The organism is Algoriphagus antarcticus (genome assembly GCF_002150685.1).
Taxonomy (GTDB): domain Bacteria; phylum Bacteroidota; class Bacteroidia; order Cytophagales; family Cyclobacteriaceae; genus Algoriphagus; species Algoriphagus antarcticus.
Map to the genome: position 1 here is coordinate 1 of NZ_MSSW01000070.1, position 56,530 is coordinate 56,530.

The 56,530-nt window shown below is 40.9% G+C and carries 44 protein-coding genes, 1 other RNA gene and 1 pseudogene; 23 read left to right on the plus strand and 23 right to left on the minus strand.

Translation table 11 applies throughout. The features are described from left to right. On the minus strand, positions 1-743 hold a 743-nt coding region (locus BVH04_RS20380; RefSeq protein ID WP_205635892.1), incomplete at its 3' end, for a phage integrase SAM-like domain and Arm DNA-binding domain-containing protein. A 355-nt stretch (positions 744-1,098) separates the two neighbouring features. Then, positions 1,099-1,501: a transfer-messenger RNA gene (gene ssrA / locus BVH04_RS20385) on the minus strand. A 183-nt stretch (positions 1,502-1,684) separates the two neighbouring features. Here ssrA and BVH04_RS20390 point away from each other — a divergent pair. Then, on the plus strand, positions 1,685-2,830 hold the full coding sequence (locus tag BVH04_RS20390; RefSeq protein ID WP_086543313.1) for a DNA polymerase III subunit gamma/tau: 1,146 nt from the start codon (positions 1,685-1,687) through the stop codon (positions 2,828-2,830). 170 nt (positions 2,831-3,000) lie between these two features. Beyond that, a complete protein-coding gene (locus tag BVH04_RS20395; RefSeq protein WP_086543314.1) occupies positions 3,001-3,405 on the plus strand; it encodes a hypothetical protein in 405 nt (134 codons plus the stop codon). Here the strand turns inward: BVH04_RS20395 and BVH04_RS20400 are convergent. The 4 genes from BVH04_RS20400 to BVH04_RS20415 form a co-directional block, all read right to left on the minus strand. Beyond that, positions 3,402-4,394 (minus strand): DUF3078 domain-containing protein, encoded by a 993-nt coding sequence (locus tag BVH04_RS20400; protein WP_086543315.1) that lies wholly within the window; start codon positions 4,392-4,394, stop codon positions 3,402-3,404. The genes BVH04_RS20395 and BVH04_RS20400 overlap by 4 nt on opposite strands. 24 nt (positions 4,395-4,418) lie before the next feature. Further along, entirely contained in the window at positions 4,419-6,002 is a 1,584-nt protein-coding gene (locus BVH04_RS20405; RefSeq protein WP_086543316.1) for a lytic transglycosylase domain-containing protein, read from the minus strand. A gap of 66 nt (positions 6,003-6,068) precedes the next feature. Continuing rightward, positions 6,069-6,713: an O-methyltransferase gene (locus BVH04_RS20410; RefSeq protein WP_086543317.1), complete on the minus strand. Its 645-nt coding sequence runs from the start codon at positions 6,711-6,713 to the stop codon at positions 6,069-6,071. A gap of 2 nt (positions 6,714-6,715) precedes the next feature. After that, the gene (locus tag BVH04_RS20415) at positions 6,716-7,945 is read right to left on the minus strand and encodes a M16 family metallopeptidase (protein WP_086543318.1); all 1,230 of its coding nucleotides are present in this window, start codon (positions 7,943-7,945) and stop codon (positions 6,716-6,718) included. 212 nt (positions 7,946-8,157) lie between these two features. Between BVH04_RS20415 and BVH04_RS20420 the strand changes: the two genes are divergently transcribed. Further along, complete coding sequence (locus tag BVH04_RS20420; RefSeq protein ID WP_086543319.1) at positions 8,158-9,450, plus strand: aminopeptidase P family protein; 1,293 nt, start codon at positions 8,158-8,160, stop codon at positions 9,448-9,450. Positions 9,451-9,701: 251 nt separating this feature from the next. Here BVH04_RS20420 and BVH04_RS20425 read toward each other — a convergent pair whose 3' ends face one another. Both BVH04_RS20425 and rlmD read right to left on the minus strand, forming a co-directional pair. After that, complete coding sequence (locus tag BVH04_RS20425) at positions 9,702-10,079, minus strand: hypothetical protein (RefSeq protein ID WP_086543320.1); 378 nt, start codon at positions 10,077-10,079, stop codon at positions 9,702-9,704. Further along, positions 10,076-11,482, minus strand: coding sequence for a 23S rRNA (uracil(1939)-C(5))-methyltransferase RlmD (gene rlmD / locus BVH04_RS20430; protein ID WP_086543321.1), 1,407 nt, complete (start codon positions 11,480-11,482; stop codon positions 10,076-10,078). The genes BVH04_RS20425 and rlmD overlap by 4 nt, the downstream gene beginning before the upstream one ends. A 113-nt stretch (positions 11,483-11,595) precedes the next feature. Here rlmD and BVH04_RS20435 point away from each other — a divergent pair, with 113 nt between their 5' ends. The 6 genes from BVH04_RS20435 to BVH04_RS20465 all read left to right on the plus strand — a co-directional run bounded on the left by BVH04_RS20435 (position 11,596) and on the right by BVH04_RS20465 (position 20,524). Then, positions 11,596-12,765 (plus strand): DUF4221 family protein, encoded by a 1,170-nt coding sequence (locus BVH04_RS20435; RefSeq protein ID WP_086543322.1) that lies wholly within the window; start codon positions 11,596-11,598, stop codon positions 12,763-12,765. A 35-nt stretch (positions 12,766-12,800) separates the two neighbouring features. Continuing rightward, complete coding sequence (tnpA, locus tag BVH04_RS20440; protein ID WP_086543323.1) at positions 12,801-13,274, plus strand: IS200/IS605 family transposase; 474 nt, start codon at positions 12,801-12,803, stop codon at positions 13,272-13,274. Positions 13,275-14,023: 749 nt separating this feature from the next. Continuing rightward, the gene (locus tag BVH04_RS20450) at positions 14,024-14,845 is read left to right on the plus strand and encodes an SDR family oxidoreductase (RefSeq protein ID WP_086543325.1); all 822 of its coding nucleotides are present in this window, start codon (positions 14,024-14,026) and stop codon (positions 14,843-14,845) included. Then, positions 14,846-18,727 carry an AAA domain-containing protein gene (locus BVH04_RS20455; protein WP_086543326.1) on the plus strand — a complete coding sequence of 1,294 codons (3,882 nt, stop codon included), beginning with the start codon at positions 14,846-14,848 and terminating at the stop codon, positions 18,725-18,727. A 157-nt stretch (positions 18,728-18,884) separates the two neighbouring features. Beyond that, positions 18,885-19,220: a helix-turn-helix domain-containing protein gene (locus BVH04_RS20460; protein ID WP_086543327.1), complete on the plus strand. Its 336-nt coding sequence runs from the start codon at positions 18,885-18,887 to the stop codon at positions 19,218-19,220. After that, entirely contained in the window at positions 19,214-20,524 is a 1,311-nt protein-coding gene (locus BVH04_RS20465) for a type II toxin-antitoxin system HipA family toxin (protein ID WP_086543328.1), read from the plus strand. The genes BVH04_RS20460 and BVH04_RS20465 overlap by 7 nt, the downstream gene beginning before the upstream one ends. A gap of 20 nt (positions 20,525-20,544) precedes the next feature. Here the strand turns inward: BVH04_RS20465 and BVH04_RS20470 are convergent, their stop codons facing one another. Both BVH04_RS20470 and BVH04_RS20475 read right to left on the minus strand, forming a co-directional pair. Then, the gene (locus BVH04_RS20470; protein WP_086543329.1) at positions 20,545-21,666 is read right to left on the minus strand and encodes an AAA family ATPase; all 1,122 of its coding nucleotides are present in this window, start codon (positions 21,664-21,666) and stop codon (positions 20,545-20,547) included. A 103-nt stretch (positions 21,667-21,769) separates the two neighbouring features. Continuing rightward, positions 21,770-22,585, minus strand: a complete 816-nt coding sequence (locus BVH04_RS20475) for a YdcF family protein (RefSeq protein WP_317045513.1) — start codon at positions 22,583-22,585, stop codon at positions 21,770-21,772. 132 nt (positions 22,586-22,717) lie between these two features. Between BVH04_RS20475 and BVH04_RS20480 the strand changes: the two genes are divergently transcribed. Continuing rightward, positions 22,718-25,666, plus strand: coding sequence for an FAD-binding and (Fe-S)-binding domain-containing protein (locus BVH04_RS20480; RefSeq protein WP_086543331.1), 2,949 nt, complete (start codon positions 22,718-22,720; stop codon positions 25,664-25,666). Between the two features lie 78 nt (positions 25,667-25,744). Here BVH04_RS20480 and BVH04_RS20485 read toward each other — a convergent pair whose 3' ends face one another. From BVH04_RS20485 to hutG, 3 genes are all read right to left on the minus strand, one after another. Further along, a complete protein-coding gene (locus tag BVH04_RS20485; RefSeq protein ID WP_086543332.1) occupies positions 25,745-26,545 on the minus strand; it encodes a ferritin-like domain-containing protein in 801 nt (266 codons plus the stop codon). Positions 26,546-26,562: 17 nt separating this feature from the next. Continuing rightward, positions 26,563-27,288, minus strand: a complete 726-nt coding sequence (locus BVH04_RS20490; protein WP_086543333.1) for a ferritin-like domain-containing protein — start codon at positions 27,286-27,288, stop codon at positions 26,563-26,565. Between the two features lie 598 nt (positions 27,289-27,886). Further along, a complete protein-coding gene (gene hutG, locus BVH04_RS20495; RefSeq protein WP_086543334.1) occupies positions 27,887-28,849 on the minus strand; it encodes a formimidoylglutamase in 963 nt (320 codons plus the stop codon). A 122-nt stretch (positions 28,850-28,971) separates the two neighbouring features. On the opposite strand from hutG, the gene BVH04_RS20500 reads away from it, so the two are divergent. After that, a complete protein-coding gene (locus BVH04_RS20500) occupies positions 28,972-29,580 on the plus strand; it encodes a Uma2 family endonuclease (protein ID WP_086543352.1) in 609 nt (202 codons plus the stop codon). A gap of 115 nt (positions 29,581-29,695) precedes the next feature. On the opposite strand, the gene BVH04_RS20505 is transcribed toward BVH04_RS20500, so the two are convergent. From BVH04_RS20505 to hutH, 3 genes are all read right to left on the minus strand, one after another. Continuing rightward, complete coding sequence (locus tag BVH04_RS20505; protein ID WP_086543335.1) at positions 29,696-31,699, minus strand: urocanate hydratase; 2,004 nt, start codon at positions 31,697-31,699, stop codon at positions 29,696-29,698. A 239-nt stretch (positions 31,700-31,938) separates the two neighbouring features. Further along, positions 31,939-33,177 carry an imidazolonepropionase gene (gene hutI / locus BVH04_RS20510; protein WP_086543336.1) on the minus strand — a complete coding sequence of 413 codons (1,239 nt, stop codon included), beginning with the start codon at positions 33,175-33,177 and terminating at the stop codon, positions 31,939-31,941. 100 nt (positions 33,178-33,277) lie between these two features. After that, positions 33,278-34,846 carry a histidine ammonia-lyase gene (gene hutH, locus BVH04_RS20515; protein WP_086543337.1) on the minus strand — a complete coding sequence of 523 codons (1,569 nt, stop codon included), beginning with the start codon at positions 34,844-34,846 and terminating at the stop codon, positions 33,278-33,280. Positions 34,847-34,941: 95 nt separating this feature from the next. Between hutH and BVH04_RS20520 the strand changes: the two genes are divergently transcribed. From BVH04_RS20520 to BVH04_RS20530, 3 genes are all read left to right on the plus strand, one after another. Then, entirely contained in the window at positions 34,942-35,820 is an 879-nt protein-coding gene (locus BVH04_RS20520) for a LysR family transcriptional regulator (RefSeq protein WP_086543338.1), read from the plus strand. A 377-nt stretch (positions 35,821-36,197) separates the two neighbouring features. Continuing rightward, positions 36,198-37,010: a helix-turn-helix domain-containing protein gene (locus BVH04_RS20525; protein ID WP_086543353.1), complete on the plus strand. Its 813-nt coding sequence runs from the start codon at positions 36,198-36,200 to the stop codon at positions 37,008-37,010. A gap of 117 nt (positions 37,011-37,127) precedes the next feature. Next, positions 37,128-38,246 carry a glycoside hydrolase family 16 protein gene (locus tag BVH04_RS20530; RefSeq protein ID WP_086543354.1) on the plus strand — a complete coding sequence of 373 codons (1,119 nt, stop codon included), beginning with the start codon at positions 37,128-37,130 and terminating at the stop codon, positions 38,244-38,246. Between the two features lie 6 nt (positions 38,247-38,252). On the opposite strand, the gene menD is transcribed toward BVH04_RS20530, so the two are convergent. From menD to BVH04_RS20545, 3 genes are read right to left on the minus strand one after another with little or no spacing between them, the layout of a single operon-like run. Then, complete coding sequence (menD, locus tag BVH04_RS20535; RefSeq protein ID WP_086543339.1) at positions 38,253-39,941, minus strand: 2-succinyl-5-enolpyruvyl-6-hydroxy-3-cyclohexene-1-carboxylic-acid synthase; 1,689 nt, start codon at positions 39,939-39,941, stop codon at positions 38,253-38,255. After that, positions 39,938-41,155, minus strand: coding sequence for a chorismate-binding protein (locus tag BVH04_RS20540; RefSeq protein ID WP_086543340.1), 1,218 nt, complete (start codon positions 41,153-41,155; stop codon positions 39,938-39,940). Before BVH04_RS20540 ends, menD begins: the two co-directional genes overlap by 4 nt. Next, positions 41,155-41,577 (minus strand): hotdog fold thioesterase, encoded by a 423-nt coding sequence (locus tag BVH04_RS20545; RefSeq protein ID WP_086543341.1) that lies wholly within the window; start codon positions 41,575-41,577, stop codon positions 41,155-41,157. The genes BVH04_RS20540 and BVH04_RS20545 overlap by 1 nt, the downstream gene beginning before the upstream one ends. Before the next feature lie 52 nt (positions 41,578-41,629). Between BVH04_RS20545 and BVH04_RS20550 the strand changes: the two genes are divergently transcribed. After that, a complete protein-coding gene (locus tag BVH04_RS20550; protein ID WP_086543342.1) occupies positions 41,630-42,253 on the plus strand; it encodes a histidine phosphatase family protein in 624 nt (207 codons plus the stop codon). Here BVH04_RS20550 and BVH04_RS20555 read toward each other — a convergent pair. From BVH04_RS20555 to BVH04_RS20565, 3 genes are all read right to left on the minus strand, one after another. Next, a complete protein-coding gene (locus BVH04_RS20555; protein ID WP_086543343.1) occupies positions 42,237-42,653 on the minus strand; it encodes a hypothetical protein in 417 nt (138 codons plus the stop codon). The genes BVH04_RS20550 and BVH04_RS20555 overlap by 17 nt on opposite strands. A gap of 107 nt (positions 42,654-42,760) precedes the next feature. Next, on the minus strand, positions 42,761-43,540 hold the full coding sequence (locus tag BVH04_RS20560) for a zinc ribbon domain-containing protein (protein WP_086543344.1): 780 nt from the start codon (positions 43,538-43,540) through the stop codon (positions 42,761-42,763). Between the two features lie 3 nt (positions 43,541-43,543). Beyond that, entirely contained in the window at positions 43,544-44,644 is a 1,101-nt protein-coding gene (locus BVH04_RS20565; protein ID WP_086543345.1) for a Nif3-like dinuclear metal center hexameric protein, read from the minus strand. Between the two features lie 39 nt (positions 44,645-44,683). Between BVH04_RS20565 and lpxK the strand changes: the two genes are divergently transcribed. From lpxK to BVH04_RS20585, 4 genes are all read left to right on the plus strand, one after another. Continuing rightward, on the plus strand, positions 44,684-45,739 hold the full coding sequence (gene lpxK / locus BVH04_RS20570; RefSeq protein WP_086543346.1) for a tetraacyldisaccharide 4'-kinase: 1,056 nt from the start codon (positions 44,684-44,686) through the stop codon (positions 45,737-45,739). Continuing rightward, positions 45,740-47,677: a putative porin gene (locus tag BVH04_RS20575; RefSeq protein WP_240511001.1), complete on the plus strand. Its 1,938-nt coding sequence runs from the start codon at positions 45,740-45,742 to the stop codon at positions 47,675-47,677. A 2-nt stretch (positions 47,678-47,679) separates the two neighbouring features. After that, positions 47,680-48,291, plus strand: coding sequence for a tRNA-(ms[2]io[6]A)-hydroxylase (miaE, locus tag BVH04_RS20580; protein ID WP_205635893.1), 612 nt, complete (start codon positions 47,680-47,682; stop codon positions 48,289-48,291). A 106-nt stretch (positions 48,292-48,397) separates the two neighbouring features. Beyond that, positions 48,398-49,642 carry an ABC transporter permease gene (locus tag BVH04_RS20585; RefSeq protein WP_086543347.1) on the plus strand — a complete coding sequence of 415 codons (1,245 nt, stop codon included), beginning with the start codon at positions 48,398-48,400 and terminating at the stop codon, positions 49,640-49,642. Positions 49,643-49,781: 139 nt separating this feature from the next. Here BVH04_RS20585 and mscL read toward each other — a convergent pair whose 3' ends face one another. Continuing rightward, a complete protein-coding gene (gene mscL / locus BVH04_RS20590; RefSeq protein ID WP_086543348.1) occupies positions 49,782-50,237 on the minus strand; it encodes a large conductance mechanosensitive channel protein MscL in 456 nt (151 codons plus the stop codon). A 205-nt stretch (positions 50,238-50,442) separates the two neighbouring features. On the opposite strand from mscL, the gene BVH04_RS20595 reads away from it, so the two are divergent. The 4 genes and pseudogenes from BVH04_RS20595 (at position 50,443) to BVH04_RS20610 (ending at position 56,370) form a co-directional block, all read left to right on the plus strand. Beyond that, positions 50,443-50,691 (plus strand): DUF7218 family protein, encoded by a 249-nt coding sequence (locus tag BVH04_RS20595; protein ID WP_086543349.1) that lies wholly within the window; start codon positions 50,443-50,445, stop codon positions 50,689-50,691. A 94-nt stretch (positions 50,692-50,785) separates the two neighbouring features. Next, positions 50,786-51,631 (plus strand): annotated as a pseudogene (locus BVH04_RS20600) (SDR family oxidoreductase). Between the two features lie 197 nt (positions 51,632-51,828). Next, positions 51,829-54,888, plus strand: a complete 3,060-nt coding sequence (locus BVH04_RS20605; RefSeq protein ID WP_086543350.1) for a SusC/RagA family TonB-linked outer membrane protein — start codon at positions 51,829-51,831, stop codon at positions 54,886-54,888. Between the two features lie 18 nt (positions 54,889-54,906). After that, positions 54,907-56,370, plus strand: a complete 1,464-nt coding sequence (locus BVH04_RS20610) for a RagB/SusD family nutrient uptake outer membrane protein (protein WP_086543351.1) — start codon at positions 54,907-54,909, stop codon at positions 56,368-56,370. Positions 56,371-56,530 lie beyond the last annotated feature (160 nt).

Consider the following 56,530-nt stretch of genomic DNA (forward strand, 5'->3'; position numbering starts at 1 on the left):
TCCCTGACATGAACCAATCTTTGAATTGTAAATTTCTTTTCAGCCAACCTCTGTACCTCCGGCCATGTTAGAAATACCCGGTTATTTACCTTTGTAGACATTTTAAACTGAATAAATGGGTTCCTGACTAGCCATCCGTTATTAATGCAGACTAGGACTATTTTCTTAAAATTGTTCAGGTATTTTACGGTTGTGTTATGATTACAATTCCTAGCACTCTTCAGCCAAAAGGCGTAGGATGATATAAATTCATAATCCAGTAGTTTAATATCCATGTCCTCAGCATTGTATTTCCATTTAATGAAAGAGCGGGTATGGTCAAGTGAAGTTTTGTATCTCAACAATGTCCCTGGGGCAAATTCTTTACCCACTAATGCTTCTACATTCTTATTGTGCTCATGGAATATTTCGAGAATCATTTTTTTCTTTTCCCCGATGCCAAGGAGAATATTCTTCAATGCTTCAGAAGAAATTTCTTTGTCAGATTCAAGGAGTTGTTTTTTAGCCTGAATGACTTTATGATGGATAGTGTCCAGAAATGCATTTAATTCTCTGGCATCTTCTTTAATGCCCTCTGCTCTGCCTACAGCAATACTCCAACGGGAGATAGGCCATAACCTCTTGGTGGATATTTCTTTGGATAGACTATCTACGGTTATTCTGAGGTACACATACCTCATTGTTCCAGTGTCTTTTTTTGATTGTTTTAGGAAGAAGTGTAACCCAAAGCTTTTTTCTAACATGACTCATTGGTTTAAGTTGAATAAAACTCGAAAATCAGGCTCTAAATAACAAGAAGCTCAATAGTTGAACATGTTCATAATCAGTAAAATATAATTCACATCATGCGTCTTTTTTTTGATATCGGCGAACTACACGAATGACGCACTAGAATTAGGAGAAATTGTGAAGATTTTGGTGGTTTTAGCCACAAAAAAAAGCCTGCAAAGAAACTCTTTACAGGCTTATAATTCACAAAACTGAGATGTAAAAACTGATTAAAATTCATTAAACATCTAGTAATCAATGTTTTAGAAACTTTATTCAAATTATTGAAGTCTATTTTTACATTTTCTTCAAGGATTTTCTCAGCTTTTCCAGTGGAGCTGGCGAGATTCGAACTCGCGTCCAGATAAGGAAACAACGTACCGTCTACATGCTTAGTCACCTGTTGGATTTTCGATCGAAATATGCTGGGTGACACACCTAGTTCCGACTTAGCTACTGGATCTTAAGCTTGCATAATAGCATCACAAGCAGCAGTCCGATCAAGTCGACACCTCAGATCCACCCGGATCAGACAACGGGCGGTGAGATGTGGCCGGGGAATTACTCTCGCAACTCAACCCTTGAAGCTTTCTTTCCTGTTAAGGTAAGATTAGGCAGCCATAGCGTAAGAATCTTCGCCATTTATAGTGCGTATGAATCTTTTAAGGCCGTACATACTCCAGCCTGCATGCGAGCCCGATTTTTACACTTACTGTCAAAACCGGTCAGCCCCATTTATATAAGGATGACAAAACTAATACAATTTTCGTTCCGTTGGTGAAGAGTTTTGCGATCTAGAGGAAACCTTTAAAAATTTGATTTTTCATAGGTTTGGAAATCAAATAATTAGCGAAAATTGTCTGAGAATGCTATTTTTTGGGCTTCCTGAGTATAGAGTTTTTTATATCTTGCGGTGATGGAAAATTTCGTCGTTTCGGCAAGAAAATACAGACCGGCAGATTTCAAAAGCGTAGTTGGGCAGCAGCATATCACCACCACGCTTCAGAATGCCATAAAAAACAATCACTTAGCGCAGGCTTTTTTGTTTTGCGGTCCACGAGGTGTGGGGAAGACTACCTGCGCCCGTATCCTTGCAAAGACAATCAACTGTGAAAATCTTCAAGCTGACTTCGAGGCTTGTGGTAAATGCGAATCATGTGTTTCTTTCCAAAACAACAGTTCCTTTAATATCTACGAACTCGATGCGGCTTCGAACAACTCCGTAGATGATATCCGTAATCTGGTAGATCAAGTACGTTACGCTCCGCAAAAGGGACAGTACAAAGTATATATCATTGATGAGGTTCACATGCTTTCCAATCAGGCTTTCAACGCCTTTTTGAAGACTTTGGAAGAGCCACCTAAGTACGCCATCTTTATTTTGGCGACTACGGAAAAGCATAAAATCATTCCTACCATACTTTCCCGCTGTCAGATTTTTGATTTCAATAGAATTCAGATTAAAGACATAGCGGTACATCTCAAGTATATCGCTGAGAAAGAAACGGTAGATTATGAAGAGGAAGCTCTTCGATTGATTGCTACCAAAGCAGATGGTGCGCTTCGTGATGCGCTTTCTATGTTTGATTTGATCGTCACGTATTCCGCAGGGAAAAAAGTTACGTATCATGAGACCATCGGAAATCTACATATTCTTGATTACGATTATTACTTCAAAGTTGTAGATGCCTTGGTAGCAGAAAACCTATCCAGTGTTTTGCTGATCTTTGATGAGATTCTGAAGAAAGGATTTGATGGACACAACTTCATCGTAGGTCTTTGTGAGCATTTCAGAGATTTGCTTGTGGCCAAAGATGCTGCTACGATTGAACTGATAGAGGTATCTGAATCTGCCAAAGAACGTTATCTGCAACAGACAGAAGCAACTTCTGCATCCTTCTTACTCTCTGCACTGAACATTGCCAATTATTGCGATATCAATTACAAGACTTCGAAAAATCAGCGTTTACATGTGGAATTGGCATTGATGAAAATGGCAAAGCTTCCCCAAGCATTCCGTTTGTCAATGGTTGCAGCTGAGGACTCAAAAAAAAAAGTCTGACAGAGCAAGTTCCTGAACCACTCAAAGAATCTATACCTCTTCCTACTACTACCAGCACTGCCAAGACAAGTTCTCTACAGAAGACTATTTCTATTCCTAAAAATCTTGGTCACACGAAGCAATTAGCAGATCAAAAAGCTAAGCATGAGCTAGAGTATGCCCAATCTAAGGTGAGCGAGGAAGTCGTGGAGGTAAAAGTAGAGGGGAGAGACCTCACCCAGGAAATATTGGATGAGGTATTTCCACAAGTAAAAGAACATTTTCAGAAGCTCGGAAAGAGTATGGAACTGGCGATCTTGGGACAGTCCGTCAAGATTAAAATGGATGTGGTCATCCTTGAAGTAATGGGTCATGTGCAAGAAGAACTTGCATTAAAAATGAAGCCTGAGGTGATTCGTATTATCAAAGAATTGGGTTCGGTCAATCACTTTAAGCTAGAATTGGAGGTAAAAGAAGAACTGGAGTCTGAACGAAATAAGCTCTACACAAGCACAGATAAATTCAACTTTTTAAAGGGAAAACACGCTGCCTTGGGAGAATTTCAGCGGAGATTCGGTTTGGAAACTGATTTCTAAAAATCAAGAGATATCCCAAAGTTTATAAGATTCTGTAGCTGCACAGCTTGCTTAGATGTTCCATCATCTTGTTTGATAAACACCTCCTCATCATAGATTAGAACGGTCTCTATTCTGGTGGAAATAAACCTATTTACTTTCATTCTTATCACAGAATTGAAGTTGACTACCATATTTCCAAACACCTCATAATTAGAAAATAGGTTGATATCAGACTTCCAGGTAATATTTTTCATCAGTTGAATATCTGCCACTGAGGCAGCGAGAGAGACTCCTGCTTCAGCTCGTACATTTTCACCAGGAATTACCCCGAAAGCCCCAGCCCTGCTCAGTGAATCGTTTAAGACTATGGTGAATCTACCCGTGAAAGGAGATAGAATTACCGAGATCTTACTCTTGTCTTTATAGGTTTTTCGGTAGTTAAGACCAGTCGAAGACTGTACATAGCCAGGTGAAAGTAGGTCTGATATTTTGGTGCGAACTTCCAAATCACTTCCCGATGGTCTGGAATATTTGTATCCGGCTAGAAGCTGAGCTCTAGCATCAAGCTGAGTAGATAGGTAGAAAAATTCCGATAGTTCTCTACCATAATTGGTCACAAAGTGGAAATTATCGTTCGTCTTTCGAGTCGCATAATCTCTATCATCTTGACGATTGAAACCTAAGCTGAACGTGAGTTGTGTGTCCCAGACTTTATTATCCTTCTTGTAATTGGCAAAAAGTGTCAAGCCGGAATTCAGCGCAAAGGTACTGGATCCACCTGCCGCCCAATTTGACAAAGTAACTTGTTGGATATTGAGGTTATAGTTTCCTCCTGTCTTCCAAAAAATCTCTTTTATAGGCTCATCTATCAAGAGCGAATCTCCCAGCATCAGCAAGGTATCACCATTAATCAGTACAGTATCAGGGATATACTGCCTGTCCTGAGCCTTAATCGTGTGGCTGAGGCATAGGAGAAATAATCCAAAAATTAGGAGGTACTTAGACATTTAAAAAGCTTAGGGGATTGCAGATCAGGGGCGAAAGATAACCAATTTCTGTCCAATGGATATGATGTTTTGAATTCCTATGTTGTTCCAGTCTTTCAATTGATTGACTGTCACGCCGTATTTTTTGCTGATGGCAAATAGCGTCTCTCCAGTAGCCACTGTATGAGTCATCTTAGAAGTTGAAGATGCTGTGCTGGTTTGACGTGAATTACTTACTAAAGGTTGATTGCGTGTCGATGTGGGCGGTGTGTTAGCTTCTGCTTGTCTGGCTGGTGCCGGGTTCGTAAGTTTTACCACCGGTATATCCTCACCACGTTTTCTATGTTCTTGCAGGTTGAGTACCATTCCAGCTTTCAAGTCGCTGTCTTTCCTAATTCTATTTTTCGACTTCAATGCAGATAGCTTAATTCCGTATCTCTGAGAAATACTCCAAAGTGTTTCGCCTGGTCGTACGATGTGAGTTGCTATTTCAGCGCTGGCATTCTTTTTCTCGGTATAGTAATATTCTCCGGCTTCGATTCTCGCTCCTCTGTCTAGATCGTTAAGTCTTCGCAGCTTATTTTCTTTGACTCCAACTCGGTCTGAGAAATTGCTTTGAGTAGTGGATTGAGGCGCTTGCACACCTTCTAGATTATTTACCGTGATCTGATCAGCCTGTGAAGCTTTCGTGGTATTTCCAGCAATTCTTGGGAAAGAATCTGCTTGCTTGTAAGTTGGTGAGGTGGATGTAACGCTTGGGCTTTGAGTTTTCGGTTTCGATTCCGTAATAATTGCTGGCTGTATGGGTAGAGATCCATCTCTTACATATACCACCGTATAAACTCTATCGCCTGGGATTTTACCATTGCGTGTCCATAGATTATATTCTTCCAGGTGCTTTTCGGTTACGCCATATTTTTTCGATAGGGCTGATAATGTAGTAGGCCCTTGTACGCGCTCCCCTACCATATATTGCCCACTGCTGGTGAGCGAGGTAGTTTGGCTCCCAAAGGCGATTTTATGAGCTAAGAATTTCTTGAAGTACCAATGTGTATTTCGATCTACATCCACGATTTGCTTCCCATTGTATTGGGTGCCAAAATAAGCTTTGGCTCCACCCAGACCCATTTGATAAGAAACCAATGCGCACATCCAGTTGTCGAATGAGTTATTATGTTTCTGCAGGTAAAGCGCAGCTCCCTTGGAGGAAGAGGCTATATTTTTCCGCTCATCGATTTGACCATCTACCCGAAGAAAAACCTCCTCTGCAGTTCCTTGCTTAAACTGCCAAAAGCCAACTGCATTTGATGTGGATACAGCGTCTCCGATCAAACCACTTTCTTGGATGGCCAGATATTTTAGATCTACAGGCACGCCAGAGTTTCTAAGCTCCTGCTCGATGATCGGCATGTATAGATTTACCCGATCTTGCTTGATTTTAAAATAGGATGGGTTACGATATTGTGCATCCACGTCCAACTGGATTTCCCGTCGAGCCTGAGGATTGATTCTTACGATAAGGTCTGCAAACTGTAGTTCAGCCGGGACTTGAGGGATTTGAGCCTTAGACTCATGGCCGAACAGTACCAGCAGGATGAAAATTATATAGGGGGTATGTATTTTTTTCATTCGAAAAAGGCTTTCATCGTCGGGTCAGCATCATTTTAGCAAAAATGATTCCCCTTTTCGCTTTACCTAGATTTTTCTTGCCATCATTACGCCATCCCGGATGGGCAGCAGGACGTTTTCGACGCGAGGATCATTTTGAATCATTGTATTAAAATCTATAATGGCATGGGTGTCTTTGTCAATTTTCTTTCCTTTTTCTACCAAGATTTTTCCTGACCATAGGACATTGTCAGCCAGAATAATTCCTCCTGGATTGATCTTGTCGATGATCAGGTCATAGTACTTCGAGTAGTTACTTTTATCAGCATCGATAAAGACCATATCGAAAGGCCCGGAAAGGGTAGGAATAATTTCGAGAGCATTTCCCAGGCGATAATCGATTTTGTCAGCTAGCCCGCTTTCTTCAAAAAACCCTCGCACCATTGTCTCTAGCTCGTCATTGATATCCAGCGTGATGAGCTTTCCATCTTTCCCCAATCCTCTTGCCATGCAGATTCCAGAATATCCGGTGTAAGTACCGATTTCTAAAATGGTTTTAGGATTCTGCATTTTTGCAAAAAGCTCTAGCATTTTCCCCTGTAGATGTCCGGAGATCATGCGTGGCATCATGACTTTTGCCTGAGTTTCGCGGGTGATTTTTTTAAGCAAAAAATCCTCATCACTACTGTGATCTTCGCAATAAGTTAAAAGAGCTGGGTCGATAAATTCCATGATTACTGAGGAGTATAGGTTAGGAACGAGAGCATTTCAGGGTTGAAAATTTCTTGTGCGATTCCCTGAATTTCCTCGGCTGTAGTATTTTTGATCTGTTTAAATATATTCTCCAGGGGATCTACTTTTCCATGATCGATTAAGCTTTTGCCATAAACCAGCATCAGTGCGGCGTAATTTTCCTCGGCCATAGCCATCTGACCGATTGCTTGTTCTTTTGCCATATGAAGCTGAACAGTTCCGAGCTTTGTGCTGGTCATTTTACTCATTTCTTTGAGAACAAGCGCAAGTGCTTTTTGTAGAGTTTTGCCCTCTGTGCCAAAGTAAATCCCAAAAAAGCCGATGTCGGAAAATGGCTGATAACTGGACTCTATACTATACACATAGCCGTGCTTTTCCCGAAGCATCAGATTCAGCCGGCTATTCATACTTGGTCCGCCAAGGATGTTGTTGAGGAGGAAAAGTTTAAAGCGATTTGGGTCGTAAAGAGAAAAAGCCGGTCGGCCAATTGCACAAAGTGACTGGCTAACGTCTCTTTCTTGACTCTTTACTTTAGGAATGTAATTGTTGAAATCACTTCTAATGTAAAGGCTTCTTTTCGTTTGGATTTGGGATAAAGGACCTTCTATTCCTCGCAATACTTTCTGGAAGGAGATATTTCCCACTACAGAAAATATCAGTCTAGACGTATCAAGTCTTGTAGAAATGAAGTCGAAGAAATCCTGCTGAGTAAAGCTTCCAACCGTCTGTTCTGTTCCCAGAATATTTCTTCCCAATGCATGATTTTCAAAAACCAATTCATCCAGTTCATCCTGTATCGCATCCTCCGGAGAATCGCGATACATGGCCATTTCTTCTAAAATAACCTGACGCTCTTTTTCGATCTGTTTTTCCGGGAAAGTACTATTGAAGGTAATGTCGAAAAGTAATTCAGAGGCTTTGCCGTAATGTTCCTTTAAAGTGGAAGCATAGAAGCATACTTTTTCTTTGGTGGTGTAGGCGTTGAGTTCGCCTCCAAGTGATTCCAGGCGATTGAGGATATGGAAAGTTTTTCGCCTTTTAGTGCCTTTGAAAGCCATATGTTCCCAAAAGTGAGCTAGCCCTTCTTGCTCTTTGGTCTCATCTCTACTACCGATGTCTAATATAAATCCGCAGTGAACTAGTCTGGTATGGGTAACTTCCTGATGGACAATCCGAATGCCGTTACTAAGTTCTTTGATGTTTAATTCCATGCTTAATTTACCCTGTCGGTAATATACAAAGTAAAGCAGGAAATTAGTTCCAGATGAATTTCTCCCCTGATTTTCGCCCTATAATTAGTAACTTTCCATTTCAGAATCAGAAGAAATCTATGAAATCGAGCATTACTCCAAACGTAACACAGAGGAATGATTAATTACCATGTGAGATTCCACCTGACCATTGAAAAACAAATAATAACAAGATGAAATATCAACCTCTTTCTAGTTCTCTTTATATTAAGAATCGCGAGAAATTTTGCTACAAACTTACCGAAAGCAGCGTAGCGATTTTCAATTCTAATGACATCATGCCTACCAATGCTGATGGAACGATGCGTTTTCGTCAGAATAATGATTTGTTTTACCTCACCGGTATAGATCAGGAAGAAACGATTTTGCTTGTGGCTCCGGATTGTCCAAATGCTAATATGCGTGAAGTACTTTTTCTCCGAGAGACTAACGAGCATATCGCGATTTGGGAAGGGCATAAATACACTAAGGAAGAAGCTGAAGCCACTTCAGGAATAAAGAATATCCAGTGGCTGGCATATTTTGATCAAGTTTTTAGTACTGTGATGGCACTTTGCTGCAATATCTACCTGAATACAAATGAGCATCTAAGAGCGGGCGTACTAGTGGAGACTCAGGATGCGAGGTTCATTAGGGAGTGTAAAGAGAAATTCCCGCTTCATACGTATCACCGATCAGCGCCCATTATGCATGAGTTGAGAGGGGTGAAGGAAAAAGAGGAGATCGATCAACTTCAAATAGCTTGTGATATCACGGAGAAAGGCTTTAGAAGAATTCTGTCTTTTGTGAAACCTGGCGTGACTGAGTATGAAATAGAAGCTGAATATCTTCATGAGTTTGTTAGAAATCGCAGTAAGGGATTCGCTTACGAACCCATCATTGCTTCAGGCGCTTCTGCCTGTGTGTTACATTATGTGGAGAATCATAAAGAGTGCCTAGCTGGTGAAATGCTATTGATGGATGTGGGAGCGGAATATGGGAATTACAATGCAGACATGACTCGGACGATTCCAGTGAGCGGTAGATTCACAGAAAGGCAAAGAGCCGTTTACGATGCAGTGTTACGAGTACAAAAAGAAGCTTCAAATATTTTAAGAATTGGTACTAACATTCAGGATTACCATAAAGAAGTGGGCTTGATCATGCAAAGTGAACTGGTAGGCTTAGGTTTGATCGACCAGACAGATATCAAAAATCAGGATTCAGCTTGGCCAGCTTACAAAAAGTATTTTATGCATGGCACTTCTCATCATTTGGGACTTGATGTACATGATGTAGGTACTATGCATGGACCGATCCAACCTGGTATGGTTTTTACGGTAGAGCCGGGAATGTATATTCAGGAGGAAGGGTTAGGAATTAGATTGGAAAATAATATTGTGATACAAGAAGCGAAAGGTTATTTTGATCTAATGCGAAATATCCCAATTGAGGCTGAAGAGATTGAAGAATTGATGAATAAATGAGGTGATTATCAGTAATGATGCCAGTAGCCTTTTCTCTTTGCTTTACCAGACGGAAGACCGATGAAGGGTGACAGAAGCGGGCTAAATGCCAAAGTTTACCATATTACATGATGCTTTGATCGCATTACTGGCTGAAACTTGAATATTCATAATAGTGGATACTTGAGTCAATCATTCATCTTACAAAGGATAAAAACAAAAAAGCTTTACCTAATTAATGGGTAAAGCTTTTTTGTTGGGCAATTTTGATCTTAGTCGTTAGGATAAGGGATATATACAAAGCTGGTAAACGCTCCATCCATTACGAAAAGGCAGCAGAATTCGTCAGGATCTTTGTAAGCTTTTACGAAATCAGGCAGAGATTCTTCAGCGATTAATTTGCGCTGAACAAATTCATCCACATAGGTCATGAAGTAGTTCCAGTCCAAGTCTTTCTCTTCTTTTCCGATAAATATTTTCCCGATAGGTTGCATCTCTTTTGAGATGGGGAAAATCGGGTAATCAGAGAATTTCCGGGTTCGGATCTGATAGGAAGCTTCCTTAAGTGTATCAGATATTTTTATAAAATCACTGGTAATTGTACCCAGATATTTCCCGTTCAGTTCGGGATCGTTGAAATCTGAAATCATGATTTTAAAGTTAAGAGTACGACATTTTCTACATGATACGTCTGTGGAAACATGTCCACAGGCTGTATCTTTTCTACTTTGTATTTTTCGCCCAAAAGTGCTACATCTCTAGCCTGAGTAGCAGGATTGCAGGATACATACACGATCTTTGGTGCATTCAATCTCAAGAGCATCTGCACAACTTTCTCATCCATTCCTGCGCGTGGCGGATCTGTGATGATCACATCTGGAGCCGCATGATTTGCTATAAAATCCTCGTTCAGCATGTCTTTCATATCACCAGCATAGAAGAGCGTATTGTCCAATCCGTTGATTTGAGAGTTGAGTTTCGCGTCTTCGATGGCAGATGGTACATACTCGATTCCGATTACCTGTTTGGCTTTTTTTGCTACGAAATTGGCAATCGTGCCAGTGCCAGTATAGAGATCATAAACCACCTCATCGCCTTGCAAATCGGCGAAATCACGAGCGACTTTATATAATTCGTACGCTTGCTCAGAGTTTGTTTGATAGAAGGACTTTGGGCCGATGCGGAATTTCAAGTCTTCCATTTCTTCCTCGATAAAGTCCTGCCCAGCAAAAGTGACTAATTCCAAGTCGTGGAAAGTCTCATTTCCTTTGGTGTTAATTACATAAAGCAGAGAAGTAATTTCAGGGAATTTCTCATTCAAAAACTCCATGACCTTTTGAATTCCCTCTGAATCATTTTCACCGAACTGTACGATCACCATAGCCTGATCTGTGCTCGTGGTTCGGATAATCAGATTTCGAAGCAGGCCAACTTGATTTCTAATGTCATAGAAGCTAAGTTGATTTGCTAGCGCAAAAGTTCTCAATTCATTCCTAACGTCGTTGGAAATGTTTCCTTGCAGATAGCAATGATCCACATCGACGATCTTGTCAAACATCTTCGGGATATGAAAACCTAGGGCATTTCTATCAAAATCTTCTCCTGATTGGATCTGCTCGACCGTCAGCCATTTCTTGTTTGAGAAGGTGAAGTCCAACTTATTTCTATAGTATCTAGTCTTTTCAGAACCTAAAGTCGGCATCACCTCAGGGATTTCTACTTTTGCTATTCGCTGAAACTGATCCAAAACCTGCTGTCGCTTATAGGTTTTTTGCAGATCATAATTAATGTGCTGCCACTTGCAGCCGCCACAGGTGCCAAAATGCGAGCAAAAAGGATCTATTCGTTCTTTGGAATACTCGTGGAATTTGACAGGCTCTCCTTCCATAAAGGAGCTTTTCCCCTTGGTGATCCGCACATCGACCACATCTCCAGGAGCAACTCCCGTTACAAAAACCACTTTTTCCTCATGATGTCCCAAACATTTTCCCTCCGAAGCAATACGCTCGATGAGAAGATTGGTGATCACTTTGTTTTTCATTTTTCGCGACATGGGCGCAAAATTAGGGAAAAATGGTGAAGTGGATAAGTGGAATGAGAATAAGAATAAAAATGTATATTTAGGCGATCTACGATTATTTAGATGATATATGAAAAAATAGTAAAATGAAAAATATCTTTATACTTCTTGGGCTATTATTATTTTTCTGTTCCTGCGGAAAAGATGGTAAAAACTCAAATGAAGCAAAGGTTTTGAGTCTCAAATTAGAGGACCAAAAGATCATTCCTGTAAATGATAAATCCGCTAATTTTTCCATCCTCTCTCAAGTTCATTTTGAGGAGAGTGGACATCCACTTTACATTCATCTCAATTATTTTTCTTCAGATCCCAACTATTTATTTGTCAATTCATTTGATGATCCTTCGCTAGATCAGGTTTTGGAGTTTGAGAGTGAGGGGCCAAATGGGGTTGGAAATGTCACTGAGTTTTACTTTCAGTCGTATGATTCCATTTTTTTGGTTGATAGATACCGCTATTTGGTGTCAATTGCTGATTCTGCGGGGAAGGTAAAGCGATCCTATAGACTAAAAAGCAATACTAGTAATAAGCTCGATGAAGATTCGGTTTTACCCTATAGTTCTTCAAAAGCTAGAATGTTTGTAAGAGGGAATTATTTATACATTCCATGTGTCCCTGATACTGATTCTTACATTCATCAGTATGGGCGTGATAATTTACTGATCAAATTGGATTTGGAAACTGGAGATTACACCACGCTTTTAGGATATCCTGCTTGGTATCAAAATGGGAATTACTGGGGCGGTCCCGACCATGTTTTGCCTAGTATTACACCTTTGGACGATCTGGATAAGGTTTTGGTAAGCTTCCCGCTTGTCGATTCAGTTTACATGCTTGATTTAAAGACGGAAAAAATGAAGTCGCATTTTTGGATGGGAAGTTCGAATATGGATAGCCCTGTTGCGATAAATTATGATGATAGTCAGTTAGAGCCTGGGAAAAGATTCCAATTGGAAACAGACTATTATTTTTCGCTAAACTACGATCCTTTCAGAGAGGAATATTGGAGATTTTTTTATAAAAAATATGATGAGGAGTCTATCGACAAAATAATCAAGAGAGAGAAGGGGGAGCCAAATCAGACCTCATTAATTATATATGATAAAAACCTGGAGTTAATCGGGGAATTTGAAGTCGATAAGAACTGGCGAGCCTCTGGCTACGATCTATTTTTCTTGAAAGAAGGAGCTTATATCTCATCAACGCCTGATTCCATTGAGGATCAGATGATTTTTCGTCAATTGATCGTAAATTAGAATAGAACTAGCCTTTTTTCAAAACTTTAAATAACATGGCAAACACCTATCATCAGATTTACATCCAATTGATTTTTGCTGTGAAGGGACGGCAGAGTCTTTTGAAGAGAGAGTTTCGTCAGGATTTTTTTAAAGTTATGGCTTCTATGATTCAGGATCTCGGTCACAAGTCCATTATAGTCAATGGAGTCGCGGATCATGTTCATTGTTTCGTAGGACTAAATCCCGACAAAACCATTTCAGATTTGGCTGAAAAGCTAAAAACCTCATCTAATCATTTTTTAAAAGATAAGAAATGGGCAGACGGAAATTTCTCATGGCAGAAAGGGTATGGAGCTTTTTCATATTCAAAATCTCACGTCCAGAAGGTTTACGAGTACATTTTGAATCAAGAAGCACATCATCAAAAAATGACTTTTAAACAGGAGTATATTTCGCTGCTTAAGAAATTTGAGATTGAGTTCAAGGACGAATATTTATTTGAATTCCTAGATGACGTGCCATTATGAGCCAATAAGTGGTAGAAATCAAGTCGCTTCTCCGAAGCTATAAGTATTCTCACAATTTTATTAAGGGTGATTTCGCCCTTGTGTTGTTGGTTTAATCAAAATAGCGCCAGCGGCGCTCTTTGATTGTAGCAATGTGATACCGAATCCAATAGAGCACCAGTGGTGCGATTTACGTTTCAATCAGGTAAATCGTAATTCAGAATGATAGGATCGGGTTATCAAATCGCTTCTCCGAATCTCGTGCAAACAGACGAGATCGTTTTTTACAATCAAAATGCTTCTCCGAAGCTGGTTTCGAGCGAGTATTGGTTGATACAAATGGAATTGATTCTGAAAAGCCTAACTCTACTTTTAATAGCGCCAGCGGCGCACTTTGACTGTAGCCATATCATTCCGAATATGCCAGAGCACCAGCGGTGCGATTTGATTTTTATGCTTTTAAATCAAAATTCGGATGTTAGCATAAGTGATAAAATCGCTTCTCCGAAGCTCGAATTAGTGGTATTAATTAAATTTTACAATCAAAAAGCTTCTCCGAAGCTAATAGCATCGCAACGATTATATTAGGATTGATTTTGCTCTTATGTATTTGAGGCTATCAAATTAGCGCCAGCGGCGCATTTTGACTGTAGCTGCATAATTCCAGAATCCACCAAAGCACCAGCGGTGCGGTTTGTCCTTCAATCTTCCTTTCCCATTTAAAAACTATTTTATCTAGTTTTTTTCATTTCCCTATCTTTGCATCATCAATGAATCAAGACACGCTTAAAGATAAAGTCGTAATCATCACAGGAGCCACCTCGGGAATAGGAGAATCCTGCGCTTTTGCTTTTGGCCGAGCCGGTGCTAAAATCGTGATTACAGGCAGAAATCAAGATAAACTGGATATAAGTAAAGCCAAATTAGAAGCTGCGGGAATACAAGTGTTGGCGATTTCAGCTGATGCTGGCGTGATTGTCGACAATGAGCGGATGGCTAAGACGGTATTAGCCGAATTTGGTAAAATTGATATTCTGATAAATAACGCGGGAATAACCATGCGAGCTTTGTTCGAGAATCTTGATTTTGAAGTCTTTCATAAAGTGATGAACACTAATTTCTGGGGCACAGTCTATGCCACCAAGTTTTGTTTGCCATCAATCTTAGAACAAAAGGGATCTGTAGTTGGGATTTCTTCTGTTAATGGTTTTCGTGGTACGCCGGCTCGAACAGCCTACTCAGCAAGTAAATATGCCATGAATGGGTTTTTTGAATCTTTGAGAACTGAGGTAATGAAGAGAGGCGTACATGTATTGGTGGCTTGTCCTGGATTTACTGCTTCAAACATTCGTAAAAACGCACTGGATGCACATGGCGCTTTGCAAGGAGATTCGCCTAGAGATGAATCAAAAATGATGAGTTCGGAAGAAGTGGCAGAGAGAATACTGAAAGCCACTTTGAAAAGAAAGCGTGATTTGACGCTTACTACCCAAGGCTGGTGGTTGAAGTTTCTCAATAAATGGATGCCAGGAAGGTTGGATTACATAGTTTATAATCAATTGAAAAAGGAAAAAGACTCACCTTTCCATTAAATGCCTGAATCAATCTTTCAGACTTACCGAAACCGTCTTGTGGATCTGTCTTCCAAAAACAGGTCGCTTTATTTACCAAAGACGGAAGGTTTCGGGATTGTTGATCTGAAAGAACTAGATTTTTTGAATGGGGAAAATAGCTTTGAAATCATCCGATCGGCTATTTCTTCTAAGAAAGTAATTCCTTTAATTCCAGAGTCAGATCCCCGGATTGCAGCGGTAAATGCACTTTCAAAGACATTTTCTAGGATTTCATTTCGTGATCAGTTGACGAAAGAAGAAACAGGCGAGCAATCCCTTTATCTAGGCTGGCCGTTTGCGGAGGGGAAATTAATAAATGGACATACACTTCGATCGCCTCTACTACTTTTGGGTGTAAAACTGCAAGTTGAAAAGGGAAAATGGCTTCTCACCAAAACCGATGCTTGGCAGTGGAATCCGGCTTTTCTTTTGGCTTATAGCCATGCTTATGGAAAAGAATTTGATCCGGATTCTCTAAATCATATGTTGCAGGAATTATCAACTGATGCGACTGAGTTTCGGACTGAATTCGCAAAGCTTATAAATGAGCACTTTTCGATTCAGCTCAGTTCCTCCCTTTTTGAGGATCAACTAGCGATCTTTCCGATTTCTCAAAAGAGTTTGGATGACACTAGTTTTCAAGATGGAAAGCTGGGGTTGAAGAACTATTCACTGCTTGGTCAATTCGCTCAGAAGGGGAGTTTTTTGTTCTCAGATTATGAACTTTTGGAAAAGAAGTTTGGAGAAAAGACCTTGGAAGAGCTATTTACTGAGCATTTTGAAACCGCCGTAAACATTCCTATTCCGAGAGAAGAACAGCTTTTTCCTGTTTTTCCGCTTGATGCTTCTCAAGAAAATATCTTGGTTAAAGTTCGTCAGGGAAAAAGTTTGGTTGTGGAAGGCCCACCTGGTACAGGCAAGTCGCAGCTGATTGCCAACTTAGTTTCGGATTATATAGCGCGTGGCAAAAAGGTGCTCGTGGTTTCACAGAAAAGAGCGGCTCTGGATGTGGTTTTTGAGCGAATGGCAAACCAAGGTTTTGGTGATTTTTTAGGTTTGGTGCATGACTTTCGTGGAGATCAAAAAGTACTTTTCCAAAAGATTAAAACTCAGATTGATTCAATTGAGAGCTATCAAGAGCAAAATAGGGGAATAGATTCGATACAATTGGAGCGGGAGATTTCCCAATATTCCAAGACGATCTCTAGACTTTCGGAGAACTTTGAAAATTTCAGAACAGCACTTTACGAAGTTGAATCTGCAGGCATTCCCATCAAAGCGATGTATTTAAAGGCCAGCTTGAAGAAACCGTTCTTTGAGGATACAGATTTGAAAAAACTAGATTTTCAGAAAGCTCAGAATTTTGAAAAATCGTATAAAATCTACCATTCTTATCACTCTCAATTCAAGGGCACTTTTTGGGAAGGTAGAATTTGCTTTGCGCATTTTGAGCCGGCAGTTTTTCCTAGAATTTCTCAGAGCTTGAAAGAGGTGGAGGGTTTTAGGGCAAAGTGGGATATTGAAGATTCCGTTATAGCTTTTGAAAATTTGGCACAATATGTCTTGAATGATGCTAGTTTTTCAACATCTCTGGAAGAGCTGAATATTTCGCTAAGTAGATTGGAAAGGAAAGATTTAGCTATTTCAGCGGCTTTTGATTCTAATCTTGATATAAAATTAACCAAGGTTCAGAAATGGATTAAGAGTGCTACTAATAAGCTTGAGTCTTTATCATTCGGGATATCTCCATCCTTGGAAAGCCTGTCCCAGTTGGAATTAGAGCTGAATTCTTTGCAATCAAAAGTTTCTTCTTGGCTTGGGAGAATTCAGGTGAATTTCAGTAAAAGTAAGTTTCCATTGACTTTTGAGATTCTAGGGAGGTCGGGTTTGAAGTTTGATTCCGAAGCTATTTCTAGGATTCGGGTAGAAGTTGACATCTTAATAAGCCTGCTGCAAGAACTTGATGATCTGCCAAAAATCGTTGGGTTAGCGTTGAGAGAGCTATCTATTGAAGAATTGAAAACTCACCTAGATGTGATAAATCCATTGTTAAAATGGGCCAATCGATGGAGGGAAAGTGAAATCTTGCATACAATTGCAACTTGGAATGCCGACGAATTTCAGTCCCAGCTCAATAAAATATGTGACTTTTCGAAGTCTCTCCAAGCTAACTCAATCAAATGGAAAGCTTATTTGAGTGAGGTGCAGATTTTGGAGATTCTCAAAAATGGAATCCCTGAAATTGGTGTTGATTTCCAGTTGAATCAGACTTTTTCGGAGCTTGTTGCTTTTGATAGATTCTTAGAAAGTCTGGATCCCATTTCTCGTTCTTTTTCCCAAAAGCTTGAAACAGAATGCTCGGAGTCAGACTTGTCGAGTCTAATTTCAGCCTTTTGGAATTCCTGGTATTTGACTTGGATCGCTTTTTTGGAAGCCAAAAATCCAGTTTTAGCAGAAGCCGGAAGTTTGACGATGCAACATGAGTTGGATGAACTGAAGACTGCAATTCTCGAGAAAAGAAAAATCTCTAGGCATATCGCGTTGCTTAGGCTCCGTGAGCAAGTAACCAGCGAACTGGAGTTTAATCGCCTTGGAAATCGCTTGACGTATCGAGACTTGCTTCATCAGGTTAGTAAAAAGCGTCAGCGCTGGCCAATTCGAAAGCTGATTGAAGAATTGCATGAGGAAGTATTTCGATTGCTTCCCTGCTGGTTTGCTAGTCCGGAGACGGTTTCGGCTTTATTTCCGCTGGATCAAGGGTTTGATTTGGTTATTTTCGATGAAGCATCTCAGTGTCAGGTGGAGCGAGGTTTGCCAGCTATGTTGCGAGGAAAGCAGGTGGTGATCGCAGGTGATTCGAAGCAACTTCGACCTTCCGATTTCTATCAGGTCAAGTGGGAATCTGATGAGGAGGGTTTAGAATATGAAGCAGAATCCTTACTTGAATTAGCGGGGAATTTCTTCGAGAAACATCAGTTGAAAGGTCATTATCGTTCCGCCGATCCAGGGTTGATTCATTTTTCCAATGTTCATTTCTACGAAAGCCAACTGAAGACTTTGCCGGATTATGCGACTTCTAAAGCGGGGAGACCTGCATTTACATGGGAAAAAGTAGAGGGAATTTGGGCTAATCAGATGAATAGAACAGAGGCAGATGCTGTCGTGTTGAAAGTGGAGTCTATTCTAGATTTATCTCCTTCAGACACTATTGGGATTGTAACGGGAAATTATTTTCAGATGGAATTGATTCGTGAAAAACTCTGGAAAGCTGGTTTTCAGGATGCTGAAATCAAGGTTCGGAATATCGAAAATGTACAAGGTGACGAGTTTGATCAGGTTATTTTGTCTCTAGGATATGCTCCAAATCCAGATGGGAAGTTGGTGACTAATTTTGGTTTGCTGAGCAAGGTGGGTGCTGAAAACAGACTAAATGTGGCTATCACCCGAGCTCGGAAGAAAATGCATGTCATGTCGAGTATTGAGCCAACTGATTTTCGCCCTAGTCAAATTAAAAATCCTGGATTAGCATTGCTGAGAGAGTTTTTGGCTTTTGCTCAAGAGCAAAGTAAAAATCCTTCAATTCCTGCTCTAGAGTATAAAACGGTAGGTTATCAGATTGATTGGAGTTTGAAAAATAACTTGTGCAATCAGGATGATTCCTATTCTAAAGAAATACCTTCTGCAGTAATGGATCTTGTAAAAATTTCTTCCTCAGGCGAAAAGTTAGCTGTGTTGACAGACGATCAGCGATTTTTTAATGTCTCTACTGCAAAAGCAGCTTTGGCTTATCACCCGATTTTGCTTGATCAAAAAGGTTGGAAATATGTGTGGAAGTGGAGCAGGGGTAGTCTTCGTATATGATTCCTATTAAGTGCAATTTTGAATGATAAGTCATTCGTTAAATTGTAAAATGAAGCTTAGCGAATGAGTTATAACTCATTTTGAATTTATAATGTATATTGTATGATAATCCATTCATTAAGTAGTATATTTGATGATAATGAATGATTTTTAATGCATGGACTATAATCAATTAAGTGATAGCGCGATTCTCAATAGGCTTGGTGATTTTGTGAAGCATCATCGGATGGGTCAAAATAAGTCGCAAGAGCAGCTGGCTAATGCTGCTGGTATCAGTAGATCCACGCTGAGTCTTTTGGAGCGTGGCGAAAAAGTCAATCTAATTACGTTGATACAGGTGCTTCGGGTACTGGATAAGCTACAATGGCTTGAGGATTTCGAAGTGAAGAAGACTATCAGCCCGATGGATTATATTAAGCTTCAAAAGAAGCATGAGCGGCAGCGCATACGGAATATTGACATGGCTGCTGAGAATCCTCCATCTGAATGGTAGTTGCTGCAGAAATCTGGCTATGGGATATGCTTGCTGGAGCTGTGCTTTGGGATGAGGCAGAGCAGATGGGTAGCTTTGAGTTTAATCCCAATTTCTTTTCATCCGGTCTGGATATTTCTCCTGTAAAAATGCCTTTGAGCCAAGGAAATAGAATCTACAGATTTCCTGAGCTGCTAAAATCCCGAGGCGATGTTTTTGACACATTCAAAGGACTTCCTGGTTTGCTGGCGGATATGCTTCCCGATAAATATGGAAATCAATTAATCAATGCTTGGCTAATCCAAAATGGAAGAGCCGCCGATAGTCTCAATCCAGTAGAACAACTCTGTTTTATAGGAAAACGAGGGGTAGGAGCTTTGGAAATCAGACCTTCTCTTCGTGCTGAAACGATCCAGGCCAGTTCCTTGGAAATAGATAGTCTAGTAGATATCGCTGGGAAAATTCTAAATTCCAGAGAAGGTTTTCAATCAAATCTGACAGGAGAGGAGCAGTCTGCACTTTCAGATATTCTCAAAATCGGCACTTCTGCAGGCGGAGCACGTGCCAAAGCTGTGATAGCTTATAATCCTAAAACAGGCAAGGTGAAAAGTGGTCAGGTGAAGGCTCCTGCCGGATTTTCGTATTGGATCATCAAGTTTGATGGAGTCCATGATTCGCAGTTTGGTGCCACCGTAGGATATGGAAAAGTAGAAATGGCCTATTATCGTATGGCTCTTGCTGCTGGGGTCGAGATGAGTGAATGTCGATTGTTAGAAGAAAACGGCAGGGCACACTTTATGACCAAGCGCTTTGATCGAAAGGGAAACGGTCAAAAGATTCATATGCAAAGCTTGTGTGGATTAAGGCATTTTGATTTTAACCGAGTTGGCGAGTATAGTTACGAGCAAGTCTTCGAAACCATGCGAATGCTCCGTCTTTCCTATCCAGAAGCAGAGCAGATGTTCATTCGTATGGTGTTCAATGTATTGGCTAGAAACTGTGATGATCATACCAAGAACTTTGCTTTTTTGATGGATCAAAATGGAAAGTGGGTGCTATCGCCTGCTTACGATATTTGCTATGCCTACCGTCCGGGAAGTCTCTGGGTCAGTGCCCAATCTCTGATGGTAAACGGAAAAAGAGACAATATCACGGGGAATGATTTTCTGGAAGTTGCCCGTAAAATGAATATTAAAAAGCCAGAGGAAAAGATTGAGCAGATCAAATCGGCGGTTTGTAGATGGCGTGAATTTGCAGACGAAGTGGGGGTGAATGCAGCCTTGAGAGATGATATCAGCGACACGCTTTTGGTTAGTTGCCAATAAAAGAAATTGTGGAGGGATGGCTAAAGCCTTGCCATCCATCTCGCCAGTTGAACTTCATGTACAAGATAATTTCCCGCGTCCTTAACTACCAACTCAAGTTTTTCAAGTGCTTTCAAAGCCGTGCTTACTGTACTTGCTGCTCCTAGATTATGCTTTTGAAGAAAATCTTTACCGAGTGGGTTTTGAAGCGGTTCTTCTTTGGCAATTGCCCTAAATATATTCCATTGTGCCCGAGTAAGCATTTTTTGGAAATTAGCATAAATCGCCTGCTGCTGAACTAGTATTTGATTAAACACGGTGTCCACATCTAGGTTTGTTACCTTTTTATAATTGGCAAAAAGATGATTGCAGACCAACTGTACAGTATAGGTTTGACCACGACTCCAGCTATAAATCTTCTCAATTGATTCTGGCTCGATTGTTTTTTTAGCAGCTTGAAAATGTCCGGTTATAAACTCAGTATAAGCCTTTAAAGAAATTGGTTGGAGAGATTCTAACTGAGAACTCTGATAGAATGGTCTTTTCTTTTCCGTAAACATTGCTTCCATGAGTGTACGATGGCTTCCACTGAAGATAAACCTAACTTCAGGAATCTGCTGCACCCAAGCTCGAAATACTGCTTCGGCATTTGATGCCTCGTAGTCATTTATTTGCTGAAATTCGTCGATTGCGATTACGATTCGCTTTTTTCTGGATAGTAAATAATCTCCTAAAGCCTTTAGTGATTGGCCAGGTTGCTCGGATTTGTTTACTCCCAGCGTAATTTCAGGAGTTCCTGACAACGGGTTGAAACTTATAGTAGCTCCAATGGAAGCCAGTAATTTCTGGATACCTGCACTTATTCCCGTGCTTGTTTTCCCATACTTTTCATAAATACCAGACGAAATTGCCTGAATAGCTTCATCGATATTTTGTGTTGCCAGAAGATCAATATAGAGTGTTTCATAGTCTTTGGAAGTTTCTAATTCATCAAAAAGTCTATGAATAAGTGCTGATTTCCCTAGTCTTCGCCAAGCATAAAGCACTACATTTCTATCATTTTCTACGTGAGAAATTAGAATTTTCAGATCATTTTCTCTGTCACAAAAGTAATCTTTACCTTGAAAGGTATTGATCAAGAATGGATTGAAGGGCACTTTCATGATTTCTTTGTATTATCATTACGCACTATGCGTTACGTAAAGTGCGTTACGTAAAGTACGTAATAAGTTAATAAAAATACTATTCATGAACAGAAATTTATCTTTACAGATAACCGACTAGCTTATATACCAAAATACCGATCCATTCCTTTACCAGTTTGTGCCAAATGAAGATGGAATATGGATCTGGGAAAAATAAGGTCGGAATATCGAATTTGGTATCGCTACTGTAATAATCGGTAGGGAAGGATTCTGTTCTCAATCCTACTTTGTCAAAGCAACCCTTGGATCTTTTCATGTGAAATGCAGATGTAATCAACATAAATTCCTGATTTACATCGATTCCTTTTTCTTGCAGAAAAGCCTCAGTAAAAAGGGCATTTTCACGTGTGTTTTTTGACCGCTCCTCGATCATGACATCTGCTTCAGGTACTCCAGTCATCAGAAGAAAGCGCTTCAATACTTCGGCCTCTGACTGAGGATTGACAGGATTTAAGCCTCGCCCGCCAGTGATGAGTATTTTTTTGATTTTTCCTTCTTGATAAAGCTGGAGCGCATGAGTGATTCGATCGGCTCCTTTATTAAAGAAAGTTCGATCATAAGCCGTTCTACTCAAGTTCGTCACGCCAGTAAGCACAATGCCGATTTCATGATTTTTAACTTCGCTAAAAGCCTTGAAATCAGGTTCCCAAGCTAACATTGCTTGATTTGCTATAAACTGATTGGAGAAAAGCCAAAGTAGAATTATCCCTGCCCAAAGGCTTTGCTTTCCCCATTTTCTTTTGATAAAAAAAGCACCTATAACGATTAAAATGATCGTTATAGTAAGAGGTAGCGCAAGGAAACTTAAAAATTGGGAGAGGTAGAAGAACATGGGATGGGTGTGATCTAGAGCCAAAGAAAGGGTAGAATTGATCAATTGTCAAATTCAAGGTACAATGATCAAGTAGGGCAGCCTTGACAATTGAGCTTGATTTTTGTCCATTGATCATTTCCAAAATTCTTTTCCTTTGATTTTTCCATTATCTGAGTAGTAAAGCTATTTTTGAGCATGAGTTCAATCCTACCTAACTTATTGCCTTTACTTCAAGAACTTTCCAGCCAACTGGATGGAACCTTGCAATTTGATACGCTTACCAAGACCCTCTATGCCACAGATGCTTCCGTATATCGTGAGATGCCTTTGGCGGTGGCTTTTCCAAAATCAGAATCGGATATCCAGAAGCTGATACTTTTTGCTTCCAAAAACAAAACTTCACTGATTCCACGTACAGCCGGAACTTCACTTTCTGGGCAATGTGTGGGCAATGGAATTGTGGTGGACGTGTCCAAACATTTCACCGAAATATTGGAATTGAATACAGCTGAAAGATGGGTTCGAGTGCAGCCAGGTGTGGTAAGGGATGAACTCAATCGTTTTCTGAAACCTCATGGGCTTTTCTTCAGCCCGATTACATCTACTGCCAATCGTGCTATGATAGGCGGAATGGTGGGGAATAATTCATCTGGAACAACTTCGATTGTTTATGGGGTGACCCGCGACAAGGTCATTTCTCTAGAAACTATTTTAAGCGATGGGAATCCGGTGAAGTTCGAAGGACTTTCTAAGGAAGAATTCGCGGAAAAAACCAAACTTCAATCACTAGAAGGAGACATCTACCGCAAGGTGCTTGAAGAATTGAGTGACTCAGACGCCCGTGGAGAGATCCATGCGCAATTTCCCAAAAAGTCTATTCATCGGAGAAATACTGGCTACGCCGTAGATGAATTGCTAAAGGCAGAGATTTTTGAAGGGGAAGAGAAGTTCAATTTCTGTAAGCTTTTGAGCGGTTCTGAAGGGACTTTGGCTTTTACTACCGAGATTAAAATCAGTCTTGATCCACTTCCTGACCCAATTGAGATCGTAGTTGCGGCGCATTTTGAGACGATTCACCAAAGTATGGTGTCCGCTCAGACTGCCATGAAGCATCCTGCCACGGCTGTGGAGCTGATGGATAAAATCATTTTGGACTGCACAAAGGAGAGTATCGAGTACAGTAAAAATCGCTATTTCGTCGAGGGAGATCCTGAGGCACTTTTGATGGTGGAGTTTCGCGGTCATACACTCGAAGAAGCCATGGCAAAAGGTGAAGCATTAGTTGCCGATCTGAAAGCTGCCGGTTTGGGATATGCCTATCCGATCATTGAGCCATCGATGGTTTCTACCGCTTGGGCGCTACGCTCTGCGGGTTTGGGACTTTTGGCAAATATCCCTGGTGATGCGAAGGCTGTAGCATGTATTGAAGATACAGCAGTTGATATTGAAGATCTGGCGAATTATATCGATGAAGTAGATGAGATGATGGAGGGTTTTAACCAAAAGCCTGTTCACTATGCTCACGCTGGCGCTGGAGAGATACATTTGCGACCTATTTTGGATTTGAAAAAGTCGAAAGATGTAGCTGAGTTTTATAATATTTCTAAAGCTTCTGCCGAATTGGTGAAAAAGTATCAGGGTTCATTAAGTGGTGAACACGGAGATGGACGCGTTCGGGCTGCTTTTATTCCACTGATGGTAGGGGAAAAGAATTATGAGCTTTTCCGCAGGATTAAATTCTCCTGGGATCCAAATAATATTTTCAACCCTGGGAAAATAGTGGATGCTGCTCCGATGAATAAATACCTGCGCTACGAGCCAGATATGGGGACTCCAACTCATCAAACGATGATGGATTTTTCCAATGTGGGAGGTATTCTCCGCTTGGCGGAAAAGTGTAATGGTTCTGGGGATTGTCGAAAATTGCCTGGTTCGGGTGGCACGATGTGCCCAAGTTACATGGCAACTCGAAATGAAAAGGATACGACTCGCGGTCGTGCAAATACACTTCGTGAGTTTCTTACGATGGATAACAAAGAAAATGCCTTCAATCATCCTGAGATAAAGGAGGCGATGGATTTGTGTCTTTCCTGCAAAGGCTGTACTGCAGAATGCCCTTCCAATGTAGACATGTCCACCATGAAGGCAGAATTTCTCTATCAATATCAAAAGGTAAACGGCATTCCTTTGCGCTCGAAGGCTTTTGCGTACATCAACGAGCTGAATGAACTGGGCTCAAAAACTGGTGGCTTGGCAAATTTCATATTGAGTAATAGTCTGACTGGCGGAATAATGAAGTCTATTTTGGGCGTAGCCCCACAAAGGAGTCTACCTGAAATCAGTAAAGTAAGTCTTCGAAAGTGGTACAAGAAGAACTATGAATCGCTCCCAGGTGTAGCAAAGCAGATCAAATCTGTATACTTTTTTGTAGATGAATTTACCAATCATAATGACACCCAAATAGGAATTAAAGCGATTTCTCTACTCAAAAAGTTAGGTTATGATGTGAAGGTGGTAGATCATGAGGAAAGTGGTCGCTCTGCACTTTCTAAGGGTTTATTGCCAAAAGCCAAGAGGCATGCGGAGGCGAATGTGAAGATTTTCTCAAAAATCATTGATGGAAATACACCACTGATTGGGTTGGAGCCTTCTGCCATTTTGGGTTTCCGAGATGAATACCCGAGGATCGTGAAAAAGGAATTGGTGGAGGCTGCTAAGAAATTGAAGTTTCATGTGAAGATTATCGATGAGTTTTTGGGACAGGAAATCGCAGCTGGAAATATCACAGCTGATTCATTCAATACTAAAACACAGAAGATCAAACTTCATGGTCATTGCCATCAGAAGGCACTTTCATCCATGATTTGGACGCAGAAAATACTTTCGCTACCGGTAAATTATTCTGTAGAGACTATTCCAAGTGGATGCTGTGGAATGGCAGGAAGTTTTGGCTATGAAGCAGAGCATTATGAAGTTTCTCAGCAAGTGGGTGAGTTGGTACTCTTTCCAGCGGTTAGAAAAGCTGATTCAGAAACAATCATTGCGGCGCCAGGCACTTCTTGTAGGCACCAGATTGCTGATGGGACAGGCAGAAAAGCCAAGCACCCAGTGGAGATTTTGTGGGAAGCTCTGAACGATGTGTGATTGTTTAATTGATAACGACGGAAAAAAAGGCCGGATAGAATATCCGGCCTTTATTGTTTTTCAATGAATTTTCTAAGCCTAGGCGATAAACAATCCAGCTATAGTCAATACTTCCTCTTTAGTCAATGGTTCATCGAACGCTTCTGTAATTCCATCTGGGCCTATAGGTGTGACTGTAGTAACATCCACTCCTCCCTGGATCAAATTATCTTCCCTTATATAGACTGCTTGAGCTGCTGCTGGCACTCCAGCTCCTATATTTGCCTGAGTTATCCATCCTTTCAAACCTCGGAGTCTTCTTACTTCAGATGCATGTCTGGCTTCTACTGAATGGATTTGAAGAGCAGCTGTCAATACACTATTCTCATCAATCAACTTTCCGGCTTGTCCTTTATAGGCTCTCACTCCCGTATCTTCAAACGCCTGAGCTAAAATCAAGAATTCCTCATAATTATTAAATGGATTAAACATCCCACCTGCGGTAAAGTCAAATGTAGGTTTTGCTACTGGGGTACCTCCATAGCTTTTAATTACTTTTGTAAGAAAGGCCACATGGTCCACCTCATGTTTTTCGATGGTTTTGAAAATTGCCATGTCCTTTCCAGCAGGAATAAGACCAGGGGTATTAATTCCTTTAGTATAATATTCGCCTTCTAGATATTCTAGGGTAAGAGCAAAGTTGAGCACATCCAAAACTGTAGGAATGTGCGCCGCGGAGGCACTTTGTGTACTTGCCGCTAACACACCTGCGGGAATTGTAGCAAACGCTATGCTTTTCCCAAAATTGGTGAGCTTTTTAAATGCTTCACGTCTAGTTGTAAATGAATCAAGCTCTTCTGGCTTGATATCATATTTATTGAGAACTTCAAATATTTTCATGGTATGATTTTTTAAGGTTAAGAAGTTGGTAATTGATTGGCGATGATTTTATTCTTAATAAATGGAGCTGCAGCTTCCAATACCATGTCGGGAGTAAAAGCTCTATCCAAACCATTTGAATCAATTACATCACTTCCTGCAAAGGATGTGGGATCACTGTCAAAAATGCTGCGTATTGCTGCTGCATGTCTTGCCTCCACCGATACAATTTTCCCGGCGATCAATAACAAATCAGCACTTACAAACAACTGCCCTGAGCCATTATATGCCGCAACCCCCAAATCCTCGAAAGTTTTGGCGGTAGCCAATACACTGGCTCTGCTGCTGAAATCCACCGAACTGAAATCGAATGACAGGTCAATGATGGCATCTTTTCCCAATGCTGCTTTCAAAAAGTCTCGGTGTACCACTTCATGGTTTTTGAGATCTTCCATGAGAACTTTTTCTGTTTGGGACATCCCACTGTAAGGATTTGCTACTACCATCAGGTAAAATGCAGCTTCAAGCTGCTCCAGGGTATAAGCATAATTCAAAATCCCTATATCACCTTTTCCCAAAGGGACAGCTTGTTTAGAAGGTTTTTTTCCGGGTTTTGGAAGGATATCTAAGACTTCTTGACATCCAGACAACAAAATGCCAGTCGAAGCAATGGCTACTCCGCTGAACTTGAGAAAATTCCTGCGGTTGCCTCTTTGAAGGTCCAATCCAGAGGTCATCTCTTCTGATAGATTTGGTTTTAACATGGTAATTGTTTTTAAATGGTGTAAAATAAATTAACAATCACAGCAGTAAAGCCCACAGAAAATATGGAATATCTGATTCAAGAAGAATAAAATATATAAACTAAACTACTCTGATCCCTATCTGAAAATTATTAAAAAATAGTTCCATTTAAAGCCTTTAAGTTGTCTTCTTGTATTGGTTCTTTTGTTGCAAAACGACTTTTAAGGCATTCAATCAATGTTTTTTTATATACGAAGTAGATGTTAGAGTTGGATTGAGCTAACGGAAAAAAAAATTACTTTGAGTTCAAGCCTGAAGGTGATATTCTAAACAAGGAGACGGTTTAGCTAAAAATGTTGTAAATATTCAACCCATGTTGCCGCTAATCTGGCAGCGTCAGGAAATTTATACAAGTAGCAAAATGCTGGTGTGAATGAGAGAAAAGCCAATCCTTTAGTTAGGATTTTATGGGAAGCACTGAACGTATGAGTTGATAGTTCTCGCGGCGGCTCGACGTTTTGATTTCCGTCTAAAGAACGGAGTCATAGACTTTATGATCTTCCAAGCTTTCGAAGAGAGAATTCTAAAATCTATTCAGATAATCTGGATGGTTTTATTTTAGACTTTTCCCAACACTTTCCTAGCCACATATTCTGCACATCTTGCAGCCAATCTAGCGGTGGCTTGATCGTGGTCAAATGATGGATTCATTTCTACAACATCCAGAGAAATAAGCTTTTTGCTGGAAGCAAGCAATTCAAATACTTTGAAAGCAAATTCCGGTCTGAATCCCATCGGTGAAGGTGCAGATACACCTGGTGCAAAGGCAGACGCAAACCCGTCCATATCCACAGTCAAATAAACTTTGTTAACAGAATCCAGAAACCAGAGGATCTTTTCCTGAATTACTTCCCAATTATTCATTCTGAAATCTTCCATTACCATCCATTTTGCACCGACTTTATCGGCTGTTGCAAAGAGTGATTTTGGATTCACTGAGCGCTGAATTCCCAAGCATAGGTATTGAAAAGCATGTGGATTTTCTTGTGCAAGTTGGAGAAATGGGGAGCCAGAATGCCCTTTTCCATCCAGAGTAGGTCTTAAGTCAAAGTGAGCATCTAGATTGATGATACCAAGTTTCTGGTTTTTGGGCGCCAGATACTTATAAACTCCACGTCCATGAGCCAACGCCAAATCATGTCCACCACCTAAAAGAATTGGAAAATGCTTCGTCTCCAGCAGGTTGAAAACAGTTTCAGTAATCAGTTCATGACTTGATTCTAAGTCACCATTTTGAGTAGTGACATCTCCATAATCGAAAATTCTGCTTTTCTCAGGCAAGTGAAAAGCCAAGGTGCCAAGGTTCTTTCTTATAGCATTTGGCGCTTCCGCAGTGCCTAGCCTTCCTTGATTTCTTTTGACTCCTTCTTCTCCAGCATATCCTAAGATGCCGACTTTTGGTGTTTCTTCATTATTGTCCACCTTGAGATCATTGACAGAGATTGTTGCTTGATGCCAGTATTCAATCGTTTCAGATTTTCTACCTGACCAAAGCGAAGGATTGGGATTCTGATGGGACATATTGTGTTGGATTTATTTTTATACTAACTTAAAAATTGCACTCTGGTACTTTTAATATCAGAAACAATGTATTCGGTTTTAGGTAATATTCAAAAGCTCAGTTGGGATCTAATAAATTGGCTATGAATTACAAAAGAATTCCTCACAAAGAGAAAATTGACTTGGACGCTTTTAATGAGCCCGATGGAGCCGCATATACCTATGCAGACTACCTCAAATGGGACTTTGAAGAAATTGTAGAATTGATCAAAGGTAAGATTTTCGCAAAGGCCGCCGCGTCGAATCGTAGGCATCAGGAGGTTTTAGGGAGTATATACTTAGAAATTGCCAACTTTCTAAAGAACCATTCTTGTAAAGTCTATTCAGCACCTTTTGATGTCAGGTTCTCAAAAAATCCAGACTATACAAAAACAGATTCTGTTGTCCAGCCTGATATTTCAGTGATTTGCGATCTTTCCAAATTGGATGATAAGGGCTGTTGGGGCGCTCCAGACTTGGTTATTGAGATTCTTTCTCCAGGAAACAGTCGAGTTGAAGTTCAAAACAAATACGAGCTATACGAGGAATTTGGAGTCAGAGAATACTGGGTGGTTCATCCAACAGACTGTACAGTTTTAATCTATACTTTAATTGATTGGAAATTCCAGCCTTCAAGACTTTTCACCTCAGGCGACCAGGTTCAATCTACTGTGATTCTAGGTTTTTCACTTGATTTGGAAGAAGTTTTTTAACCGCAAAGAACACTGCGGTTACCGCGGAGAGCGCTAGTTATTTTTATCCTTCTTTCTATGCCGGATCGGAATTTCATTTTTCTCAAGCTTTTGAAGTCAAGATTTATGGATGTTTTTAGCCTATAATAGCCCCCAAAATATTCTCATCCACCAGATTTGGTAAAGTTACTTTCAGCCCTGGACTACGATCCATTTCCCTTTGGATAGCTTCCAAAGAACCTGAATTTCTAGCCCATGCCCGTCTAGCAATTCCATTGTTCACATCATAGAAAAGCATGGATTTCAGTTTTCTTTCTGCTTCCTCAGTTCCATCGAGAAGCATCCCAAAACCTCCATTCATCACTTCTCCCCAGCCAACTCCGCCGCCATTGTGGATAGAAACCCAAGTAGCACCACGGAAACTATCTCCGATTACGTTGTGGATGGCCATATCAGCAGTGAACTTGCTTCCATCATAGATATTGCTCGTCTCGCGATAGGGAGAATCTGTGCCGCTGACATCATGATGATCGCGCCCTAGGACAATCGGAGAAGAGATTTCACCTATTAAAATAGCATCGTTGAAAGCTCGCGCAATTTTAGATCGACCTTCTGCATCAGCGTAAAGAATGCGAGCCTGAGATCCCACCACCAAATTATTCTTTTCCGCTTCTTCTATCCACGTGATATTATCCAGCATTTGCTGCTGAATGGAAGCTGGAGATTCCTGCATAATTTCTTTCAAAACTCTCGCAGCAATCTCATCCGATTTCCTCAAGTCTTCTGCTTTTCCAGAGGTGCAAACCCATCGAAAAGGCCCAAATCCATAATCGAAACACATTGGCCCCAAAATATCCTGCACATAGGATGGATACCGGAAATCAATACCATTTTCTGCCATGACATCTGCACCTGCACGAGACGCTTCTAGTAGAAAGGCATTTCCATAGTCAAAAAAGTATGTCCCTTTTGCAACATGCTTATTAATTGAATTAGCATGTCTCTTTAATGTTTCTTGAACCTTTTCCTTAAACTCTGCAGGATTTTCCGCCATCAACTGATTTGATTCTTCGAAAGTAAGTCCAACAGGATAATAGCCTCCAGCCCATGGATTATGAAGTGACGTCTGGTCAGAACCAAGTTCTACGAATATGTTTTCTGCATCAAATCGCTCCCATACATCAACAATATTTCCTATGAAGGCGATGGAAACTACCTCCTCATTGTGTTTGGCATGTTGAGTTCGGAATACTAATTCATCCATATTTTCGATTAATTCATCCACCCATCCTTGTACATGCCGTTTTCTCGCGGCAGCTGGATTCACTTCAGCACAGATCGTAACGCATCCTGCGATATTTCCAGCTTTTGGCTGTGCTCCGCTCATTCCTCCCAAACCTGCAGTCAAAAAGATCTTACCAGCAGGTTTGATTCCTGCTTCTAATTTCTTTCGAAAAGCATTCATCACCGTAATGGTCGTGCCATGAACAATCCCTTGTGGGCCAATATACATAAATGAACCCGCGGTCATCTGCCCGTATTGCGTCACACCAAGTGCGTTGAACTTCTCCCAATCATCATGCTTGGAATAATTTGGAATCATCATTCCGTTTGTGACCACTACACGCGGAGCTTCTGGAGAAGAGGGGAAAAGTCCCATCGGGTGACCAGAATAGATGTGTAAAGTCTGCTCCTCTGTCATCTCACAGAGATATTTCATCACCAAAAGGTATTGTGCCCAGTTTTGAAAAACTGCCCCATTTCCACCATAAGTGATCAATTCCTCAGGATGCTGAGCTACAGCTGGATCCAAATTATTTTGAATCATCAACATGATAGCAGCAGCGTGCTGAAACTTCGCCGGGTAATCCTGAATCGGTCTCGCATGCATATCATATTCTGGCATAAAACGATACATGTAAATTCTTCCAAATTCCTTGAGTTCCCCTAAAAACTCCGCAGCCAATTCCTTATGCCATCTGGTTGGAAAATAACGTAATGCATTTCTCAGAGCTAATTTCTTTTCCTCAGAACTTAAGATGTCCTTTCGCTTCGGAGCGTGACTGACTGAAGAATTCCGGTCTTTTTTTGCTGGAAGAGAATTGGGAATGCCTTGGGATATTTGCTCTTGGAAAACCATTACTAATTACGATTTAAGATTATTATTTATCTCGCGGCCGCACATCGGCGCGACGAAGAATGGGGTTTTTGTGAATTTTTTTTAAAATCTCCCGCAAAGGAGCAAAGTGTTTTTATTCTGACAATCTACTCGTTCATTGTGTTGATTTATAAAAAAATTTGTGACTTAAATGTATCATTTAGAATTCTAAACTTGTCTAGCGTATCAAGTATTGGATCTAAAATCTTAATTCTAAAGTCTCAAATCTTACTTCCTCTTTTCCACACTTGCTCAGGCTTAAGTTTGCCTTGATGGTATAAAATTTCTTGAAAATTTGCCGTTGGAAAAAGATTGAAGTCAGCCAATAACCCCGCTTTCAACTTTCCTCGATCTTCTAATCCTAAAGCTGCTGCTGCTCGGAAAGTCAATGCTGCAAAGACTTCGGCTGTACTGAGTTTTTCGAATGTTGCCAAAATAGAAGCCTGCATGACCAAGTCACCCATAGGAGCAGAACCAGGATTCCAATCGCTTCCAATCGCCAATGAGCCACCTTGATCCAGGATCTTTCTAGCTGGAGTATAAGCGCAACCTAAACCTATGGAAGCTCCGGGAAGAGCTACGGCAATAGTTTCTGATTTTGCCAAAAGCTCAATTTCCTTATCTCCAGAAGCTTCCAAATGATCCGCTGATTTGGCCCCAAATTTCACCGCTACCTCAGATCCTCCAGTGGTGAATTGATCTGCATGGACAGTTAAATCAAATCCCAAGTCTTTTGCTTTTTCATAATAACTTTCGATCTCTTCCGGAGAAAAAGCACTTGTTTCAATAAAGGAATCGATGCGATTTGTAAGATTTTCTGATTTCAGAAGTGGAAAAAGTTGCTCACTAATCAGCATGAGATATTCTGACTTGCTTCCCTCAAAATCTCTTGGTTTCATGTGTGCAGCAAGACAAGTTGGGACCAAATCGGCTTCAGTTTCCTGATCCGCTTGCTGGATGGCGCGAAGCATTTTGAGTTCTTCAGCTACATTCAGCCCATAGCCGCTTTTCACTTCAATTGACGTCACACCTTCTCTTAGATGTCGATTAGCGTTTGTAGTGGTGATTTCAGCAAGTTTAGTTTGTGAAAGGTTCCTGGTTTGCGTGACCGTATCCCAAATTCCGCCTCCAGCTTTCGCGATTTCCAGATAGGATTTTCCAGCATTTCTCATCTCGAAATCTTTTGCACGGCTCCCACCAAAACAAATATGCGTATGACAATCTATCCAGCCTGGCATTGCTACAAAGTCACCTTTTAGCTCAATTATCTCAGTATTCAGTGATTTAGCTTTCTCTAGCAAAACTGCAAATTCACCAACTTCCAGAATCTTCTCATCTGCAATGAGGATTCCCGCGTTTTCCAGGATCTCCATTTGCTCCTCTTCCAAAGCTCCTTTCAATGGAAGTTTATCAAGAGTAATTAATTGAGTTATTGGGCCGATGAGTTTTAGATTTTTCATGATTTTATTTCCCGCAGATTTGCGCTGAAAACCTCACGGATTTACGCAAATGATCTTTGTCAATCAGCGAATTTTTCACCGGGTATCAGCGGGTTTGATTTTAACAGTTAAATAAGTTACTCCACTCAGTTTCGTAAGGTAAACCTTCTTTTTTTGCTACTTTTTTAGCTATTTCAATTAACTCACCACTTTGAATCATCTCAATTGCCGCTTCCATATCTTCGGTCATCACGCGATCAGAAATCACTGGATCGATCTTAGATCTTACATGCTCATAGATAGCAGTCATAATTTTTCCAGATTTTAGCGGAGCATGGAAATCCATCGCTTGAGCAGCATAAAATAGCTCAATTCCTAAGATTTTCTCCACATTTCCAATGACTTGCAGGGCTTTTCTCGCACCAATCGACCCCATACTAACATGGTCTTCCTGACCTAGGGAGGTTGGGATGCTATCCGCTGACGCAGGAAAGCAAAGTCCTTTATTTTCAGAGGCCAAAGCAGCTGTGGTGTATTGCGGAATCATCAAGCCAGAATTCAAGCCCGTTTCTTTCAACAGCAATTTTGGCACTCCTGGAGTATCTCCCACAAGGGAAAGATAGATTCGTCGATCTGAGATATTACCTAGTTCCGAAGCTGCAAGACAAGCGTAATCCAATGGCAAAGCGATGGGCTGTCCGTGGAAACTGCCGCCAGAAATCGTGTGGTCTTCGCTGAACACAACAGGATTGTCAGTGACGGAATTAATCTCAGTTTCGATGGCATCTTTCAGGTGAAGCCAAGCATTTCTAGAAGCTCCATGAACTTGCGGCATGCAGCGTAAAGAATAAGGATCCTGAACCCTAGTGCAGTTCAAATGTGAATTGACTATTTCAGACTCATGGAGCAAATTCAAAATAGTCTGGGCTACATGTTGATTTCCAGCGAACGGCCTCAATTGATGTAATTCAGGCGAAAAAGGCTTGATCGATCCCATCAATCCTTCGATCATCATCGCTCCAGTGATATCGGCATGAACCAGCAGATTATGTAAACGGTCGACGATTTTCACTCCGTATGCAGCCATAAACTGAGTGCCATTGATCAATGCTAAACCTTCTTTGGGCCCAAGGTGAAGCGCTGTCATTTCGAACTTTTCAAAAACAAAAGAAGTAGCTTGGATAGATCCTTCGAAGTGCACTTTTCCCAAACCTAAAAGAGGCAAGAACAAATGTGAAAGTGGAGCTAAATCTCCTGAAGCTCCCACAGACCCCTGAATAGGCACTACAGGAATGACATCATTCTCAAGCATCCAACCCATTCGATCCAAAGTTTCCAGTTTAATTCCTGAAAATCCCTGCGCCAAAGCCTGAAGTTTCAGCACAAGCATAAGCTTGGAAATCTCGATAGCAACGGGTTCTCCCAAACCAACGGCATGACTTTTCAGAAGATTTTCCTGTAAGGTCTGTGTGTCAGCAGCTGAGATCTTACTGGTGCAAAGTGGGCCGAAACCTGTGTTAATTCCATAAACAGTCTTTTCCCCTTTAGCGATATTGGCAACAGCAAGAGCAGAAGCCTGCACCTTATCGCGGGTTTTAGGACTTAATACTCCTTTTATCTCTTTTCTAGCCAGTTGCAAAGCTTTTCCTGCTGTCAGTTGGTCTTGGCCGTACTGGAAAGTGCTCATCATAATTGGGTTTAGATTCAGGGGATTAGCAAAGATACTTAGCATCAATGATAAGTTTTGATATCAATTATGTCATGATTTGATACCTTTGGGGTATCATGGAATTGAGACACTTGAATTATTTTAAAGCCGTTGCTGAGGAGTTGAATTTTCGAAAAGCAGCCGAGCGTTTGTGTATTTCCCAGCCTGGATTGAGCAGGCAAATCAAACAGTTGGAGGAAATGCTGGAAGTAAAACTTTTTGAGCGTGATCAAAAACACGTGGATTTGACTGCGGCTGGAACATTTTTCAAAAATGAAGTTGACTTCGTCATGAATCATCTAGAGCTTACAAAGAGCCAATTAAAGTTGATTGCTGCCGGGAAAATTGGAGAGTTGAGAATAGGTTTCTTAGGCTCGGCGTCCAATCAGGTTTTGCCAGATTTGCTCGCGAAGCTAAATGCACATCAGCCTTTGATAAGCACAAGTTTGGAAGAGTTGAGCAATTCAGTTCAGGTGGAAATGATTGAAAAGGATAAGCTGGACTTGGGATTTGTCAGACTTGCATCTGTGCCAAGCGATCTCGAAATGAAGGCTGTTTTAAGAGATAGTTTTTCCTTGGTGGTACCAAAGGATCATCCAATACAGAAGCAGGAATTTATCTCAGTGAATCAGTTTAGGGAAGAGTCTTTCGTTCTTTTTTCCTCCGATTATAGCAATCTGTATTATGAGCAAATTATTGGAATCTGTAGAGAGGCAGGTTTTTCTCCAAAGATCAGGCACAAGTCAGTTCATGCATTGACGATTTTTAAATTGGTGGAGAATGGGATGGGAGTGGCGATTGTACCTACTTCTCTAAAGGAAGGGTATGAACTGAATGTACGCTTTATGGAGATTCCACATATTCGTCAGTACACCGAGCTTTCTGCCATCTGGAAAGCCGAAAATCGTAATCCTGCGCTGAAGCAGGTTTTGCCGTTGCTTTCAAATCTCAGTTAATATTGGAAAAAAATTCCCTTTGCCCCATTTCAAAAAAAGCGGGAGTCACATCAATTGAACTTTAATCCTCAATTATATAGAAAACAGGAGTAGGCTAAAAATCTGATTTGAGGTTAAAATTTGGGGATTCTCCGTTCTCAAGGATCTATGCGAATTTCTTTAAATTATGGAATAGTTCTTATTTTGATCCAAAATTCAAATGTCGGGTGAATGTCGGGTCAAAACCGAGCCTATTACGCCCTAAGTAACAAATCAATCAGACAAATTGCCATGGTAAATCAAAATATACATGAAATGAAATGCGCCAGAAACTTTCAGTTCAATTGGATATGAAAAGTAAGTCTGCGCATTCAATGTCACCATCAAAAAACAAACTTATGGACATTAAACAACCAGAATTAGGCAGACGAATCTCTGAAATGAGAAAGGCAAAAGGATTGACTCAGGAAGAGTTGGTCGAACTATGCAACCTGAATGTGCGAACAATACAACGCATAGAATCAGGTGAGGTGACACCCAGAAGCTACACCATCAAAGCTTTGTTTGAGGCTCTGGGGATGGATTGGAAAGAACCGGAAATAAAGCCCATTTCTGAGAAAGCTAAGCAAAATGTAACTTGGCTTTATGCTGGTTTTGGAGGAGGTTTGATTTATTTCTTTCTGAGCTATTTTGAGATCAGTATGGAGATTGAGTGGATGGAAGGTGTTTTTGCAAATACCTTGAATTTTGGATTAGTTAAAGCTGGAGTTCTGATCACCTTCTCTCTATTTATTTTTGGGTTGATCAAAATGACTTCAGCTTTCCCTAATAAGATTCTTCAAATCGCACTTTGGGTGATGCTAATTGCGAATGCTGTATGGACTTCAATTGACTTGCTTTCTTTGACAACTTCCAGCTTCGAATTGGAAGATTATTATTTCGTGAAGCTAGCGACTTTTGGTCTGGCTTACGGTTTTATGGGAGCTGGTTTTCTTTGCTATAAAAACCTATGGTCAAACATACCTCAAGTAATTGGTGCGTTAGGGATCGTGTCAGGAATTATGATCTTCTCCGTCGTTGGAGCACTGTTTGGGTTGATCCCGCTTACTTTATTCGAACTGGGAGAGCTTGGGCTCTTGATCTGGGCTATCAATAAAATCGGGAGAACTACTTCTCCCGATTCTACCTTTATTGCTGAATTGCAGTCTTGATTTTTTCGTTTCCAAAGTAGGGCCAGCATTACCGGTAGTCAGAATTTGTAAATGGAATTTTTTTCTTTTTCAACTTATAGACTAGATTGCTTCATTTCCTTATCCTATTTGAAATTTATGAAAATTCTAAAAAGGACTTTGATTCTAGTTGTAACAGTATGCTATCTAGCTTCCTGCTCTTCATCAAGTGAGGTGACGCCAAAGACTGAGGCACCTGACAACATTGTCTTCACAGTAGAACTAGTAGGAAACGGAGAAGTAAAAGCTTCATTTTCCGCTGATAATGCTGATTTTTTTAAGATAAGTTTTGGCGTATCAGGGGAAGTTCCGATGCGGGTGAACGGTAATTCAGCCAATTACACCTACAAAGAAAAAGGTGATTATAGGGTTACTCTTCAGGCTCATGCTACAGAGTCGATATTTGTGGTGGATACTAAAATGGTGAATATGAATGCTGTAGCTTTAGGCTTAGATCCAAATGCAGGGTACACCAGTCCAGAGTCTTATACAGGGTATAAATTAGCTTGGGCAGACGAGTTTAATTCCTCCTCAATTTCCGAAGATTGGACTTTCGAACTTGGTGATGGCTGTCCTGCATTGTGTGGTTGGGGAAATGAAGAATTAGAATATTACAAAAAAGAGAATACATCGTTAGCTGATGGAAAGCTTATCATCACAGCTAAACAAGAGAGTGAAGGAGGAAGGAGTTATACTTCATCCAGAATGATTACGAAGGGTAAGCAATCGTTTACCTTTGGTCGAATTGATATTCGGGCGATCCTACCAAAAGGACAAGGCCTTTGGCCGGCACTTTGGATGCTTGGCACGAATATCGATGAAGTAAGTTGGCCGAAATGTGGAGAAATCGATATCATGGAAATGATAGGAGGGGCCACAGAAGATCGTGATAGAACTACTCACGGTACTGTCCATTGGGATAATGCAGGAAGCTATGCAAACTATGGAGGGAGTACGAAGCTATCTACAGGGATTTTCAATGACGAATACCATGTGTTTTCTATTGATTGGGATTCCCAGAAAATCGTTTGGCTTCTTGATGGTGTAGAATTTCATGTAATTGATATTCGTCCGGCTGATTTGGATGAATTCCATAAGCCTATGTTCTTTATTTTTAATGTCGCTGTAGGAGGAAAGTGGCCGGGCAGACCCGATGTTACTACTATTTTCCCTCAAGAAATGAAAGTAGATTATGTTCGTGTCTTTCAGAAGGAGTAGTTGATTTTACTTTCCATTTAAGGCTTCTGCAGCCCTTTCTTTGATCCGTTTTAATAGGTCGGCATTACTTTTACTTTCAGTCTCGATCTCCAGTATTTTTGGATGTAAAGAATCTGAATAAAAGTCTGTAAGTGAAGCTTCTAATTCTTCCTGATTAACGACTTTGGAATAGAAAAATCCAAACTCAGTAGCCAAATGTTGTGCAGTAAGCTTTTGTTTGGTTTCGAAATATTCTTCTAGCTCCGGCTGGTTTTTCGGCCCATCAATTAAGCGGAAAATTCCCCCCGCGTGGTTGTTGAGAAGAATGATGCGAAGATTAGGAATGGAGTAATTGTGCCAAAAGGCATTGCGATCATAGAAGAATGCCATATCTCCCGTAATCAAAGTCACGATTTCCTTTGTGGTGAAAGTACATCCTACAGCAGTAGAATTGGATCCATCGATTCCTGAAGTGCCCCGGTTACAGCTTATTTCTTGTTCTCTTTTTCCCAGCAAATTCAAATAGCGAACAGCCATGCTATTGGCTACATGGATTTTTGAGACAAGAGGTGTTTTATTCAGGCAATAAGCTAAAGCTGTGTATTCACCGAAAGTCTCGCTTTCCAAGAGGGTAGTCAGGTTCATAGACACTGCTTTTTCAAGAGATTGCCATGCCAGATAGTATTCAGGATTTTGCACCACAAGGTTCTGATTTAGCCAGTTGAGGAAGTAAACTGGTGATGCAGCTATATTTCTAGTCAGTCGCTGATAAGTATCTTTTGCTTTTCCATCGGCTTGAATGTGCCAATGCGATGCATGAGTATTTCTCAGGAAAAGCTTAAGTGATTTGGAGATGATCGATTTACCAAAACTGATGATTAAGTCTGGCTTCAAGTTTTTCGAAATCTCTGGATTCCCTAACCAATGATCATGGAGTGTAATAGTTTGATCAGACTGAAGATTGCTGATCGTATCAGTGACGATTACTGCCTTTTGATTTTTTGAGAGCTGATTCAGCAGACTTTGAAGGTGCTGATCAGGAAGTTGTTGGCCGGGTATTATTAGAATCCTTTGAACTATCTCCAGCCTGCTTTTGAGTTTGATTAGTGATTCATCTGTAGGCTGGGTTTTGCTTTTCAGCAAATCAAAAATCCTTGGATTTTCGGAAAAGTTCAGTTCTTCGTCCTTCTCAGGATAGAAAGGCTCCCGAAGCGGAATATTGATATGAACAGGGCCCGGTGGAAATTGATTTGCGAGATTAATCGCTTCATTCACAATCCGAGATGAGTGCCACAGTTGATCTGGATTGTTGCCAGTATCAGGCAGCTGAAAACTTCCTTTTACATGCTTACCATATACATCAGTCTGGAAAATCGTCTGTCCATCATATTGATCAATCCATTCGGCAGGTCGATCTGCAGTCAAAATCAACAAAGGAACTTGTTGGAAAAATGCTTCTGCTATAGCTGGATAATAATTTAAAGCTGCTGAACCGCTTGTACAGACCAAAGCAACTGGATGATCCAATTGCTGAGCCATTCCAAGGGCTATAAATGCTGCTGAACGCTCATCAGAAATAGTTCGAGCATGTATTTCTGGATGTCTGGCAAAAGCTAGCGTCAAAGGCGCACATCGTGACCCAGGAGAAAGTATGGCGTTTTCAATACCTTTTTTGGCACAAATGGCCACTAAATCGACAATAGATTGAAGTATCAAGCGCTTGGGTTTTGGATGAATTTACCTATGATCTGGCATTTAAGTTCTGTTTCTTCCCACTCTTTTTCAGGATCAGAATCTTCTGTCACTCCCGCTCCCGCATAAAGCGTTGCTTCATTGTCATGAAGGCTCGCGGTTCTCAAATTAACATAAATGGAAGTGCTTCCCTGAATATTCACAGGTCCTAAAAATCCAGAATAAAACGAGCGATCAAAACCTTCAAATTCCTGAAGAAAATCGTGCGCTTCGCCTCTAGGCATTCCGCAAACAGCTGAAGTAGGGTGGAGGAGACCTAGCATAATGGATCCAAGTTCTGGGAATCCTGTTTCCTGCATATTGATTTTGAAGTCGGATCGCAGATGCAGAAGATTACCAGCTAATACTGTTTTGGGTCCATGCTCTTCGTATTCTCTAAGGCGTATTTTCTTAAAACAAGAAACGATATACCTGCTCACAAGTGCTTGCTCTTCAATTTCTTTCTGAGTCCAGGCCGCCGATTTGAGTGGATTGTCTCCGATTGCTATTTGGGTCCCGGCTAGAGACATAGTATAAAAAGTATCTCCTTTTGTTTCTATCAGAGTCTCGGGAGAAGCTCCTATCCAAGTGCCCACGTGCGGCAAATGGAAGAAATTGATAAAGGCATTTGGATAGGAATCCATTAATTTCAAAAGAGTACAGCTCAGGTTGAAATTTGGAGGAATGGAAATGGTTTTAGTCCGTGCAGGAACTACTTTTTCAAGCAGATTTTGCTGAATAGCTTTAATTCCTTCCTTCACCAGCTGGGTAAAATGATCTTTTTGTTCACTCAGTTTGGAGGTTTTTATTTTGCTGACTAATGTTTGATTAATCAGTAATTCTCGAATTTCCGCGGGAGAAAGCTTTTCTTGATTATTCAATTGGATTTTAGCCCATTCAGGAAGCTCATCTGTGGCTATTGGCTTATCAATCTCAAAGGAAAAGTACTTACTAGCTTTGATGAAATAGGCTTTTTTATCAACCTGATCTGCGAACGGATGCACTATAAATCCTGGCTCAAGCTCTTCGATAGACAAATCAACCTTAAAAGGATTTGCGGTTTCGTCCAAAACAATTTCAACGGTATTTGATTTTGGTTTTCGCCAAATGGCAAATGAACCTCCAGAACTCAGGGCCAACTGAAGTAGGAGCTGAAGAATTTCTGTTTTGGTATGATTTGTTGCTACGTTGGTATGCATTACTTTTTATCTAAAATTGCCATGGTAATCCGGCTGATGCAGCAGAGTTGATCTAGTTCATTTATGATTTTTATTTCCCAGACCTGTGTGCTTTTCCCAATATGGATTGGTTTCGTAGTTCCGGTGACCAATCCTGATTTAACGCCTTTTAGGTGATTGGCGTTGATTTCAAGACCCACACAAATTTGTTTTTTTAAATCAATAGTGAGCGAACTAGCTACACTTCCGAGCGTCTCAGCGAGCACTACGTTAGCTCCACCATGCAACAATCCCATGGGTTGTTTTGTTCTCTCATCTACAGGCATGGTGGCTGTCAGGTGATCATCTCCTATTTCAGTAAATATAATTCCCAAATATTCAGTCATTGTGTTTTTACCGGTTTGGTTGATTTGATCCAACGAAGGCTTTTGAGCGAATACCATGAAAATTAAAGTAAATGAGTTTTCTTTGGGGGGAAGACAAAAATAGAGAATCTTGAATCGAAAAAAAATTTACTTAGTTAGGCACGGACAAACTGATTTTAATCTCAAAGGTGTAGTGCAGGGCAGTGGAATAGATGCTCCAATCAATGAAAACGGAAGGAAGCAGGCCGCTGCATTTTTTGAGGCTTACAAAAGCACTCCATTTGATCAGGTATATTATACGGGACTTAAGCGTACCAAGCAATCAATACAGTCTTTTTTAGACTTGGGAATTCCTGCAATTTCTACGACGGATCTCAATGAGATTTCTTGGGGAGATTATGAAGGGCTGCCGATGACAAATGAAGAAAATCAATATTATCTACACATGTTGGAGCAGTGGCAGCTGGGGAATCTCGATTATTGTATTGCGGGCGGAGAAAGCCCAAATATCGTCGCTAAGCGGATGCAACGTGGAATCGATGCGATTTTAGAAGGGCCAGGAAAGACGATTCTGGTTTGCATGCACGGGCGTGCGATGCGAATCTTTTTGAGCTTGATTATGAAGCAGGACTTGTGTCACATGGATATGTTTGAGCACAAAAATCTTTGCCTGTATTTAATCGAAGAAAAGGAAGATGGGAGTTTCGAGTTACTGAAAAGAAATGATACTGCGCACCTCAGGGAGCTGGGGTAGTATTTCGCTTGTCGATTTTCTTTTTATGCTGATTAGCTTCAAAAGCCGTCAAATATGTATCCAATGACTTTTTGTTGGCGGTCATATCAATCAAACGGAATGCAATTTCCTGAAGCTTCATATTCTCACCTTTATCCAAGGAAACTAAAAACTGTCCGAGAAAGCAAGCATCAAATTCACATTCTGGAATATTGATAATCATCGCAAGCTCAGAATTGCCTGCATAAGTCCTTATTTTGAAAGCAGAAGAAAATTGGGACTGAATTTCCTTCATTGAGGTATTCAGGGATTTTAATTCCTTTGATTTGAATAAAACCAAAAAAGTTTTGGATTCAGTTTCCTTAGCAAACACCGAAAGAGAGAGAAATAGGGTGATAAGTAGAATTCCAAGACTTTTCATAGCTCTCAATATAGAAAATTTAATTTATTGAAAGCAAAAAAGAGGATAAAAAGAAACCCCGAGCTGAAAGTCCGGGGTTTCTTTTATATGTTTTCCTGTGCTTGCTCTTAAGCTTTGGAAGCTTTAGTAGCTCTTTTCTTTTTTGGAGCTACTTCTTCGATGATCTCATCTTCTACTCCGGCGAGAATTCTACCGCAATGCTCACAAACAATTAGTTTTTTCTTCTCACGAATATCAGCCTGTCTTTGTGGTGGAACTGTATTGAAGCAACCACCGCAAGCACCTCTTTTTACCATTACTACTGCTAGACCATTCTTGGCATTAGCTCTGATTTTGGTATATGATTTAAGAAGTCGTTCGTCAACTTTCTTTTTGGCTTTTTCACGATCATTATTCAGTTTCGTTTCATCAGTTTCGCTTTCAGATACAATCGAAGTCAATTCGCTGTTTTTCTGATCCAGATCTTTTTGGCGATCCTTTTTAATTAAACTCAGCTCCTCCAAGTCCACTTTTTTGGTTTCGATTCTATGCCCAGCTTCAGTGATCTTTTTCTTCGCAACCTGAATCTCTAGATCCTGAAGTTCAAGCTCCTTGGTGATAGCATCATATTCGCGGTTATTGCGAACATTCATCTGCTGCTCCTGGTACTTTTTGATCAGTTTTTCAGAGTCCTTGATGCTTTCTTTAAGCGCCTTTATTTCATTATCAAAAGAATCTATTTCACTTTGAAATTTCTCCAATCGTGTTTCATAACCAGCAATTTCATCTTCTAAGTCCTGAACCTCTTCTGGAAGAGCTCCGCGAACTTTAATGATGGCATCTAGTTTTGAATCTAAAAGTTGAAGGTTGTGAATAGCTTCGAGTTTCTGTGCTACTGTACTTTCCATGTACTATCGGTAGGATGAGGGATTTGTAACTACTTTTGTCAAATAGAGTGCAATATTAGGGAAATTTTGTGACAATAACTCCCGGAGTAATTCTTTTGTGAAAATTTCGCTCTCATAATGTCCGATGTCACAGAGAATTAATGCTCCATCAGCATCGAAAAACTCGTGGTATTTTACGTCGGCTGTCACGAAGATGTCCGCACCAGCTCTTTTGGCATCTCCAAGAAGGAAAATGCCAGCGCCACCACAGACAGCCACCCTTTTTATTTTGCGGTGAATCAATCTTGTATGTTTGATCACTTCTAGGTTCATCTTGGATTTTAGAAAATCTAAAAAATCTTCACCTTCCATTTCTTGTTCAAGTGTCCCGATCATTCCTGCGCCAACTTCCTGATTTTCATTTTCTAGAGCTTCCACATAGTAAGCTACTTCCTCGTAGGAATGAGCTTCACGCATTTTTCTCAACACTTGTGGAAGCACATGATTGGAAACCAAAACTTCTACTCTGATCTCTTGCTCTTCTTGTGCTTTACCGCGCTCTCCTTTAGTCGGATTGGCTTTTGCCAAAGGGGTAAAAGTACCGGTGCCTTTGATTTGAAAAGAGCAATCTGCGTATTCACCGATTTTGCCTGCACCTGCAGCATAGACTGCTTGGAGTACCTTGTTTTTTTCTTGTTCTGGCACGTAGAATACGAGTTTGCTCAGTAGTTGCCTTTTTGGTTGCAAAATCTTGGTGTCCAAAAGCCCCAATCGATCAGAAATCCGCTTATTCACTCCGTGAGCCACATGGTCGAGATTGGTGTGAATGGCATAGATAGCTATGTCATTTTTGATTGCTTTGATGATCGTTCGCTCCACGTAATTCTTTCCGGTAAGGCTTTTCAACCCTTTGAAAATAATCGGGTGATGAGCCACGATCATATTGGCTCCCAATTCTATAGCTTCCGCTACTGTAGATTCAATGCAGTCCAGCGAACACACAATTCCCGTCACTTCCGAATTCCTGTCGCCTGTGATCAAAGTAGCGTTATCGTATGACTCCTGATAGGATGGAGGGGCGATTTGCTCCAAGTATGAAATCACATCGCTAATCTTGTATCCCATAATTTTTCTGTTTATTTGATCAAAAATAGTAATTCTAGAATGCGCTGGTACGCTTTTTTGCTTTATCCTATAGCTTTATTATACGATTTGGTCACTCGACTTCGGAATTGGTTTTTCGACTTGGGCTGGCTGAAAAGTGTCTCCTCTCCGATACCAAGTATAGTAGTTGGGAATCTGAGTGTGGGCGGAACCGGTAAAACACCCATGGTGGAATTCTTGATTCGAATGCTTCGTAAGGAGAAGCAATTGGCGACGCTAAGTAGAGGTTATGGACGAAAAACCAAAGGATTTCTTGAAGCTAATCCGAGTGTTTCTCCAGAAGAAATCGGAGATGAGCCATTTCAGATTTACCAGAAATTCTGTAATGAGATTTCTGTAGTTGTAGGTGAGGATCGCGTAGCTGCGCTAGAGAAAATAGCTTCCAAACCTGATGTTCCTGAGCTGGTGATTTTAGACGATGCATTCCAGCATCGCTATGTCACCGGGGATTTGCAAATTCTTTTGACTACTTACCAAAGACCTTTTTTCTCTGATTTTCTTTTGCCCATGGGCAGACTCAGAGAAAGTAGAGCTGGCGCAAAAAGAGCAGATGTAATCATCATTACCAAATGTCCAGAAGATCTGAGTAGCTCTGAGAAGGCTAAGATTAGAAGTAAGGTAGTTGATTATAGTAGTGTAAATACTCCAGTGCTTTTTTCTTCTATTTTTTATGGAGAACCAGTGTCATTAATAGATTCTATAGTGTTTTCGCCTAAAATCATTCTGCTGACGGGCTTGGCAAATGATCAACCACTTGTGGAATATGTCAATAAGAAATACGAGTTGCTGGAAGTACTGAGCTACACAGATCATCACGAGTACCTGAAGGCTGATTTCGATAAAGTTCGGACTAAAGTTAAGCAACATGCATCGCAAAATCCCGTTGTGCTTACGACCGAAAAAGATGCGGTGAAAGTTAAATCCAATGCACCCAAAGGTTTTCTGGAAGAAATTCCGATTTTTGTGCTACCAATAGAAGTGAGTTTTTCATCAACTGATGAGCTAACTATGGTACAACTAATCCAACAAAAGGTCTTCAAAAAGGACAATATCTAAGTGAATAAACGGTTACTCTGTTTTATATTTTTCCTCAGCATCTCGAGTGTTTACTCTGCTTTTGCGCAGCGTACTTTCCCGCCAACGCGCCAAAATCCTAATCAGCAAAGGGAATTAACTGATCCAAATGAAGAGGAGGAAGGAGAAGGCAGAAAATCACTGCTTGATGATAGCACGAGGATGGTTTATGGGCCTAAAACGAGTTTGTACTTTTACGAAAAAGACATCAAGCGAAACAATCTGATTCTTTATCCGCAGGATACTGCGCTGAATAATTTCCACAATTATGCTCCGTTAGAAAAGAGGAACTGGAAGTATCAGGATTTGGGGAATATTGGCAGCGCGACTAAGCCGATTTTATATGAGATCCCAGATGTCATCGGAACTAGAGCTGGATTTTCTGCTTATGATCTGTACTTCCACGCACCTGAAAACAACAAGTATTTCGACACCAAGTCTCCATTCACTGAGATGTCTGCCTTTTTTGGTGGAGGCCAACGGAATATGCTGGATTTGGCTTTTGCCAGGAATATCAATTCTCGATGGAATGTGGGATTTAATTTTCACACGATAAGAGCAAGAAAAACACTAAATCCCGTGGCACGGGATGACAATATGGTAACTCAAAATTCCTACTCGATTCATACGAATTACCGTTCCGAAAACGGAAAGTATTGGTTTTTGGGTAATTTTTCCAGGATGCTTCATAAGGTGAATGAAATCGGCGGAATCATTCCTCCGGAGGTTGATAGCACCTCAGTTTATTTCACTTATGAAGATGCAAAGGTGTGGCTGAGTAATACGAAAGCTAGTGACATGAGGCAGGAGTATAGATTCTATCATGAGTATAGCGTCCGTGATGAACTTCAGATCTACCATATTTTTGATCAAAAGAATAAGGACATATACTTCGAAGCTGCTTTGACTACCTCCGATTCACTTTTCTATCCTAGGACGCGACTTAATAATCAGTTGGATACGACAAGGAATTACAGTGATTTCAAAGAGTGGGGAAATGAAGTAGGATTCAAAGGGAGTTTCAAAGGGTTTTATTACAACGCTCACGCAAAGTTTCGAGCAGGCAGGATGAAAAGTACTTTCTATACAGAGAAAAATAACTTCAATGAGGTTTATCTGGGTGGAGAATTAATCGGTAAAATATCAGAGAAATGGTCCATTAGTGCTGATGGAGAATACCTGATTCCGGGAGCTTTCAGGCTTCATGGCTTGTTTATTTCTCCTTGGCTGGAGGTCGATTATACCAAAGCTGTTTACAAACCTACTGCCATGCAGCAGATGTATTATGGCAATCACTATCGATGGGATAATGATTTCGATAATGTTGGTGTGGATCAGATCCGGGGAGTCTTTAAGTTAGATTTCAAAAAGATTCAACTCAGACCTTCACTGACTATCAATAGAATAAACAATTATGTGTTTTTTAATGAACAACGAATAGCCGAGCAAGCTAGCGGAGAAGCATTTATGCTTATTCCAGGATTAAAAGCGAATGTGCGAATAGGACAGAAGTTTCAATGGGATACTGAAGTGATATTCACCCAAATCACTGGAGCGTCAAGTGATAATTTCAGGATTCCAAAGTTCTACGGAAATACTAAGTTTTACTTCGATAGTCCTATGTTCAACGATAATGTTTACATTCAGTTTGGGATTGATATTCGTTATCATTCCGATTACTACGCAGAGGCATATTTACCTTCCACTCAGCAATTTTACCTTCAGAATGACTTCAATGTTTATGCCTATCCTGTGGCTGATTTTTTCTTGGATTTCCGTATCAACCGCACGCGGGTTTTCCTGAAATACAATCACCTAAATAGTGGCTTGATGAATCAGGAAGGATACTTTGTTACGCCAGATTATACGGGTTATAAGTCATTTATTGATCTGGGAATCACCTGGTATTTATTCGATTAATCATGAGTTGGGAAGAAAGTACCAGACAGAAGATGCTGCATCTGAAACTACCCACGGATCCAAGGTGGGTGGGGATCACAGAGATGCACCTAGAGGATGTGCTGACAGATCATGCTTACTGTGAGCAAAAGGCCGCGTCGTCCTGTATCAGTTTGATTGTGCGATTCAATGATCTTGAGGAATTGGTAGATATTCTTACACCGATTGTGGCAGAGGAATGGGGGCACTTTGAGCGAGTGCTTGAGCAAATTAGAAAGAGAGGATTGAAATTTGGTTTCATAAGAAAAGACGAATACGTCATTCAGCTCACCAATTTTGTGTTAAAGGGAGGCAGTAGAATACAGCAGCTTACTGAGCAATTGCTGCTGAATGCTTTGATTGAGGCAAGAAGTTGTGAGCGCTTTAAGTTGCTGTCCACTAATCTGGAAGATCCAGAACTCAAAAAGTTCTACTATGAACTGATGATTTCTGAGGCTGGTCATTACGTCACATTTATCGAGTTGGCCAGAAAGTATCAGGACCCAGATATAGTGAATAAGCGATGGCAGGAATGGTTGACTTTCGAAGCCGAAGTGATGAACAAACTTGAGGTGCGGGGTGACCGAATTCATTGAGCTAATCTTAAATTTTCTACTCCAATAGTCATTTCCCCAGTAATTATTTATACTTGACTTATCTAGGCGCAATTGTGCTATAAATTCGTTCTAATACGAACACACTATGAATTTGATCGAAAACGTACGTGAAGCTGTACGCTCCATAAAAGTAAATTTGTTGAGAACAGTCCTCACAGGTGCCATCATTGCTATTGGTATCTCATCACTTGTAGGTATGCTTACCGCCATTGACGGGATCAAAGCACAAATTGCAGATAGTTTTTCCGGCTTGGGAGCTAATTCATTTGATATAAGAAACAAAGGATATAGTGGCGGGCGAGCAATTCAGGATGGTAAAACTGAGAAAAGTTATCCTAAGCTTACTTTCCGGGAAGTGATAGATTTCAAAGAGAAATACAACAGTGTTGGTATTTCAACAGTATTTGTCTCTGTTACAGGAAATGCAGAAATTAAGAGAGGCTCTGAAACTACCAATCCTAATGTCCGTGTCCGAGGTGGAGATGATAACTATTTAACTATCAAAGCTATAAAGCTTGAGAAGGGTAGGAATTTCAGTAGCATGGAAATCCAAAATGGCTATAACGTATGTATCATAGGCAAAGAACTTACTACTACACTTTTTGAGGCTAACGAAGATCCGCTAAATCAAAAAATCACTGTTTTAGGTAGGCCATATACAATAGTTGGTGTTCTGGAAGAGCAAGGCGGAATGGGGCCAGACCAAGGAGCAGATAGACAGATTTTGATTCCGATAGAAAATGCAAGTCGTTTGGACACAAGAGGAAACTTCACCTATAATATCACTGGTGTAGCATCAGGTCCAGAGCGGATAGACTATGAAATGGGTCAAGCGATAGGCATGATGCGAGAAATCCGCCAAGATCGAGTAGCTCAGGAAGATTCGTTTGACTTGACCAAAAGTGAGTCTGTGGCTGAAAGTCTTGAAGAAGTAGCTGGATATCTCAGATTGGGTGGTTTTGGGATCGGTTTTATCACTTTGCTTGGGGCATCCATAGGCTTGATGAATATCATGCTTGTATCAGTGACAGAGCGCACAAGAGAGATAGGTATCAGAAAAGCACTAGGAGCTACACCGCTTAGAATCAGACAGCAATTCCTGCTTGAAGCCATTATGATCTGTATTTTAGGAGGAGCTATGGGTGTGATCTTGGGTATTTCTATAGGCAATATAATAGCCTTAGTAATTGGGGTGGGCGGTTTCCTTATCCCTTGGCTGTGGATGATAATAGCCTTCGCCATCTGTATATTGGTTGGTTTGATGTCAGGGTATCTTCCTGCTTACAAAGCTTCCAAGTTAGATCCGATTGAATCTTTGAGATATGAGTAAGGTGTTATAGAATAGGAAACTATATGATTTAAGACCGAAGTGGGAAGAAAGAAGAACAGAATTCACAGACCTCTTACTACTTATCTATTGCTCCTAATTTCAATCATCTCCATCTTTCACTTCTTACAACTAACTATATTTATAACTTCCCATTTTTTGCTTCTAAAAGTTCCACTTGCTTTTCCATCAATTCGGTTATTCTGCTGAGTAGCTCAATATTCTTTGGAGTAACTACGGTTTCATTTTTAGGGTCTTCAGCTTTTTTCCGAAGGGAGTTCATCAGTTTTACTACAAGGAAAATAGTGAACCCGATTATCAGGAAATCAACACTTGCTTCCAGAAGTTTACCGTAGCCAATGGCTATTTCCTCTGGATGTACTACACCTTCTATTGTCACCGCCTCGCGCAAAACGATCTTCTTGTTTTCCCAATTAATCCCGTTGGTGAGGAAAGAAAGTGGAGGTAGAAAAATCTGCTTTACCAGCACATCTACTACGTTATTGAAGGCTGTACCGATGATCACACCAATAGCGATGTCTATCATATTTCCTTTAACGGCAAATTCCTTGAACTCCTGAATTAACTTGATTTTCATAACTGGGATTTAAAAGTCTTAGATGAAGTTGTGATCAATTGGGTTGCCAAATCAGAATCATTTTTAGAAATGGTTGCTGTGATTTCGGTATTTTTTATGATTTACAGTAAGTTGAAAACTTGATTGACAGCGCATTTCTTGCTGGTGAAATCTGGCCTTCAGATTCTTGAAAAATAGAATTTCCTAACCCTAAACCCTAGAAATCATGACAAAGAACCATGGATCAAGCATTAAAAACGATGAAAAATACGAGGCACTGCTGAATGAAGGTATGAGCAAAACCAAGGCTGCTCGAATCTCAAATACACCCAATTCGGGAAAAAAAGGTGGCAAAGCGAAAGAATATGAAGAAAGGTCCAAACAGCAACTCTATGAAAAAGCAAAAGAAGTAGGAATCGAAGGCAGAAGCAAAATGAGCAAGCCGGAATTGATCTCTGCACTAAGAAATTCCTGACTAAAATTTTCAACTATACTAGACCACGAAAACCATGAAAAAACCTACTGAATTTAAAGACCAAAAGCAATCGTTACCGGGAAAGCAAAGTAAAATGAAACCAGAACCTGAAGTGATCCGAAAGGGATACAAGGGGAGCGGAAAATTAAAAAATAAAGTTGCCCTGATCACAGGCAGAGACAGCGGAATAGGGAGAAGCGTTGCTGTTCACATTGCCTGCGAGGGCGCAGATGTAGCAATAGTCTATCTCAGCGAAGACAAGGACGCGAAGTATACCCAAGAGATGGTAGAAAAAGAAGGTATAAAATGTTTGCTGATAGCCGGCGACCTCAAGTCTGAGAGCTTCTGCAAAAAAGTGCTAAACCAGTGTGTAAAAGAGCTAGGCGGAATAAATATTTTGGTGAATAATGCAGCTGTATAATTCCCTAAGTCCGAGCTCACTTCCATCACGGCAAAGCGACTTCAGGAAACGTTCGAGACTAACATTTTCTCGTTTTTCCATTTGGCAAAATTCGCTATGCCGCATTTCAAGGTTGGCGATACAATCATCAACACCAGTTCAGAAACCACATATCGGGGGAGCAAACATTTGGTTGATTATGCAAGTACGAAAGGTGCGATTGTAGGATTTACCCGCTCTTTGGCACTGATGCTGGCAAAGGATAAAATTCGTGTAAACGGTGTAGCTCCCGGTCCAATTTGGACACCTTTAATTCCTGCTACGTTTGACGATGTGACCGATTTTGGTCAAGATACTGCCTTGGGTAGAGCAGGCCAGCCAAGTGAGGTAGCACCTGCATATGTTTTTCTTGCGAGTGAAGACAGTTCCTGTATCACAGGCCAATTTATCCATGTAAATGGCGGGAAAATAGCCGGCGGAAAAGGGAGGAAGCAAGCTTTCAAAAAATGTTTTAGTATTAGGTTTTCAAGGGCAGTATGAGGTCAATACTCCACATAGTGATGATCGATGAAATGGTAAACGATTTCAATTTCCCAGATTACAGATTCATTTTATGCTCAAATCCGCTAATCGACCGTATATGAGGCACTGGATCCACATAATTATTCTACTGGAATAGTAGTTGGTTTCTTACCGGAAACAATACCCCTCGATTGTTTCAATTTGACCTACCAACTATGAAAAAGACAGCAATCTTAATTTTCGTGGCGAGTATTTATTTGGGACTGCCCAAAGAGATATTAGCAGAAAATAATTCATCCCGGTATCCTCAGGATACTGTGCCAATAAGAGATATCATTCCTCCTTCGGTTTTGCCAAGTACGTCCTCCGTTTCTGGAATTGTGAAGGATGCAGGGAATAGCCCATTGCCAGGTGCAACTGTGCAGATCAAAGGAACCCAAACTGGAACCATTACCGGAGATTCGGGAACATACACCATAGCAATACCAGCAGGTCAGGAGGGCGTCGTGCTGGTATTTTCATTTATGGGCTTTCAGTCCAAGGCGGTCAAGTTCGGAAATCAGTCTACCATAGATGTGACTCTGGTGAATGATGAACAAGAACTGGATGAGGTAGTCGTGATCGGCTATGGTTCTGCACGGCGAGCCGATCTTACTGGCGCGGTATCTCGAGTGAACTCGGATGAACTGAATGCTTTCCCAACTTCCAATGTACTTCAATCACTGAGCGGTCGGGCTGCGGGCGTTCAGGTAATCCAGAATAATGGCGCACCCGGAGGCGGAGTTTCTGTAAGGATCCGTGGTGCAAATTCTATCCAGGGTGATAACGATCCTCTTTATGTAATTGATGGTTTTCCTTTCTCAGGAAATCCTACCAACCTGAATAATTCGGATATCGCAAGCATAGAAATCCTTAAGGATGCTTCATCAACAGCGATTTATGGTTCCAGAGGTGCGAATGGCGTTGTATTAATCACCACTAAAAATGGCAGCGGAGCAGGGACGGTAGTTGAGTTTGATGCGTCATACAGTGTGCAGAGTCTGAGAAAAAAGCTGAACCTGATGAATGGAAATCAATACGCTCAGTTGATGAATATTCAAGCGAAAAATGATGGTTTGGATCCGTATTTCACAGATGCTGAAGTCAATGGTTTCGGAGAAGGCACGGATTGGCAGGATGAAATTTTCCAACAAGCGCCAATCAAAAATACCTCACTGAATGTGTCAGGTGGAGGAGATAACACACAATTCTTAATCGGGGGAAGTATCTATCAGCAGGATGGTATCATCAAGGGTTCAGATTATGACAGATACTCTATCCGATCTACTATTAATCACAAGATCAGTGACAAATTCAAGATTGATTTCAATAGCACGCTGAGTAAGCTAGTCACTGCACGAAGAGACAGTGATGGCGGAGCGCGGGGTGCAAGTATGATTGGATCGGCATTGGTAGCCTCCCCACTTTCCACACCTTTTTCACCTGATGGATCCATCAACAATCTGGCAAACGATTTTCCCTTTATCTCTCCTGACATAGTCAATCCACTCAACTTCATCAACGAGCAATCAACTGTGATTACTGCAAATGTCATCCTTGCCAACGCTGCAATTAGCTACAATCCTGTTCCGGAGATTACGATCAAAATATCCGGAGGTATTGAAAACCGGGATGACCGAACGGACAATTACCGAAGCCGAGACTTCATCAACAGCAACGGAAATGCAAGTATTAGTACAAGTCAGTATGTCAGCCGTCTGAATGAGAATACAATTACCTATGCTGATGTATTCAATGATAAGCATGATTTGAATGTATTGGCAGGTATTACTTATCAGGATTTTACTACCAAATTTCTAGCGGGAAGCGGTGCCGGATTCCTGAGCGATCTCTATGAAACTGATAATCTGGGAGCTGCGGAGACGCCTGGCATCCCGACTTCAGGCTATGCGAATTCCGTTTTGCTTTCCTACCTGGGTAGAGTGAACTATGGCTTTTATAATAAATATCTTTTCACAGCATCATTCCGTGCAGACGGTTCATCTCGCTACAGTGAAGGAAATAAGTGGGGTTATTTTCCTTCTGGAGCTCTCGCCTGGAAAGTATCTGAGGAGAATTTCATGAAATCCCAGAACACTATTTCTACTTTGAAAATCAGATCAAGCTGGGGATTGACAGGATCTCAGGCTATTAGTCCTTATGCAACACTGAATAGGCTTTTCCCTGGCTTCACAATTTTTGGGGATCAATTGTATAATTTCCTCGCACCGGGTTCTACGCTTCCTGGAGATCTAAAGTGGGAGACCACCGAGCAATTTGACCTGGGATTGGATCTGGGACTTTGGCAGGATCGCATCGTGTTGGGTGCTGATTATTACCTCAAAACCACCGATCATTTGCTAAGTACCGTTCGTTTGCCGAGTTCTTTTGGCTATACCACGACGATAGACAATGTGGGTTCTATAGAAAACAGAGGAGTGGAATTAAGCTTATACGCCCAGATTTTCGCATCTGATTTCCGATGGAGTCTGGATGGAAATATCTCTTTCAACAGAAACAAAGTCCTTAGTCTGAACGAAGGGCAACCGCTACTCACGAATTTCATCAATGTGATCACGGTCGCAGACAATTTTTCTATTATGGAAGAGGGGAGACCATTAGGGCAGTTTTGGGGATATCAGGAAGATGGCTATACCGAATCGGGAGCCATCAAATTTAAAGACTTGAATAACGATGGAGAAATCTCCGCAGCAGATAAGACGTATATCGGAAATCCAAATCCAGACTTTTTCTACGGCTTTAATTCCAATATGAGTTTCAAAGGCTTCCAACTCGATTTTTTCTTCCAAGGGAGCAAAGGAAATGACATTATGAATGTCAGCGCGATTTCCAGCACGTTGGATTATGGACAGGGATTGAACATGCCGGAGGAGGTGCTGCTGGATAACTGGACGCCGCAAAATACAGATGCCAAGTATCCAAAGATCAGCAGAAGTTCTACAGCTCGTGTGTCGGATAGATTTGTAGAAGATGGTTCTTACCTAAGACTGAAAAACGTATTGTTAGCATATAATTTTCCACTGAAAAACTCCAGGGGCAAATTTCTCCAAAGTCTCCGAATCTACGCCAGTGGACAAAATCTGCTGACTTTGACGAATTACTCCTGGTGGGATCCTGAAGTGAACAGTAAAGGCAGCGACAATCGATTGGGGATAGACCATTTCAGTTATCCGATCCCGAAATCCTACACCGTAGGTCTGAACGCAACTTTTTAAACCTCAAAAAATCAAGCCATGAAAACATATAAAAATTATAAAATAGTAAACCCCAAACTTCTGATAGCCGGATTTTTAGCTATCGGAGGTATGGCAAGTTCCTGTGAGAGTCTTCTGGACGAAGAGCCCAAAACAATCGTCTCGGAGAATTTCTACCAGAACAAATCGGATTTTGACGCAGCTACGAACGCGATTTACTTTCCCTTGCGGATGGTAAGATCAGAGCAGATCGCTGTCCTCAGTGCCCATACAGATTGGGGATATGGGAGAGGTAGCCGTGCTCAATACAATGATTTTGAAGGATTCAATCCTACTAACATCAATGCTGCGGCAGCACGATGGAACAGCTTTTATCAGGGAATCCGAAATGCCAATTTAGTCATCCAGAAAGCTCAGCTAAGTGAAGTATTGACGGAAGCGGAAATGAATCTCTATTCCGCTGAGGCCAAATTCCTAAGAGCACTCACTTATTTTGACTTGGTGAGAAATTGGGGAGGAGTTCCACTTCGAACAGATCAAAATATTACCGAAAAGGATGTGCCGAAAAGCAGCCCAGCAGAAGTCTATGACCTGATTTTGGCAGATCTGGCAAATGCCGAAATGTACCTTCCCAACAATGCTACAGTACCTGGAAGGCCAACTCTTTGGGCAGCAAAAACACTTTTAGCAGATGTTTATCTTCAGCTGGCGAATTATGAAATGGCAAAAACTAAGGCTCAAGAAGTAATTGATTCCGAGGAATTCCAATTGGTGAAAGTCACCACTGTGGACGATATTCGGGCGAAGATTTTCGGCGCTACGTTGGTCACATCGAGCGAGGAGATTTTCTCTTTCAAATTTGCCAGACAGACTGGTCAAGGCAGCGGACTGCCTTGGATAATGAACCATCCAAGCACCAAACTTTATAATTTTGGAGGAGCCTATGCTCACTATGGCGATGCAACAAATCCATTTTATAAAGAGTGGCAAGACGGTGATCTGAGGAAAGGACTTTGGCAACTTGTCAAGTTTGGCTTGGGTGATTCTACTATGGTGAATGGCAAATACGCTGAATCACAAGCTGTGGATAATACCGGCGCAGGAAATGATATTCCTATTTACCGCTATTCGGAGTTACTTCTCATCTATGCGGAAGCTTCTGCGAGAGTTGATGGGCTTACCGAAAAGAATCTGGAGGCAGTAAATCAAGTGCATCGCAGAGCTTTTGGGCTTGATCCTATGCTGGTGTCCGATTTGGATTTTGTGATGACGGACCTTACTGTAGAAAGCTTTTTGGATCTGATTCTTCAGGAAAAAGCCTACGAAACTCAGTTTGAAGGCAAGCGCTGGTTGGATCTGAAAAGAACGGGCAGAGCTGATGAATTTGTCTTGAAAAACAAAGGAATTATGATTGCAGAAAAGCATTACCTGTGGCCTATTCCACTGGAAGAACTGAATTTCAACGAGGCAATGAGTCCGAGTGATCAGAATCCAGGATACTAAATATATGATTATCAGCTTTATTGCCAGTAGTATTTGACATACCAAACGGCCTCGACTTCGCTCGCTCACCGAATTAGGATTGTGTAAGGAGGTGAGGAAAATTCGATTTGGTTACTGTTGCAATCGCCGATATGCATACTAAATAACTGTATGTACGCTA

Coding starts and splice junctions, on each gene's coding strand:
- BVH04_RS20390 (WP_086543313.1), top strand. CDS start 1,685: ATGGAAAATTTCGTCGTTTCGGCAAGAAAATACAGACCGGCAGATTTC.
- BVH04_RS20400 (WP_086543315.1), bottom strand. CDS start 4,394: ATGTCTAAGTACCTCCTAATTTTTGGATTATTTCTCCTATGCCTCAGC.
- BVH04_RS20405 (WP_086543316.1), bottom strand. CDS start 6,002: ATGAAAAAAATACATACCCCCTATATAATTTTCATCCTGCTGGTACTG.
- BVH04_RS20410 (WP_086543317.1), bottom strand. CDS start 6,713: ATGGAATTTATCGACCCAGCTCTTTTAACTTATTGCGAAGATCACAGT.
- BVH04_RS20415 (WP_086543318.1), bottom strand. CDS start 7,945: ATGGAATTAAACATCAAAGAACTTAGTAACGGCATTCGGATTGTCCAT.
- BVH04_RS20420 (WP_086543319.1), top strand. CDS start 8,158: ATGAAATATCAACCTCTTTCTAGTTCTCTTTATATTAAGAATCGCGAG.
- BVH04_RS20425 (WP_086543320.1), bottom strand. CDS start 10,079: ATGATTTCAGATTTCAACGATCCCGAACTGAACGGGAAATATCTGGGT.
- rlmD (WP_086543321.1), bottom strand. CDS start 11,482: ATGTCGCGAAAAATGAAAAACAAAGTGATCACCAATCTTCTCATCGAG.
- BVH04_RS20435 (WP_086543322.1), top strand. CDS start 11,596: ATGAAAAATATCTTTATACTTCTTGGGCTATTATTATTTTTCTGTTCC.
- tnpA (WP_086543323.1), top strand. CDS start 12,801: ATGGCAAACACCTATCATCAGATTTACATCCAATTGATTTTTGCTGTG.
- BVH04_RS20450 (WP_086543325.1), top strand. CDS start 14,024: ATGAATCAAGACACGCTTAAAGATAAAGTCGTAATCATCACAGGAGCC.
- BVH04_RS20455 (WP_086543326.1), top strand. CDS start 14,846: ATGCCTGAATCAATCTTTCAGACTTACCGAAACCGTCTTGTGGATCTG.
- BVH04_RS20460 (WP_086543327.1), top strand. CDS start 18,885: ATGGACTATAATCAATTAAGTGATAGCGCGATTCTCAATAGGCTTGGT.
- BVH04_RS20465 (WP_086543328.1), top strand. CDS start 19,214: ATGGTAGTTGCTGCAGAAATCTGGCTATGGGATATGCTTGCTGGAGCT.
- BVH04_RS20470 (WP_086543329.1), bottom strand. CDS start 21,666: ATGAAAGTGCCCTTCAATCCATTCTTGATCAATACCTTTCAAGGTAAA.
- BVH04_RS20480 (WP_086543331.1), top strand. CDS start 22,718: ATGAGTTCAATCCTACCTAACTTATTGCCTTTACTTCAAGAACTTTCC.
- BVH04_RS20485 (WP_086543332.1), bottom strand. CDS start 26,545: ATGAAAATATTTGAAGTTCTCAATAAATATGATATCAAGCCAGAAGAG.
- BVH04_RS20490 (WP_086543333.1), bottom strand. CDS start 27,288: ATGTTAAAACCAAATCTATCAGAAGAGATGACCTCTGGATTGGACCTT.
- hutG (WP_086543334.1), bottom strand. CDS start 28,849: ATGTCCCATCAGAATCCCAATCCTTCGCTTTGGTCAGGTAGAAAATCT.
- BVH04_RS20500 (WP_086543352.1), top strand. CDS start 28,972: ATGAATTACAAAAGAATTCCTCACAAAGAGAAAATTGACTTGGACGCT.
- BVH04_RS20505 (WP_086543335.1), bottom strand. CDS start 31,699: ATGGTTTTCCAAGAGCAAATATCCCAAGGCATTCCCAATTCTCTTCCA.
- hutI (WP_086543336.1), bottom strand. CDS start 33,177: ATGAAAAATCTAAAACTCATCGGCCCAATAACTCAATTAATTACTCTT.
- hutH (WP_086543337.1), bottom strand. CDS start 34,846: ATGATGAGCACTTTCCAGTACGGCCAAGACCAACTGACAGCAGGAAAA.
- BVH04_RS20520 (WP_086543338.1), top strand. CDS start 34,942: ATGGAATTGAGACACTTGAATTATTTTAAAGCCGTTGCTGAGGAGTTG.
- BVH04_RS20525 (WP_086543353.1), top strand. CDS start 36,198: ATGGACATTAAACAACCAGAATTAGGCAGACGAATCTCTGAAATGAGA.
- BVH04_RS20530 (WP_086543354.1), top strand. CDS start 37,128: ATGAAAATTCTAAAAAGGACTTTGATTCTAGTTGTAACAGTATGCTAT.
- BVH04_RS20540 (WP_086543340.1), bottom strand. CDS start 41,155: ATGCATACCAACGTAGCAACAAATCATACCAAAACAGAAATTCTTCAG.
- BVH04_RS20545 (WP_086543341.1), bottom strand. CDS start 41,577: ATGGTATTCGCTCAAAAGCCTTCGTTGGATCAAATCAACCAAACCGGT.
- BVH04_RS20555 (WP_086543343.1), bottom strand. CDS start 42,653: ATGAAAAGTCTTGGAATTCTACTTATCACCCTATTTCTCTCTCTTTCG.
- BVH04_RS20560 (WP_086543344.1), bottom strand. CDS start 43,540: ATGGAAAGTACAGTAGCACAGAAACTCGAAGCTATTCACAACCTTCAA.
- BVH04_RS20565 (WP_086543345.1), bottom strand. CDS start 44,644: ATGGGATACAAGATTAGCGATGTGATTTCATACTTGGAGCAAATCGCC.
- lpxK (WP_086543346.1), top strand. CDS start 44,684: ATGCGCTGGTACGCTTTTTTGCTTTATCCTATAGCTTTATTATACGAT.
- miaE (WP_205635893.1), top strand. CDS start 47,680: ATGAGTTGGGAAGAAAGTACCAGACAGAAGATGCTGCATCTGAAACTA.
- BVH04_RS20585 (WP_086543347.1), top strand. CDS start 48,398: ATGAATTTGATCGAAAACGTACGTGAAGCTGTACGCTCCATAAAAGTA.
- mscL (WP_086543348.1), bottom strand. CDS start 50,237: ATGAAAATCAAGTTAATTCAGGAGTTCAAGGAATTTGCCGTTAAAGGA.
- BVH04_RS20595 (WP_086543349.1), top strand. CDS start 50,443: ATGACAAAGAACCATGGATCAAGCATTAAAAACGATGAAAAATACGAG.
- BVH04_RS20605 (WP_086543350.1), top strand. CDS start 51,829: ATGAAAAAGACAGCAATCTTAATTTTCGTGGCGAGTATTTATTTGGGA.
- BVH04_RS20610 (WP_086543351.1), top strand. CDS start 54,907: ATGAAAACATATAAAAATTATAAAATAGTAAACCCCAAACTTCTGATA.